This window comes from Algoriphagus mannitolivorans DSM 15301 (assembly GCF_000429425.1).
In the GTDB taxonomy this organism is placed as follows: domain Bacteria; phylum Bacteroidota; class Bacteroidia; order Cytophagales; family Cyclobacteriaceae; genus Algoriphagus; species Algoriphagus mannitolivorans.
Genome location: NZ_AUBV01000001.1, coordinates 288,358 through 346,028 on the forward strand (window position 1 = coordinate 288,358; position 57,671 = coordinate 346,028).

At 41.7% G+C, this 57,671-nt stretch carries 50 protein-coding genes and 3 tRNA genes (2 of these 53 only partly in view); 32 read left to right on the forward strand and 21 right to left on the reverse strand.

From position 1 onward, the window contains the following. On the forward strand, nt 1–1,829 hold the 3' portion of the coding sequence (locus G458_RS0101265) for a glycosyltransferase family 117 protein (RefSeq protein WP_026950292.1). The gene continues 1,159 nt to the left of window position 1, outside the view; 1,829 of the gene's 2,988 nt are visible here — the last part of the coding sequence; its start codon lies beyond the left edge, outside the window; the stop codon is at nt 1,827–1,829. A gap of 169 nt (nt 1,830–1,998) precedes the next feature. Here G458_RS0101265 and G458_RS0101270 read toward each other — a convergent pair whose 3' ends face one another. Then, nucleotides 1,999–2,775 carry a class I SAM-dependent methyltransferase gene (locus G458_RS0101270; RefSeq protein ID WP_026950293.1) on the reverse strand — a complete coding sequence of 259 codons (777 nt, stop codon included), beginning with the start codon at nt 2,773–2,775 and terminating at the stop codon, nt 1,999–2,001. Between the two features lie 60 nt (nt 2,776–2,835). Here G458_RS0101270 and G458_RS0101275 point away from each other — a divergent pair, with 60 nt between their 5' ends. Together G458_RS0101275 and rlmB are read left to right on the forward strand one after the other, a co-directional pair. Then, nucleotides 2,836–4,071 carry a GWxTD domain-containing protein gene (locus G458_RS0101275; protein ID WP_026950294.1) on the forward strand — a complete coding sequence of 412 codons (1,236 nt, stop codon included), beginning with the start codon at nt 2,836–2,838 and terminating at the stop codon, nt 4,069–4,071. Beyond that, nucleotides 4,044–4,817 carry a 23S rRNA (guanosine(2251)-2'-O)-methyltransferase RlmB gene (gene rlmB / locus G458_RS0101280; protein WP_026950295.1) on the forward strand — a complete coding sequence of 258 codons (774 nt, stop codon included), beginning with the start codon at nt 4,044–4,046 and terminating at the stop codon, nt 4,815–4,817. Before G458_RS0101275 ends, rlmB begins: the two co-directional genes overlap by 28 nt. A gap of 21 nt (nt 4,818–4,838) precedes the next feature. Here rlmB and G458_RS0101285 read toward each other — a convergent pair whose 3' ends face one another. Beyond that, nucleotides 4,839–5,915 (reverse strand): mannose-1-phosphate guanylyltransferase, encoded by a 1,077-nt coding sequence (locus G458_RS0101285; RefSeq protein ID WP_026950296.1) that lies wholly within the window; start codon nt 5,913–5,915, stop codon nt 4,839–4,841. 6 nt (nt 5,916–5,921) lie between these two features. Next, nucleotides 5,922–6,890 carry a KpsF/GutQ family sugar-phosphate isomerase gene (locus G458_RS0101290; RefSeq protein WP_026950297.1) on the reverse strand — a complete coding sequence of 323 codons (969 nt, stop codon included), beginning with the start codon at nt 6,888–6,890 and terminating at the stop codon, nt 5,922–5,924. Between the two features lie 97 nt (nt 6,891–6,987). Here G458_RS0101290 and recQ point away from each other — a divergent pair, with 97 nt between their 5' ends. From recQ to G458_RS0101310, 4 genes are all read left to right on the forward strand, one after another. Next, entirely contained in the window at nt 6,988–9,165 is a 2,178-nt protein-coding gene (gene recQ / locus G458_RS0101295; RefSeq protein WP_026950298.1) for a DNA helicase RecQ, read from the forward strand. Nucleotides 9,166–9,180: 15 nt separating this feature from the next. Further along, entirely contained in the window at nt 9,181–10,470 is a 1,290-nt protein-coding gene (purD, locus tag G458_RS0101300) for a phosphoribosylamine--glycine ligase (RefSeq protein ID WP_026950299.1), read from the forward strand. A 118-nt stretch (nt 10,471–10,588) separates the two neighbouring features. Then, the gene (gene ricT / locus G458_RS0101305; RefSeq protein WP_035467533.1) at nt 10,589–11,962 is read left to right on the forward strand and encodes a PSP1 domain-containing protein; all 1,374 of its coding nucleotides are present in this window, start codon (nt 10,589–10,591) and stop codon (nt 11,960–11,962) included. Continuing rightward, nucleotides 11,946–12,413 carry a gliding motility lipoprotein GldH gene (locus G458_RS0101310; RefSeq protein WP_026950301.1) on the forward strand — a complete coding sequence of 156 codons (468 nt, stop codon included), beginning with the start codon at nt 11,946–11,948 and terminating at the stop codon, nt 12,411–12,413. Before ricT ends, G458_RS0101310 begins: the two co-directional genes overlap by 17 nt. Here G458_RS0101310 and G458_RS0101315 read toward each other — a convergent pair whose 3' ends face one another. Together G458_RS0101315 and G458_RS0101320 are read right to left on the reverse strand one after the other, a co-directional pair. Then, nucleotides 12,414–13,676 (reverse strand): PAS domain-containing protein, encoded by a 1,263-nt coding sequence (locus tag G458_RS0101315; protein ID WP_157359651.1) that lies wholly within the window; start codon nt 13,674–13,676, stop codon nt 12,414–12,416. 266 nt (nt 13,677–13,942) lie between these two features. Next, nucleotides 13,943–14,197 (reverse strand): hypothetical protein, encoded by a 255-nt coding sequence (locus tag G458_RS0101320; RefSeq protein ID WP_026950303.1) that lies wholly within the window; start codon nt 14,195–14,197, stop codon nt 13,943–13,945. Nucleotides 14,198–14,423: 226 nt separating this feature from the next. On the opposite strand from G458_RS0101320, the gene G458_RS0101325 reads away from it, so the two are divergent. The 3 genes from G458_RS0101325 to G458_RS0101335 all read left to right on the forward strand — a co-directional run bounded on the left by G458_RS0101325 (nt 14,424) and on the right by G458_RS0101335 (nt 14,914). Continuing rightward, nucleotides 14,424–14,512 (forward strand) — tRNA-Ser (locus tag G458_RS0101325). A 228-nt stretch (nt 14,513–14,740) separates the two neighbouring features. Beyond that, a tRNA-Pro gene (locus tag G458_RS0101330) sits at nt 14,741–14,814 on the forward strand. An 18-nt stretch (nt 14,815–14,832) separates the two neighbouring features. After that, nucleotides 14,833–14,914: transfer RNA gene (locus G458_RS0101335), tRNA-Leu, on the forward strand. A gap of 132 nt (nt 14,915–15,046) precedes the next feature. Here G458_RS0101335 and G458_RS0101340 read toward each other — a convergent pair. After that, nucleotides 15,047–16,150 carry an AI-2E family transporter gene (locus G458_RS0101340; protein ID WP_026950304.1) on the reverse strand — a complete coding sequence of 368 codons (1,104 nt, stop codon included), beginning with the start codon at nt 16,148–16,150 and terminating at the stop codon, nt 15,047–15,049. A gap of 169 nt (nt 16,151–16,319) precedes the next feature. Between G458_RS0101340 and G458_RS0101345 the strand changes: the two genes are divergently transcribed. Then, nucleotides 16,320–17,180, forward strand: a complete 861-nt coding sequence (locus G458_RS0101345) for an alpha/beta hydrolase (RefSeq protein ID WP_026950305.1) — start codon at nt 16,320–16,322, stop codon at nt 17,178–17,180. Between the two features lie 80 nt (nt 17,181–17,260). Then, nucleotides 17,261–18,397 carry a 1-acyl-sn-glycerol-3-phosphate acyltransferase gene (locus G458_RS0101350; protein WP_026950306.1) on the forward strand — a complete coding sequence of 379 codons (1,137 nt, stop codon included), beginning with the start codon at nt 17,261–17,263 and terminating at the stop codon, nt 18,395–18,397. A gap of 12 nt (nt 18,398–18,409) precedes the next feature. On the opposite strand, the gene G458_RS0101355 is transcribed toward G458_RS0101350, so the two are convergent. Next, complete coding sequence (locus tag G458_RS0101355) at nt 18,410–19,648, reverse strand: GAF domain-containing sensor histidine kinase (protein ID WP_026950307.1); 1,239 nt, start codon at nt 19,646–19,648, stop codon at nt 18,410–18,412. A gap of 123 nt (nt 19,649–19,771) precedes the next feature. Here G458_RS0101355 and G458_RS0101360 point away from each other — a divergent pair, with 123 nt between their 5' ends. The 12 genes from G458_RS0101360 (at nt 19,772) to fucP (ending at nt 33,273) form a co-directional block, all read left to right on the forward strand. Then, nucleotides 19,772–20,359, forward strand: coding sequence for a peptidylprolyl isomerase (locus G458_RS0101360; protein ID WP_035467535.1), 588 nt, complete (start codon nt 19,772–19,774; stop codon nt 20,357–20,359). A 24-nt stretch (nt 20,360–20,383) separates the two neighbouring features. Beyond that, a complete protein-coding gene (locus G458_RS0101365) occupies nt 20,384–21,457 on the forward strand; it encodes a Gfo/Idh/MocA family protein (protein ID WP_026950309.1) in 1,074 nt (357 codons plus the stop codon). Between the two features lie 350 nt (nt 21,458–21,807). After that, nucleotides 21,808–24,471 (forward strand): PAS domain-containing sensor histidine kinase, encoded by a 2,664-nt coding sequence (locus tag G458_RS21270; RefSeq protein ID WP_051286943.1) that lies wholly within the window; start codon nt 21,808–21,810, stop codon nt 24,469–24,471. After that, entirely contained in the window at nt 24,468–26,855 is a 2,388-nt protein-coding gene (locus G458_RS0101375; protein ID WP_026950310.1) for a PAS domain-containing protein, read from the forward strand. Before G458_RS21270 ends, G458_RS0101375 begins: the two co-directional genes overlap by 4 nt. Then, a complete protein-coding gene (locus G458_RS0101380) occupies nt 26,827–27,264 on the forward strand; it encodes a response regulator (protein WP_026950311.1) in 438 nt (145 codons plus the stop codon). Before G458_RS0101375 ends, G458_RS0101380 begins: the two co-directional genes overlap by 29 nt. Beyond that, nucleotides 27,261–28,256, forward strand: coding sequence for an ATP-binding response regulator (locus G458_RS0101385; protein WP_026950312.1), 996 nt, complete (start codon nt 27,261–27,263; stop codon nt 28,254–28,256). Before G458_RS0101380 ends, G458_RS0101385 begins: the two co-directional genes overlap by 4 nt. An 11-nt stretch (nt 28,257–28,267) precedes the next feature. Then, entirely contained in the window at nt 28,268–28,651 is a 384-nt protein-coding gene (locus tag G458_RS0101390) for a response regulator (RefSeq protein WP_026950313.1), read from the forward strand. Between the two features lie 24 nt (nt 28,652–28,675). After that, the gene (locus G458_RS0101395; protein ID WP_026950314.1) at nt 28,676–29,434 is read left to right on the forward strand and encodes an SDR family NAD(P)-dependent oxidoreductase; all 759 of its coding nucleotides are present in this window, start codon (nt 28,676–28,678) and stop codon (nt 29,432–29,434) included. Nucleotides 29,435–29,470: 36 nt separating this feature from the next. Continuing rightward, nucleotides 29,471–30,334, forward strand: coding sequence for a fumarylacetoacetate hydrolase family protein (locus tag G458_RS0101400; protein ID WP_026950315.1), 864 nt, complete (start codon nt 29,471–29,473; stop codon nt 30,332–30,334). Next, complete coding sequence (locus G458_RS0101405; protein ID WP_026950316.1) at nt 30,331–31,155, forward strand: amidohydrolase family protein; 825 nt, start codon at nt 30,331–30,333, stop codon at nt 31,153–31,155. The genes G458_RS0101400 and G458_RS0101405 overlap by 4 nt, the downstream gene beginning before the upstream one ends. A 34-nt stretch (nt 31,156–31,189) precedes the next feature. Continuing rightward, entirely contained in the window at nt 31,190–31,960 is a 771-nt protein-coding gene (locus tag G458_RS0101410) for an L-fucose dehydrogenase (RefSeq protein ID WP_026950317.1), read from the forward strand. Then, a complete protein-coding gene (gene fucP, locus G458_RS0101415; RefSeq protein ID WP_026950318.1) occupies nt 31,957–33,273 on the forward strand; it encodes an L-fucose:H+ symporter permease in 1,317 nt (438 codons plus the stop codon). Before G458_RS0101410 ends, fucP begins: the two co-directional genes overlap by 4 nt. A gap of 158 nt (nt 33,274–33,431) precedes the next feature. Here the strand turns inward: fucP and G458_RS0101420 are convergent, their stop codons facing one another. Together G458_RS0101420 and G458_RS0101425 are read right to left on the reverse strand one after the other, a co-directional pair. After that, nucleotides 33,432–36,377, reverse strand: coding sequence for an FAD-binding and (Fe-S)-binding domain-containing protein (locus G458_RS0101420; RefSeq protein WP_035467538.1), 2,946 nt, complete (start codon nt 36,375–36,377; stop codon nt 33,432–33,434). A gap of 129 nt (nt 36,378–36,506) precedes the next feature. After that, complete coding sequence (locus G458_RS0101425) at nt 36,507–37,238, reverse strand: hypothetical protein (protein WP_211234612.1); 732 nt, start codon at nt 37,236–37,238, stop codon at nt 36,507–36,509. A gap of 65 nt (nt 37,239–37,303) precedes the next feature. Between G458_RS0101425 and G458_RS0101430 the strand changes: the two genes are divergently transcribed. After that, nucleotides 37,304–38,074, forward strand: coding sequence for a YdcF family protein (locus tag G458_RS0101430; protein WP_026950321.1), 771 nt, complete (start codon nt 37,304–37,306; stop codon nt 38,072–38,074). A gap of 14 nt (nt 38,075–38,088) precedes the next feature. On the opposite strand, the gene G458_RS0101435 is transcribed toward G458_RS0101430, so the two are convergent. From G458_RS0101435 to G458_RS21935, 5 genes are all read right to left on the reverse strand, one after another. Further along, nucleotides 38,089–39,390, reverse strand: a complete 1,302-nt coding sequence (locus G458_RS0101435; RefSeq protein WP_026950322.1) for a type II toxin-antitoxin system HipA family toxin — start codon at nt 39,388–39,390, stop codon at nt 38,089–38,091. Further along, nucleotides 39,384–39,737 carry a helix-turn-helix domain-containing protein gene (locus G458_RS0101440; protein WP_035467540.1) on the reverse strand — a complete coding sequence of 118 codons (354 nt, stop codon included), beginning with the start codon at nt 39,735–39,737 and terminating at the stop codon, nt 39,384–39,386. The genes G458_RS0101435 and G458_RS0101440 overlap by 7 nt, the downstream gene beginning before the upstream one ends. 200 nt (nt 39,738–39,937) lie before the next feature. Continuing rightward, a complete protein-coding gene (locus tag G458_RS0101445) occupies nt 39,938–43,801 on the reverse strand; it encodes an AAA domain-containing protein (protein WP_026950324.1) in 3,864 nt (1,287 codons plus the stop codon). Then, the gene (locus G458_RS0101450) at nt 43,802–44,614 is read right to left on the reverse strand and encodes an SDR family oxidoreductase (RefSeq protein ID WP_026950325.1); all 813 of its coding nucleotides are present in this window, start codon (nt 44,612–44,614) and stop codon (nt 43,802–43,804) included. 364 nt (nt 44,615–44,978) lie between these two features. Next, nucleotides 44,979–45,275 carry a transposase gene (locus G458_RS21935; RefSeq protein ID WP_245579211.1) on the reverse strand — a complete coding sequence of 99 codons (297 nt, stop codon included), beginning with the start codon at nt 45,273–45,275 and terminating at the stop codon, nt 44,979–44,981. Nucleotides 45,276–45,572: 297 nt separating this feature from the next. Between G458_RS21935 and rlmD the strand changes: the two genes are divergently transcribed. From rlmD to G458_RS0101470, 3 genes are all read left to right on the forward strand, one after another. Next, nucleotides 45,573–46,979 carry a 23S rRNA (uracil(1939)-C(5))-methyltransferase RlmD gene (gene rlmD, locus G458_RS0101460; protein WP_026950326.1) on the forward strand — a complete coding sequence of 469 codons (1,407 nt, stop codon included), beginning with the start codon at nt 45,573–45,575 and terminating at the stop codon, nt 46,977–46,979. Continuing rightward, a complete protein-coding gene (locus tag G458_RS0101465) occupies nt 46,976–47,353 on the forward strand; it encodes a hypothetical protein (RefSeq protein ID WP_026950327.1) in 378 nt (125 codons plus the stop codon). The genes rlmD and G458_RS0101465 overlap by 4 nt, the downstream gene beginning before the upstream one ends. Nucleotides 47,354–47,515: 162 nt before the next feature. Further along, nucleotides 47,516–49,015: an ATP-binding cassette domain-containing protein gene (locus G458_RS0101470; RefSeq protein WP_026950328.1), complete on the forward strand. Its 1,500-nt coding sequence runs from the start codon at nt 47,516–47,518 to the stop codon at nt 49,013–49,015. On the opposite strand, the gene G458_RS0101475 is transcribed toward G458_RS0101470, so the two are convergent. Then, the gene (locus tag G458_RS0101475) at nt 48,993–49,370 is read right to left on the reverse strand and encodes an iron chaperone (RefSeq protein WP_245579212.1); all 378 of its coding nucleotides are present in this window, start codon (nt 49,368–49,370) and stop codon (nt 48,993–48,995) included. The two genes, G458_RS0101470 and G458_RS0101475, sit on opposite strands and share 23 nt — an antisense overlap. Nucleotides 49,371–49,508: 138 nt before the next feature. Here G458_RS0101475 and G458_RS0101480 point away from each other — a divergent pair, with 138 nt between their 5' ends. The 3 genes from G458_RS0101480 (at nt 49,509) to G458_RS0101490 (ending at nt 52,296) form a co-directional block, all read left to right on the forward strand. Then, nucleotides 49,509–50,765 carry an aminotransferase class V-fold PLP-dependent enzyme gene (locus G458_RS0101480; protein ID WP_026950330.1) on the forward strand — a complete coding sequence of 419 codons (1,257 nt, stop codon included), beginning with the start codon at nt 49,509–49,511 and terminating at the stop codon, nt 50,763–50,765. Between the two features lie 30 nt (nt 50,766–50,795). Beyond that, nucleotides 50,796–51,143, forward strand: coding sequence for a nucleotide pyrophosphohydrolase (locus tag G458_RS0101485; protein ID WP_245579213.1), 348 nt, complete (start codon nt 50,796–50,798; stop codon nt 51,141–51,143). 130 nt (nt 51,144–51,273) lie between these two features. Next, complete coding sequence (locus G458_RS0101490) at nt 51,274–52,296, forward strand: BamA/TamA family outer membrane protein (protein ID WP_169719245.1); 1,023 nt, start codon at nt 51,274–51,276, stop codon at nt 52,294–52,296. 26 nt (nt 52,297–52,322) lie between these two features. On the opposite strand, the gene G458_RS0101495 is transcribed toward G458_RS0101490, so the two are convergent. From G458_RS0101495 to G458_RS0101525, 6 genes are all read right to left on the reverse strand, one after another. Continuing rightward, the gene (locus G458_RS0101495) at nt 52,323–53,876 is read right to left on the reverse strand and encodes a M81 family metallopeptidase (protein WP_026950333.1); all 1,554 of its coding nucleotides are present in this window, start codon (nt 53,874–53,876) and stop codon (nt 52,323–52,325) included. A gap of 213 nt (nt 53,877–54,089) precedes the next feature. Beyond that, nucleotides 54,090–54,326, reverse strand: coding sequence for a YdcH family protein (locus tag G458_RS0101505; protein WP_035467542.1), 237 nt, complete (start codon nt 54,324–54,326; stop codon nt 54,090–54,092). Nucleotides 54,327–54,390: 64 nt separating this feature from the next. After that, nucleotides 54,391–54,825: a hypothetical protein gene (locus G458_RS0101510; RefSeq protein WP_157359653.1), complete on the reverse strand. Its 435-nt coding sequence runs from the start codon at nt 54,823–54,825 to the stop codon at nt 54,391–54,393. A gap of 95 nt (nt 54,826–54,920) precedes the next feature. Further along, on the reverse strand, nt 54,921–55,628 hold the full coding sequence (locus G458_RS0101515; protein ID WP_026950336.1) for a 2-phosphosulfolactate phosphatase: 708 nt from the start codon (nt 55,626–55,628) through the stop codon (nt 54,921–54,923). Continuing rightward, a complete protein-coding gene (gene gcvT, locus G458_RS0101520; protein ID WP_026950337.1) occupies nt 55,628–56,722 on the reverse strand; it encodes a glycine cleavage system aminomethyltransferase GcvT in 1,095 nt (364 codons plus the stop codon). Before gcvT ends, G458_RS0101515 begins: the two co-directional genes overlap by 1 nt. Nucleotides 56,723–56,862: 140 nt before the next feature. Beyond that, nucleotides 56,863–57,189, reverse strand: a complete 327-nt coding sequence (locus tag G458_RS0101525) for a HesB/IscA family protein (RefSeq protein WP_026950338.1) — start codon at nt 57,187–57,189, stop codon at nt 56,863–56,865. 93 nt (nt 57,190–57,282) lie between these two features. Here G458_RS0101525 and mce point away from each other — a divergent pair, with 93 nt between their 5' ends. Beyond that, nucleotides 57,283–57,671, forward strand: the 5' portion of a protein-coding gene (gene mce / locus G458_RS0101530; RefSeq protein ID WP_026950339.1) for a methylmalonyl-CoA epimerase. It continues 13 nt past the right edge of the window; the window shows 389 of its 402 coding nt (coding positions 1–389); its start codon is at nt 57,283–57,285; its stop codon lies beyond the right edge, outside the window.

A 57,671-nucleotide genomic window follows, 5' to 3' on the forward strand; every position in this document is an offset into this window, starting at 1 on the left:
AGACGACTATATTACCAAGGATCTACTCCACTCAGGAAAACCACAAGCGGATTTACCGTCAAAAACTTGGTTTGAGAGAAGGCCAGGATCCAACCTTCGGGGACAATATTTACTTCATGCTTTCCCATCAGCTGGGGCATATGTATTGGAGATACTTTATGTGGAACTTTTCTGGTCGGGAAAGTGACTTCATGGATGCACCCTGGATGAGCATCTTGGATTCTCTGAGTGATAAATACCCAGAATACATTACCGAAAACAAGGGGCACAACAATTACTTTATGTTGCCGCTCTTTTTGGGATTGATCGGTTTGTTTTTCCAAGCTAAAAAGGATCCTAAATATTTCTATGTCAACCTGATGCTCTTCTTAATGATGGGCGTCGTGCTGGTCTTGTATCTCAACTCTCCACCTGTGGAACCTCGAGAGCGGGATTACATTTACGTAGGTAGCTTCTATGCTTTTGCCATTTGGGCAGGTTTGGGAACTCTTGCCATTGCTCATGGCATTGCCAAAGCAACCAAGAATCTCGGGACTGCAGGAATCATTGCCACTTTGCTGACTTTGCCTGTAGCAGGAATCATGGGTGCTGAAAACTGGAACGATCACAACCGCAGTGGTAGATATTTCTCTGTGGATTCGGCAAGGAACTTCCTAGCATCCTGCGCCCCAAATGCCATTCTCTTTACTGGAGGTGATAATGATACTTTCCCACTCTGGTATGTTCAAGAGGTAGAAGGCTTCCGTACCGATGTGAGAGTGATCGTACTGAGTTACTTTGATACGGAATGGTATGTCGAGCAAATGACTAAGCAAGCCGATCTAAGTGCACCTTTGCCGTTTTCACTTCAACAAGAACGGTATCAGAAAGGCACCAATGACGTGCTCTATGTCATGGAGAGAGAAAATCTCAATGCCATTTCTGCCAAAGAATACTTAAGACTATTGAACACAGGCTCGGACCTCCTGAAAATGCAAACCGGAGGAAAGAGTGTGGTGAATATGGTCCCTTCCAGAAATTTGATCTTGGAGGTGGATAGCGCATTCGTAAGGAATGATGAAATTGTGCCGCATCAATTCAAAGACCTCTTTGCTCCTCAAATCAATCTTCAAGTAAAGGGCAACTACCTAACCAAAGGTAATCTGATGCTAATTGACTTGATCGTGAGTAACAATTGGGAAAGGCCTATTTATTTCAACAATACCTCACTTTCTACCATTGGAATCAACATCCAAGATCATGTGGTGATGGAGGGAATGACCTACAGACTACTTCCCATCAGGAAGCCAGACTATGTCAGAGAGGAATTGGTCAATACAGATCTAGCTTACAAAAACTACATGGAGAAGTTTGCCTTCAGAGGCATGGACGATCCAAATGCTTATCTGGATGAAGAATACCGTCGCTTTACTTCCAACCACAGAAGTGCCCTGAACACCATCGTGATGGCACTATTGGATGAAAATAAAATGGAAGAAGCAGCTAATCTCTTGAATTTTGGTCTGGAAAAAATCCCACATGAGGCAGTTCCTTATGACCTGAGCAGTGGACAGTCAGTTCCGCTATTCTTCGAAGTTGGGGAAGATGAAAAAGCCCTGGACATCATTGACAAGATCTCTAAGCGGTCCTTGGATATGATTGAATTCTACAATAAAGAAAATAGACCAATCGATCGGGATATGATGATTTCTATCGAAATGGTAAAATACTTCATCCCACTCCTGGCCGAGCGAGGTTATGAGGAAGAATCTGAAGCTTTAAACCAGAGATTAGAATCCTTGATTGGGCAAGACAGTAGATCTCCGAGTATTTTAAAGAGAAACGATTAAACCAAAAAGAGTCAGGATATCCTGACTCTTTTTTTGTTTTTAGACGCTTGAACTTTTAGGCTGAAGCCAAAGAAAAGCAATGGTGAGATTTTAGGCGAATTCGACTGAGGATGTACTCTAGAATATCTCAGCCTGAAAATTTTAGGAGAAATTATAGGAGCTCAAGATTTTATTTTTTCCAAAGAATATAAAATAAATCCAAGCCCTCTGCCGGGTTCTCTACCAAAGGGAAGTCTTCGTGTGTGATTTCCACTACAGAATTCCCCTGTTGTTTATGAAGCTTGTTTCTGTTGAGGCGATTAAGGATTTCATAAGGCATTCTCAAAATCGAAGCAGGCAACTTGTGCTGCAAATCAAAAATATCGAAGCGCATGATCTTTTGTACCGATTTACGGTTGGCCTCATGGTAGGTCCAGACTTTTTCATTACCTCCGATTCCTTTTGCTTCAACTTTATCAAAAATCCCGGAAGCAAGATCAATCAGTTCCTGAGGAACATATTCTCTGATGTGCCAGGGGTTTCTGGAAAGTGTATGGGTATTATTAGGGGTAGAAATGATTGCCTTTCCACCTGGCTTCAGCATTCGATAGAATTCTTGAAGAAAAAGCTTGTCATTTTGGATATGCTCGATGACTTGAAAACTGACAATGGTATCATATGAATTATCCTCAAATCCCTGAAAAGGAGGAATGACAGCTTGTTGAAAATCTACTCCGGGGAATTTCTTCTGGAGCATTTCTATCACCTCGCCGATCTTATCCAGACCAAGGTAGCTCTCAGCAAGCGGCAAAAGTTCTTCTACTCCTCTTCCTTCTCCACAGCCCACTTCCAGTAATTTTCCAGAAATCCAAGGCTTGGCAGCAATGTAGGCTTTGAGTAATCGCTGATGGATGGGATTGTCACTTACTAACTTGTCCGAAGCGATTTCCGTAGTATAGGTAGCCATTTGAAATTTTAGTATTTTGGCAAAAGTAAGGCTAATTTTTAAAACCTGAATCCCAACCCAATGAATCAAAAATTCACGCTTATTGCTCTCTTTCTAAGCTTTTTTTCATTTTGTACCCAATCTTCTTTTGCCCAAAAAACATTAAGTCAGACAGATCAAGCACTTCGCTATTCGCTTTATTCCAGGTTGGGATTGAAAATAATCCCAGTTCAGGAAGCAGAAAATCGGTTCAAACTCCAGTTTGTAATTGAAAAAATCGAAGAAAACCCTCAATTCAATGATTACAGTTTTTCTTATGCTGTATTGAATTCTTATGAAGAGGAGATTACCCCTGAGGCAACAGTTTTGTTGACTTCATCAGATCTAAAAGCGGATACGGAAAGACATTGGTTTTTTGAAAAGTCAATAGACCTTGATCCGAGCCAAAATACCGCCATTGCCTTCCTTTCTGTCCTAGATACCCGACAGGGAGATGAGTATGTTTATCATGCAGACTTAAAAAGCCGCTTTGTAGACGAACTGCCAAACTTTGGAGCCTATTTCGCCAACGCAGTTCCTTTTGATCAGAATTATATTAATCAGTCAGAATCACTTTTGTTCAAGTCTTCTGGCGGACCTAGTATTCAGAGTTTTTACTACCCAAGGAAATTTGACGTTCCATATCCTCCAATGGAAACCAGGCCTGCCGATGTTCCAAAAGAATTGGAAGTGGTCAATGAGGGGGATTTTTTATCCAATATTCCAAAAAGCTTTGATCGGGAAGGCTATTACTTTTTCCAATCTGACACTAGTTCGGCTTCTGGAATTTTATTGAAATCTGCACATGAGGCCTTTCCGAAAGTAAAAGATTGGGATGAAATGATTCAGATGGTGACTTACATTTCCACCCGAAAGGAGCATGAGACGCTTTTGATGGCGATGGACAAAAAGAAAGCACTTGATGAATACTGGATCAGCATCACCCGCAACCCTGAAGTGGCTAAGGAGCTGATTCGGAATTATTTTCGGATGGTAGAATTTGCCAACATACTTTTTACTGACTTCAAAGAAGGCTGGAAAACAGACCGCGGGATGGTGTATATCGTCATGGGACCACCTCAGGAAGTCAATTTCTTCGAGGACAGGGAGGTGTGGTCTTATGCCGGAATGGATGCCAGCTCAAAAATTAAGTTTACTTTTGTCCGGGCAAAGACAATTTTGACCCCTAATTTCTACACCCTGAACCGATCTAGAGCTTATCAGCCGATTTGGTTCAAAAATATTTCCCAATGGAGAAGCGGAAGGACGGCTTTCTAATAGACAAAGGAGCCCACGAAAAAGATTTTATTTTTGGAACAAGAGCAGTCATGGAAGCCATCCATGCCAGCAAAGAGATTGATAAAGTATTGGTTCAAAAAGAACTCAATAATGACCTGATCAAAGAATTGCTTCAGCTCTGCAAAAGCTCCAATATCCCAGTAGTCCGGGTGCCGGACGCAAAGCTCAACCGAATTACCCGAAAAAACCATCAGGGAGTCATTGCCCAGATGTCCGCCATAGAATATGCCTCTTTGGACAATGTCATTGACAATTGTTACGCCATAGGAAAAGCTCCATTTATTCTCGTTTTGGATCATATTACCGACGTCAGGAATTTCGGGGCCATTGCCAGAACGGCGGAATGTGCCGGAGTTGACGCGATTGTGATTCCGGAAAGAGGAAGTGCACAGATCAATTCCGATGCAGTCAAAACTTCTGCAGGAGCTTTGAATTTCTTACCAGTAGCCAGAGTGAAAAACCTCTTCTATGCCTGTAGAGATCTGCAGAAAATGGGATTGAGTCTCATTGCAGTCACCGAAAAAACTGAAAACCAGATGTATGAAGCTGATTTTTCCGCTCCTGTAGCATTGGTGCTTGGCTCGGAAGAAGATGGAATTTCGCAGGAAATCATGGGAATCGCAGATCAAAAAATTAAAATCCCTATGGCTGGAAAAATAGAAAGCTTGAACGTTTCAGTCTCTGCGGGTGTCGCGATTTATGAGGTGATTCGGCAGCGGAAATAAGGATCAAAAAAAAAGAGGATTTCAAACGAAATCCTCTCCTTTTTTCTTAGCATTCGCCACAAACTCCCTGAACTTTTTCTCTGAATCGAGTTTGCAAATCAGCAACACATTATCGTATTCATTGACCAGGTAATTTTCCAATCCTTGGACAACAACCAATTTTTCTGAATCCATCTTGATGAAGGAATTATTGGTGTCATACAAGATAGCATTGGCCTCTACCACATTATTTTCCTCATCCTTTTGCTTGAGCTCATGGACACTGTGCCAAGAGCCTAAATCGGACCATCCAAAATCTCCCAGGATCACGTAAACCTGATCTGATTTCTCCATGATTCCATAATCAATGGAAATATTTTTCACCTGCATGTAAGCGCGGTTGAGATATTCTTTCTCGGTTTCTTTTCCAAAATGATTTTTGGATTCCTCGAAAACCTCCGCCACGTCTGGCATATGCTCATGAAAAGCATCAATCAGGCTTTTGACTTTCCATACAAACATCCCTGAATTCCAGACAAAGTCCCCGCTTTCCAGAAATGTCTTCGCCAATTTGGAATTCGGCTTTTCGGTAAATGTCTTGACTTTGAGTACCTCATCCGGATTATCAGATTCCAGATATTGGATATATCCATATCCGGTTTCAGGACGGTTAGGTTTAATCCCCATGGTGATCAATTTCCCATCTGTTTGGGCTGCAAGCAAAGCTTTCTGGATCGTATTGATAAACTTACCCTCATGTAGAATCAGGTGATCAGCAGGAGTGACTATAAGCGTGGCATCTGGATCAAAAGAGGCAATTTTATAAGCTGCGTAAGCGATGCAGGCAGCTGTATTTTTCCGATGTGGCTCGGTCAATATCTGTTCTGGTTTTAACTCGGGAAGCTGCTCAAGAACAATATCTGAATACATATCAAAAGTCACCACTACAAACTGCTCAGGATCGGCTATTTCTCTAAACCGGTCATAGGTGATTTGAAGCAGGCTTTTGCCCATTCCAAGAATATCTAAAAACTGCTTGGGTTTATTATTTCTGCTATAGGGCCAAAAACGGGAACCAATACCCCCAGCCATGATTACGATATAGGGTTTATCCTGCATACTTAATTAAACAATTCCTTCTTTCATCAAGTCATGAATATGGACAAATCCTGCGATTTTATCCTCATTCGTTGCTACAAGCTGGGTAATATTGTGATTACGCATCAGATTAAGCGCTCGAATGGCAAATTCATCTACTGAAATGGTTTTGGGATTTACCGTCATGATGTCTTTGGCTTGAACGGATTGAATGTCCAAACTTTTTTGAAGCATTCTTCTAAGATCACCGTCAGTGATAATTCCCAACAATTCCCCGTTCTGACTTTCCACAGCCGTAGCCCCCAGTCTTTTTCCAGAGATCTCCACAATTACTTCAGCCAAGCTGGCATTTTCTAAGACGACTGGAACAGAACTTTTGGATAAAACATCTCCAACTTTCAGGTACAATTGCTTTCCTAGAGAACCTCCGGGATGATATTTGGCAAAATCATCCGAGGTAAACCCCCTTGCTTCCAAAAGGCATACCGCCAAAGCATCTCCCAAGGCCAAATGAACCGTTGTGCTTGTTGTGGGGGCAAGATTATGCGGGCAGGCCTCTTCCCCAATAGTGGCATTCAAAATATAATCAGCATGCTCAGCGAGATAAGATTTGGTATTAGAAACCATAGCTACCAAGACTGAACCAAGCTTTTTTAACAAAGGAACTAAAACTTTGATTTCCGGGGTATTTCCAGACTTGGAGATGCAAATGACTATGTCATTTTCCTGGACCATTCCCAAATCCCCATGAATAGCATCTGCAGCGTGCATAAAAAGTGCAGGCGTTCCGGTAGAGTTAAGAGTTGCTACGATTTTATTGGCAATTATCGCGCTTTTACCAACGCCGGTGATTACCACCCTTCCTTTTGAAGATAAAATCTTTTCCACACATGCCTCAAAATCCCCGTTTAGGTATTCCACCAAATTCAAAATAGCATTTGCCTCATTTTGCAATACCCGGGAGGCTGTATTTCTAATATTTTTAGCTAAATTCAATTTTACCTGCGTTAATCACTAATTTTGTACAAAGGTATAAAACTTAATCGTTCATTCCTTTATTAGGAATTGTTCACCCTCAAAGCCCTTACTTCTCGTGGAGGAACAAGTAAAATCAGACCTTAAGAAAATCTTCGGATTCAGTCAGTTCCGTGGGAACCAAGAACCCATCGTGGACAATTTGCTCCGGCGAAAGAATACCTTCGTGATCATGCCGACCGGGGCTGGGAAATCACTTTGCTATCAGCTACCCGCGGTGGTAAGTGAAGGAACGGCTATTGTGATTTCTCCATTGATCGCTTTGATGAAAAATCAGGTAGATCAACTCAATGCTATCGGAGTTAACGCGCATTTTCTCAATTCAACTCTGACTAAATCAGAAGCTACCAAGGTGAAAAATGAGGTCCTGAGAGGAAAAACAAAGCTCCTCTATGTGGCTCCTGAATCCTTGACCAAGGAGGAGAATATGCTGTTTCTCAAAGAAGCGAAACTCAGCTTTGTAGCAATTGATGAAGCACACTGTATCTCAGAATGGGGACATGACTTCAGACCAGAATACCGAAAAATCAAATCCATTGTTGCTCAAATAGCTCCTAATCTTCCCATCATAGCTTTGACAGCAACTGCTACTCCAAAAGTTCAGCAGGATATTCAGCGCAATCTCCAGATGGAGGAGGCGGACCTTTTCAAATCCTCTTTCAACAGAACCAATCTTTTCTACGAAGTTCGGCCAAAAATAAAAAACGACTCCAAAAAAGCCTTAATCAAGTTTATTAAGCAGCATAAGGGCAAGTCTGGAATTATTTATTGCCTTAGCCGCAAAAAGGTTGAAGAAATCGCAGAACTCCTCAAGGTGAATCAGATCAATGCAGCCCCTTACCATGCAGGATTGGATTCATCTGTTAGAATCAAAACACAGGATGATTTCTTGAATGAAGAATTGGATGTCATCGTGGCAACCATTGCTTTTGGGATGGGAATCGACAAACCGGATGTCCGTTATGTGATCCACTATGACGTCCCTAAATCTTTGGAGGGATATTACCAGGAGACCGGTCGGGCAGGTCGTGACGGCTTGGAAGGTCATTGCCTGATGTTCTATCGCTATGAGGACATCATCAAGCTTGACAAATTCAACAAAGACAAAGCCGTCACCGAGAGAGAAAATGCCAAAATCCTACTCCAGGAGATGTCAGCCTATGCAGAAACCGGAGTTTGTCGAAGGAAGTTTATCCTAAATTATTTTGGGGAAACTCTCGAGGAAGACTGTGGGTTTTGCGACAATTGCAAGCGAGACAGAGAGACATTTGAGGGAATGGATTTAATGCTGATCGCTCTCCAAGCCGTAAAGCAAACCAAGGAACGATTCTCTTCCAATCACCTGGTTAAAGTCATTCGTGGTGAGATGGATGAATATGTTGAAAGCTACAAGCACGATACTTTACCGGTCTTCGGTCTAGGAAAAGAAGAAGAAGAAAAGCTTTGGATTTCTGTCATCAGGCAAGCCATGATTCAGGCAATGGTGGAGAAAGACATCGAAAATTATGGTGTTTTAAAACTCACCAAAAAAGGAAAAGGATTTCTAGAAGCACCTTTTTCTATCACCTTGGTTAAGGACCATGATTTCGAAAAGCTCTCTGAATCAGAGACGCAAGAAGTCCAAATCAGCACTGGTCCTGCCTATGACGAAAAGCTTTTTGAGCTTTTGAAAGCAGAAAGAAAGCGGGTCGCAAAATCCAAGAACCTTCCTCCCTACGTGATCTTCCAAGACCCCTCTTTGGAAGAAATGGCAACCGTTTATCCAACTTCAAGGGAAGAATTGGCACAGATCAATGGTGTCGGTATGGGAAAAGTTGCCAAATTTGGAGCACCATTTCTGAAGCTGATCTCCACTTACGTGGAAGAAAACGAAATTGAGACTGCTTCAGACGTGGTGGTTAAAACCTCCGGAACCCGATCTAAGGTTAAAATTTCAATAATCCAGCAGATTGACCGCAAGATCGACCTGGATGAGATCGCAGAAAATCTCAACATTTCCATGAATGAACTTCTTCAGGAAATTGAGCAGATCATTTATAGCGGAACCAAACTTAACATCGATTACTACATTCAACACATCATGGATGAAGAGCGGGAAGATATCCTCCAAGATTATTTCATGAATGCAGAAACCGATCATATTAAAACAGCATTGGAAGAACTTGCTGACGAGGACTTTGCCGAAGATGAACTTCGAGTCTATCGGATCAAGTTCATTTCCGAACATGCTAATTAAACTAGAATTTAGTCAATGAATATACTCTTATTGGGAAGTGGAGGCAGAGAGCATGCCTTCGCGTGGAAAATCGTACAAAGCCCACTTTGTGCCAAACTTTTTGTAGCACCTGGAAATGCCGGGACGGCCGATATCGCTGAAAACGTGGCTATTGCTGCTACAGATTTCAAAGCAATTCATCAATTCATCCTCTCCCACTCTGTTGAACTTGTGGTAGTTGGACCAGAAGAGCCTTTGGTGAAAGGATTGGTTGATTATCTACATTCCCAGCCTGAAACCAATAAAATCCCCATTGTAGGGCCTTCTCAGCTTGGAGCCACTTTAGAGGGAAGTAAGGACTTCTCCAAGAGGTTTATGCTGAGAAATCAGGTTCCAACAGCTGCTTATGAAACCTTTACGGCCGAGCAGATCGAAGAAGGTCTTGCCTATCTCGAAACACAGAGTCTTCCCATTGTCTTGAAAGCTGATGGGCTAGCAGCAGGTAAAGGCGTTTTGATTTGCCAAACCCTGGAAGAAGCAAAAGAATCTTTGAAAGAAATGCTTCTGGAGGCAAAATTTGGAGATGCCTCTTCTAAAGTTGTGGTTGAGGAATTTCTAACCGGAATAGAACTTTCGGTGTTTGTTGCCACAGATGGTAAAAGCTACAAGATCCTGCCTGAAGCCAAAGATTACAAAAGAATCGGAGAAGGAGATACCGGTTTAAATACCGGTGGAATGGGAGCTGTGAGCCCTGTGATTTTTGCCGACAAGGCTTTTATGAAAAAAGTTGAGGAACTTGTCGTCAAACCAACAATCTCTGGTCTGGAAAAAGAAAAAATTGATTTCAAAGGATTTCTGTTCATAGGTTTAATGAATAAAGACGGGGAACCGTTTGTGATTGAATACAATGTCCGCATGGGAGATCCGGAAACTGAGGCCGTTCTTCCAAGAATTGAAAGTGATTTTGTAGAACTTTTATTAGGAATAGGCACAGGAACCTTGGAAGATTATGATCTTAGGATCTCTTCTCAATATGCTACCACGGTGGTCATGGTCAGTGGAGGGTATCCGGGAAGTTATGAAAAAGGGTTCCCTATCTCCTTCCCGGAATCCTCTCAAAATAGCGTGATATTTCATGCAGGAACTGCCAGAAACTCCAGCAATGAAATTGTGAATCAAGGCGGTAGAGTGATTGCAGTGACCGGACTTGGAGACACTTTGGACGAGGCCTTGGAAAGTGCCTTTTCTACTGTAGGAAAGATTTCCTGGAACAAAGCCTATTTCCGTAAGGATATTGGCCAGGATATCCTCAAATTGATGAATTAAACCCAAATCCTAATCGAGGCGAAAGCCCAATTGATATATGGCTGAATGTAGTACTTGCTCATCCACCGGCGGAGGATGCCAAAACAACGGCACATGCGGGACGAGTGATTGCAATAAAATGAACTCCTTTGACTGGTTGACTCACATGGGTATTCCCCAAGTGGACAATTTTGATATTGTTGAAGTCAAATTTAAAGGAGGAAGAAAAGAATATTTTCGAAATGTCGATTACCTAGGTCTGAATACTGGGGATCCGGTTGTTGTTGATGTACCGAGTGGACACCATATTGGCTATGTCTCTCTCCAAGGTGAGCTTGTTCGACTTCAAATGCAAAAAAGAAAAATCCGTGATGATGATAACATCACCAGGATTTATCGAGTCGCCAACCAAAAGGATATGGAAAAGTGGGAAGAGGCCAGAAACCGAGAAATCCCGACTCTTTATCGAAGTAAGCAGATTGTCGATGAACTAGGACTCCAGATGAAAATGTCTGATGTGGAATATCAGGCCGACAATTCCAAAGCCACCTTCTATTACTCCGCAGAAGACCGAGTTGATTTCAGAGAGCTGATCAAAGTACTTGCCGGAGAATTTAAAATCCGAGTGGAGATGCGTCAGATCAGTCTTCGCCAGGAAGCAGGGAGAATTGGAGGAATTGGCGTATGCGGAAGGGAACTATGTTGCTCCACCTGGTTGGTGGATTTTAAAAACGTGACTACCTCCGCTGCAAGGTATCAGAACCTTTCGCTCAACCCAGGTAAATTAAGTGGCCAATGCGGCAGATTGAAATGCTGCCTCAACTATGAACTGGACACCTACATGGACGCCATGAAGGATATTCCTTCCGTGGATCGACCTTTACAAACAGAACAAGGACCTGCTAAACTTCAGAAAACAGACATTTTCCGAAAGTTGATGTGGTTCAGCTATAACAATGACAACGACTGGGTAAGCATAACCTGTGATCGTGTAAAGGAAATCCAATCTCTGAATGAACAGGGGATCAAGGTATTCAATCTTCAGGTGGACAAGGCATCTGATATTGAAGACTTGGCTGCTCAATCTACTCGAGAACTCGAGCTTTTGGATAAGAAGTTTGCTAAAAAGAAAAAGAAGAAAAAGAAGAAACCAGGATTTGGAGATGCTCAGGCCAGTGGTCGAAATGTTTCAGATTCTAGCAGACCAAATACTCCAAGACAAAGACCGGACAACTCGAATAATCCCCCTACCCCAAAGCAAGCTCAGGATAACAATCCAAGCTCAAATTCTCAGCAAGAAAATAGACCTGGAGGAGACCGACGCAGGAAAAAGAAAAGGAGTAGACCTAACCCAAATCAAAGTAATACAACCAACCAAAATTTAAATCCCAAACCGCCAAGAGCTGAAAAGCCAGAAAGCAAACCCTCGGGCGAAAAAGGAGAAAAGCCAGAAGGAAAACGAAGATTCCCCCCAAGAAGAAACCAAGGTCCAGGAAATGAAGGAAAAGCATAGATTAAGTTTTAGTGCCATTCTTATCCTGGCACTTACCTTTCTTTCCTGTTCCGAAGACAGGATATTTGAAGAATTTAAGGCTATAGAGAATGAGTCTTGGAATGAACAAGACACGGTTTCTTTTAGCATTAACCTTTCGCAGGAGGAAACGGGTCCGCAGCTTATTGGGGTGAGATTCAATGAGGATTATCCATTTTCGAATTTGTACCTACGGTATATTTCTCAGGATTCTAGTGGTATAATCTTGGAGAATAAGCTTCTCAACATACCGCTTTTTGATTCCAAATTGGGATCTCCATTAGGCAAAGGGTTTGGAAATACATTTACCAAATTTGACACCTTACCCTTTCCCATTAAAAAAGGAACTGCTTCCATCTCTATGATCCAATACATGAGAAAAGAAGAAGTTCAGGGAATCGAGGCGATTGGAGTCAAAATCCTCAACAAATAATCATTCGAAATCTTCTAGCCTGTTAGCTTTGGCCTGAAGGCGGATACTTTGGTCCAATTCAAGCGCTAGAGGCTTGAGATAGCCGAATAGCTTTTTATTTTCTTTTCCCAATTGGTTCTCATCAATGAGCTCCAATATTCCGATCATACTAGATAGAGGCCCACGGTAGATATGTGAAGGAATTGCGGAAATCTCTCTCAATCGGTCTATCTCCTTATGTAAGGTGAAGATCTGTTTTTTAAGTCCAGAGATATCCAATAGTTGGATCATAATTCCCTTGATATCTCCTTTAAAATCATGGAATGGTCTGACAGAAACTTCCCAAAATCTTATTTCATTTTTGGATACAAAAAGGTTTTGTTCGAACTGCATTGAAATCCCTTTCTTAGCTCCTTCAATCGCTCTGGAAAATTTGATAAATTTTTGATTAGACTTGGAAAGTCTTAAGGGAGTACCTGGCTCCAGAGAATGTCCGAAGAACTCTTTCGCAAATTTCCTGGCTTCCTCATTTTGCTGGATCAACAATCCCTCCTTATCCAAGATGATCACTGAACCCTGAATTAATTCTAAGTCCCGGTCAGAAAAAATCTTTTTATTCAAATAACCATGATCTTGGTCTTCCTTTGGGACTAGGAAAAAATGGTAACCTTCGGGAGCAGGAGCTAATAAGGCAGCAAATCCATTTTCAGAATATTGCTTTAAATCCAAAAGGAAGCAAAATGGCTTTCCGGTATCCAAAACGGAATGAAGTCCTTCCAAAACCACTGGCTCTTCCCCAAACTCGTGGGTTTGAATGAGGGCCTTTAAACTCCAATCTTTGACCTGATCAGAAAACCAGTGACTTATTCTTTCATCCCAGGACAAAATCCGGAAATTTTTATCCAATGAAATTCTTCCAAACCCCAAAACATCCACAAGGTTGTTCCATGGCATTTCCTGCTCCAAAAACTGAAGCCCTACTCCGATTCCAATGACAGCCGAAATATCCATCTCTAGATTTGTAACAATGGAAAATTCCCACCAAATCTGCGAAAACAGATTGTCCTTGGAAGAGGAATGCTCCAACATCAAATGCCGTCTGACCTTAGGAGTGCTCAGCATCAACTCCAAGGAATAGCAAAATTCTTCGGCCGTTTCGAGGGAAAGAAACTTCCAAAACTCTTTTCCAAGAGAATCGGGGTTCATTTTCTCAAAACTTCTGTTTCTCCTCAGGACCCTTCCTTCCACGTCCAAAATCACAAATTGGAAGTGGCCTGAATCCATGATTGAGTCAGGAATGAGATTGTCAATGTTCTCAGTGCAGATCAATTTTGAATGCTAATTGGGTGATAATCCGAAAGATGATTAAAAAATTTAAATATCAAAAAAATATTTTTTTTAAAATTTTATACCAAAATACATGATTTATCAGTATATTATTTTGAACATGTAAAAAAAGTATCTTCGTTTACTAAAAATGCTTTTTATCCCAAAAAAGGGTTTTTGGTAAATTTTCGAAAGGATAATATTTTTTTTGAGAGGAAGGCTCCTTAGTTCAAAACTGAACTGATTCTGGAAAATTGAGAATAATCTATTTCTTTGACTAGGTGAATCAAAGCATTGGCCAAATCCTGTTTACAGGTACGGGTTCTATATTTCCATTTCCCTACTTCACTGATTTCGGTTTTAGCTGAACCAAAAAATCTCTGAAGCTCTTCGGCGTTGTTGGAGTAGATGTACAAGCATCCATCCTTTGTTGAGCAGGATTCAATCAAAAACTCGGAATGCAAAGTTTGAATTATCATAACAAAAAGATGATATCGTCAAAAATACTGGGGATTTAACCTTCATAAAATACCCACTACTGGGTATTTTTCTTCAAAAGAATAAAATCCTTTTAAATATTCAAATTGATTATCAGCAAATTAAACACAATCTCAAGATTCACCTGTCGGATTTGACTTATCACTTGTTTAAATCTTTCGATTTGGCTTATATTTGCAACACTTTAGCCGAAGGGCAAAAGGAAACAGAGAGTTGGGTGAGTGGCTGAAACCAGCAGTTTGCTAAACTGTCGTACGGGTCAAACCGTACCGGGGGTTCGAATCCCCCACTCTCTGCGATTCGATAATCGAATTCTATAGGTGTAAGAAAGGCCGGTATCGCGTCCCGATTGTGATCGGGAAGGTCCGAGTTTCGAATCCCTCAGTTGGCAGATGTGTCGATTGAAAATAATAATAGTCTCGGGGTGTAGCGTAGCCCGGTATCGCGCCACAATTGGGATCGGGAAGGTCCGAGTTTCGAATCCCTCAGTTGGCAGATGTGTCGATTGAAAATAATAATAGTCTCGGGGTGTAGCGTAGCCCGGTATCGCGCCACATTTGGGATGTGGAGGTCGTAGGTTCGAATCCTGCCACCCCGACTTATTAAACCGGCTATTGCGGACGTGGCGAAATTGGTAGACGCACTGTCTTCAGGCGGCAGCGCCTTCGGGTGTGAAAGTTCGAATCTTTTCATCCGCACAAAAAAATCCATCAGAAATTTGATGGATTTTTTTTTATATCAAAGTTCTTTTTCAGCAATACAATTCAAAAGTGATTTGATTGTCTTACATCAAAAGGCTGGTATCATTTTAAATTAAAGTTTATTCTACTTTAGTTGTCTGTTTTTATATTTTTTGAATTTTTCCTGAATCGCCTGACCATTATTTTCCAAAAATTTTCATTTGCCTCTGTCACCGGGACATCATCTCCCAATAGATATGCAAATGGACTCAATCCCTCACTTCGGCTTAAGGTTATTTTTAAAACACCAACTAATGGAATAAACAGAATCATCCCTGAGATTCCCCAAAGCCAACCTCCCAAAAGAATCGCTAATATCACTGCCAATGCGTTCACTTTGACCTTCGAACCCACCACCAATGGCGTAATGATATTATTCTCCAAAAGCTGAATCCCCCAAAGGGTGATACCTGTAATCAGGGGATAGAAAAGACTGTCAGTTGTCAAAAAAACATACACCAAGACAAAAAATGACGAGATAATCACCCCAACGTAGGGAATTAAATTCATCAAGGCTAAGAAAACCGCAAAAAGAAGAAAGTACTTCACTCCGATGCTGATGAAAAACAAACCAGAAAGTACTGCTACAATCCCTGTGACCCGAATCATGCCCGCCAAGTAGGATTGAATAACTTGTCCTGACTTTTCCACCCAAGAAATCATCTCATCTTTACCATCTTTCGCATACTTAAATAGAAATTCAATGAAGAAATCCTTGTAATAGATCAGTAAAAACGTGTAAAGTGGAATAATCGCAGCCAGTGTTAACGATTTGCCTGTTTCAAAAACCGTGGACTGAACATCTTGAGTGGAAAAAATCGACCAGAGACTAGAATCTCGAGAAGATTCAAGCCATGAATCACCAAGTAAAAAGGTTAATTCGTCAAAATATTGATGAAGCTTTTTTTCCAGGTTTTGACCGATTTCCGGGATATCACGAATCAATCCAATCATCTGATTTATAAGCAAATAAAAAATAGAAGACACAAAGATTGCAACTAATAGAATGGATAGAAAAATTGCTACTCCTCTGGGAACTCTTCTGGCCTCCAACCAACTAGAAATTGGGTTTAGCGCAAATGCAAAAAATATCCCCCAAACCAATGGAACTAGGATAAAAGCTCCTTCCTTTAGGACAATTGCTCCAAAAACTATCACGATCAGGAAGTAGGCTGACTTTTGAAGATTACTCATCAGGATGAAATTTGTACTGGTTAAGATACAATTTTCTCCAAACCTAAATCCAATTTTCAGCTCTTTAAGAAGCCTTTGTAAACTTCTTAATTCCTAAATTCGCTGGTCAAAAAATTTATTTTCGGACAACTCTAAAAACCTAAAAAACCTTTCACCTCACCCAAATCTTATGAAGAAATTTCTGCTCATACTATGCCTTATCCTGCCTGGGTTGGGTTTTGCACAAGCCAAAGTAGATACTATCGAGGTATTCAGTAAGTTGATGAATAAGAATCTGAAGGCTGCTGTAACCACTCCCTCTGAATATCCATTGACTGATAAGAAGTACCCAGTAGTCTATCTGCTTCATGGTGGATCAGGTGCATATTATGACTGGCACCAAAAAGTCACCGAACCCGGACTGGTAAACCGACTCTCCGATCAATATCAACTGATTATTGTCACTCCTGGGGTAGGACCTGCCAGTTATTACTATGACAGTCCAAAACTGGATTCTGTACAATACGAGTCTTACATCACTCAAGAATTAATCCCTTTCATCGATGCTCATTACAAAACCATCTCCAAGAGGGAATCAAGGGCAATAACCGGTTTATCCATGGGAGGCCATGGTTCTATGATGCTTTCAGCCAAGCATCCTGAACTCTTTATCGCCGCAGGCAGTATGAGTGGAGTAATGAACATCGATACTAGAATGTGGAAAGTTCCAGAGGACTTTAGAACACTCCGCCAGGAAGGGCAAAAGCTCATGCTTGGTGATGATCTGAATTATGACGCTCCCGATTTCAGTCCCTATACTGCAGTAGGTTTGGTAGAAAAAATGAAATCCAACGGCATTGCCTTGATTTTAGATTGTGGTGTAGAGGATTTTCTAATCGATACCAACCGCCAAATGCACCAATTGCTATTGGAAAATGGGATTCCCCATGAATATACGGAACGGCCGGGAGCACACACTTGGCAATATTGGACAGAGGCCTTGCCAGTTCATATTCATTTCCTAAACAAACATTTATCAAGACAACAATAGGAAACCAATCTCCCATCCATCCTAATTAGACTTCCGATTTTCCCGCGATATTTGCTTTTTGCAAAGAGATTACCCAGCCTATGTCCAAATTTGACCCTATCAGACCTTTTTACGACGCAGAAGCCAATACGGCTTTAAAACAAATCATTGAAGAACCAATGCTGGAGGCGATGATGAATTTTGCCTTCCCCAATGACTCCACCGCCCGCTGGAAAGACCTCATGCTTCACACCCATTCCCTGAGGGATTTTCAGATCAACTTCATTTATCCAGCCCTGAAAAAAGTCCTGGAAAAAAGTTCCGATGGATTGAGCATCGGCGGTTTTGAGGTCTTGGAACCAAATACTGCATACCTGTTTATATCCAACCACAGGGATATCATCCTTGACACTTCCCTGCTCAATGCTTCCTTATTTGAAAACGGACTTGTGATGACTACCTCTGCTATTGGGGACAATTTGATCAAGCAGCCTTTTTTGCACACCCTTTCAAGACTAAATCGAAATTTTGCTATTCGAAGGGGATTGACGGGAAGAGCCCTGTTGGAGAGTTCAATTTTGGTCTCTGAGTATATCCAAAAATCCTTACTTCAAGAAAACAGGTCCGTATGGACAGCCCAGAAGGAAGGCAGAACCAAAGATGGAAATGACAGTACCCACAAAGGAGTACTCAAAATGCTAACCTTGGCTGAGGAGAGTAAGAATTCATTTGATTATTTCGAAAAAATCAAACTGGTCCCTGTCTCCATTTCCTATGAATATGACCCTACCGATGTATTGAAAATGCCCGAACTTTTAGCCAAAGCAAGGGATGAAAAATATGTCAAAAGTGAAAATGAAGATTTCCTTAACCTCTTGAGAGGTATTATGGGCACCAAAAAACGAATTCATATTCAGGTCAATGGATTGCTGGAGAATGAAATCAAGGAGATCAACCGCTTAGATAAAAACCTTGCAGATAAACTCGCTGCTTTGGCAGATCTCATTGACCATAAAATATGGGCTGGATACCGTCTTTGGCCGAGCAATTACATCGCTCATGATCTTCTTTCAGGGAAGGAGGAACACTCGCAGTATTACTCAGAAGAGGAGAAAAATGCTTTTGTCAAACGACTGAATGAGAAAGTGGATTCAAAAAATGATTTTCTCGTAAAAAACTTCCTCGCGATGTACGCCAATCCGGTAATTAATCAAAAGAAAGCACTCGGGGGATCCTGAGTGCTTTCTTTATTATTTGACGGGAATTAGGATTTTGAACCGTGTTCCTTCACCCGGTCTGGATTTGATGTCCATTTTTCCTTTTAAACTTTGAACTAAATGAAGTACCAGGTTAAGCCCAAATCCGTAGCCAACTTCTCCCATTGTCCCTAAGGTAGACTTCCCTTCTTTCTCCAAAATCTCCTGGATTTTTTCTTGAGTCATACCTATCCCGGAATCTTCCACTTCTAAAAGCAAAACCTTGTCTAGCCCAAGAATCTCCATGTCCATTCGGACAGCGACCTGACCCTGGCTAGGGGTAAATTTCAGGGAATTGGAAATCAAATTCCCGATTACTTGCAGCAGCTTATTTTTGGGAAAAGGAACCTCCGCATTTGGCGTTTCTACTTCGACTTCCAGTTTAATGTTTTTCACCAATGCCTGAGGCTCAAACATGGATATCAGCTTTCCTTTCAGGGAATTGAGCGTAAACTCAGAATCGGTAGGCTTTCTGATGCTTTTTTGTTTTTGATCACCGTAGTCTTGAGATAAAATTTCATCAGCCAGCTCCAGCAGGGATTTCCCGCTTTTTTGAATCATGCTGATAAACTCCAATACTTCCTCCAGTTTGTTTTGATCTCCCTGCATCTGGATGATCTCAGCCAATCCTATGATTCCTCCCAAAGGACCTCTGATGTCATGTGCTACCCGGTTTTTGATTTGCTGGGATTCATGGACTTTCTTCTGTAGCCCATCCACTGCTTTAAAAATTCTAAACCGATTTACCACCTCTTTGGCGATGATACTCAGCATTTCTTTCTTTTCAGGACTCAATTCCTTGAAATTGGTATCCATCACACAAAGCGCTCCCAGACTTACATTCTCATTCACCTTGAGGGGAATTCCATAATAATACCTAAGATTCGGATTGCCCTGCACATAGAATTTATCCTTGAATCTCTCATCCTGAGCAAGATCCGGTACTTCAAAATCCTCACGGCTGGGATCCAAAATCACATATTGACACACAGATTCTTCTCTTGGCATTTGAGTGATATCCACTCCAAAGGAGGACACGCTCCATTGCGTATAATGGTCTATCAAATTGACCAGAGAAATTTCTGTTCCAGCAATTTTAGCCGCCAGCATAGTAAGATCTGAAAGGTTTTTATTCAGATCCATAAAGTCCAAGTCCAATTCACTCAAGGCAAGCAAACGATCCATCTCATTCTCTGGAATGAGTGTTTCTAGGGTACTTTTAGGGTGATTCATACTGCGAAATAAACACTAACTTAGGGTGTCTTCCTAATATTTATTCATAGAAAATTCCTGTCCTAAAAATTCAGCAATTGATAGTCAAAAAAAAGCATTCTATTATTTTAAACTAAATTTTCAATGTACAATAAACCCCTGTTCCTCTTTACATTCCTCTTGTTGACTACCAGTATCCAGCCTTTTGCCCAAACTCCAGATCAGACACCCTTCGGCATCATCAGAACCCCTCTCGGGGAGATCCTACTTGAATTGGATCAGCGGACTCCTCAGCATCGAGAAAGTTTTATCAAGTTGGCAGAAGCAGGTTATTGGGATAGCCTGAGTTTCAACAGAGTCATCCCAAACTTTGTAGCCCAAGGAGGCTGCCCGGATACTCCTGAGGGTTTCACAGACCCGGAGTACTTGCTTGAGCCAGAGTTTCACCCAGAATTGACCCATGTTTATGGCGCTTTGGGTGCTGGAAGAGACGATAATCCCGGAAAACTCTCTGCCCGATGCCAATTCTATATTGTTCAAAACAGAAACGGACTTCACCGACTGGATGGAAATTACACCGTATTCGGAAAAGTAATCAAGGGAATGGATATCGTGGACAGGATTGTTCAGGTGTCAAGAGATGAATCAGACCAGCCTTTAAGTCCAATCACTCTCGACATTGACATAATTTATCTTTCAAAAGATGAATTAAATCGGCTAATTGAAAGGTAAAACAACTACCAACCTTACACCCAAATGAGTGAGAAAATAAAAATTTTGGTCGTAGGATGCGGAAATATGGGAGCTTCTCATGCGGCTGCTTATCACCAGATGCCTGAATTTGAAATTTGTGGCCTCGTGGCCAGAGGAGAAAGTAAATCCCTTCTCAATCAAAAATTAGGGGCCAATTACCCACTTTTTGAAGATTTTGATGAGGCGCTACAAACCTCCCAGCCCGATGCAGTTTGTATCTCCACCTATCCTGATACTCATGAGGAATTTGCTTTAAAAGCACTTGAGGCGGATTGCCATATTTTTATCGAAAAGCCTCTCGCAGACAGCATTTCTGGTTGTGAAAAAATCAACGCTAAGGCCAAAGAAAAGAATAAAAAAGTTGTGGTCGGATATATTTTAAGGCATCACCCTTCCTGGATTCGATTTATTCAAGAGGCTCAAAAACTTGGAAAGCCATTGGTTATGCGAATGAATTTGAATCAACAGAGTCATGGATTCATGTGGGATGTCCACCGCAATTTGATGAAATCCCTGAGCCCTATTGTTGACTGCGGAGTCCATTACATCGATGTCATGTGTCAGATGACGCGATCCAAGCCTGTATGGGTTTCGGCAATTGGCGCTAGGCTTACCGATGACATCGCCCAAGACAATTACAACTATGGACAGCTTCAAATCCGATTTGAAGATGGATCAGTAGGCTGGTATGAAGCAGGCTGGGGTCCTATGGTCAGTGAGACCGCATTTTTTGTCAAGGATGTTTTTGGCCCAAAAGGAGCAGTATCCATTGTCGCCAAAGAAGCAGGTAAAGCAGGTAAGTCCGATGATGTGGATTCCCATACCAAAACTGAGTCCATACGTGTCCACCATGCAGATTTGGATGAAAAGAACAATTTCACAAGACCTGACGAATGGATTGATATGACCGATGAACCGAATCATCAGGAGCTTTGCAATCGGGAGCAAGCCTATTTTTTGGAAGCAATTCAAAAGAATTTGGACCTTGCAGACCACTTAGATGACGCATTGAACAGCTTAAAAATTGCCTTTGCCTGCGATGAATCTGTGAAAACCGGAAAGGTAATTCGCTTGTAGAAGCTTTTATTTTTTTAGAAAAATCCTAAATTACTAGTGATTAAGCACCCATTATTACCTTTGAATCCAAAGAAATCTGTAAAAAGCCAACCCTAATCGTTGCTGCTTTTTACAGATTTCACTGTCCGAACCACACCCATCTGACAAAAAATTAAAAAGGTGACGAATAAGAAGAATATTACTAATACTTAACTTATTCACCCAACTTGAGTATTCATTAAATCTTCTTGTTGAGATTTGATTTGGATCTAATATCATTTTAGTATCCAGAATAAAATCTTTAAATGAATAAGTATTCCATTTCTATTACTGAATAGATTGACTTTGACAAGTCAATCATTCAGGGAAAAATGTACTCACTTAAAAGAAATGCCATGAAAAATGGAATTGATATTATCCTTGAGAATTCGGTTGACCTCATTTTCATTTTTGATTCGAAAGGCATTATTACGAATGCTTCCAAAAGCGTCCAGAAGGTTTTGGGATATTCAGAAAAGGATTTGGTCGGCAAAGAATTTATAGATTTTATCTATCCCACGGATATCTTAGCTTACAATCGAAACCTAAAAGAAGTTTTTGCAGGAAAAGAACTTTCAGATATAACCACCAGGTGCTTGAGTTCTACTGGTAAATTAATTTGCCTCAATTGGTCATTAGGGCTTATTACCGATTCAAGGAAGATCATTGGAATAGCTCGAGATATCACTGAATCTAAAATATTTAATGAAGAAAAATCAGAGCAAAATCTGAGGCTTCAGAATATCATGGACCATTCTCCAGACTTAATCTGGAGTGTTGACCGGGAATTAAGGCTAATTCAAGGAAATAAAGCATTCATTCAAACCTTGAAGAGAATAAATAACTGGAATGTTCAAACCGGTGATTTTCTATTATCCACCGAATATTTTAGCGAGGAATATATCCAGTTTTGGTCCACGCAGTACAGTAAGGCATTGGCTGGTAAAAAGGTCACACTTGAAATAAATGCAGAAGATTCTAATGAAAATCCGAATACCTATTTCGAAACCAAAATAAACCCAATCAAGGAGGATGGCGAAATCATCAGACTCGCATGTTTTTCCCGAGACATTACTGAAAAAAAACTCGCCGAGAAAAAAATTCAAGAACTCAACCAAAGACTGATTAAGGGACAGGAAATATCCAAAGTCGGCTATTGGGAAACTGACCTTAAAAACAACACCGTTTTTTGGTCTCAGGAGATGTATAATATTTGGGGAATAAAAAACACTTCAAAAAAAATTCCTTTCGATTTTTTCTTTGCCAGCATACACCCTGATGATAGACAGAACTTTTTATATCATCGCAACCGGGCTCTGACCAAGGAAAAGGATTTGGATATTGTTTATCGGATCAAATTGTCTGATGATACCATCAAATACATTCATGAAATAGGTGAACGCGTAATTTCCATTAAAGACAACAAACAAGTTTTTCGAGGAACAGCCCAAGAGGTAACACGGGAAAAAGAGACTGAGATTCAACTTAAGGACCGGAATTTATTTATCGAATCCACATTAAATAGTTTACCAATTGGAATTGCGGTGATTAAAATTAGCGATGGAGAGCCCACTTACATGAATGAGGCTTTTGAAAAAATCTATGGATGGCCCAAGGAAGATTTGATTGAAGCCGAAAGCTTCTTTAACAAAGTTTATCCGGATCCTAATTACCGTGAAACCATCAAAAAAAATATTATTGAGGACATCCAAAGTGGGGATCTGGCTAGGATGATTTGGAAGGGTGTGGAGATTACCACCAAGACTGGTGAAAAGAAAATTGTGAATGCCAAGAACATCCCTGTACCAGAGTTAAACCTCATTATTTCTACTGTAACAGATGACACCGAAAGATCCCTTGCTGAAAATGAGCTGAAAGAGATGAATGAACGGTATAAGCTTGTCTCAGAAGCCACCAATGATGCCATTTGGGATTGGGACATTCAAAAAAACATTCATTTCTGGGGAGACGGTTTTTCAAAACTTTTTGGAGTGGATCTCAATGCCAAGAAAAATAGCCCTGAAGAATGGTCAAGCCGAATTCACTCCGACGACAAAGACCGAGTTTTGAAATTTTTAGAAGACTTATTGATGGATCCTTCAAGGAATGATTTTAGAATTGAGTATAGATTTTATAGAAGTTCCGGATCCTATGCAGAGGTACTTGATACAGGAAAAATCATAAGAGATAAATCCGGAAAAGCAATGCGTCTGGTTGGGGCTGTTCAAGACATCACCGAGAGGAAAGAATACGAAAAATCCCTCCAAAACCTCAATGAAACCCTTCAGAAGGCGAATAGAGAACTTGAGTTGTCAAATAAAGAATTGGAGCAATTCGCTTATGTGGCATCTCATGACTTGCAGGAACCCTTACGAATGATATCCAGTTTTCTGGGCTTGATTGAAAAAAAATATAATGGCCAACTGGATGAGAAAGGAAAAAGATACATCCATTTTGCGGTGGATGGGGCAAAGCGTATGCGTCAGATCATTATGGATCTTCTTGAATTTTCGCAGCTCGATAGAATACTCGAATCAAAAGACTGGGTATCTTCCAAAGAAATTGTATCCACGGCAATGCTTTTTCAAAAGAAAAATATTGAATCAAAAGACGCTCAAATTCACCTGGATTCCCTTCCTGAAATCTATGGACATAGAAATAGTTTGATTCAGTTGTTTCAAAACCTAATTTCCAATTCCTTGAAATATCAAGAACCTACTCAGTTACCTGAAATCTGGATTGGAGGAAAAGAACTAGATAACGAATGGGAATTTTTTGTAAAGGACAACGGAATTGGAATAGAAAATGAATACCTGGAGAAAATATTTATCATGTTCCAACGGCTTCACACGCAAGAAACCTATTCGGGGACCGGAATAGGATTGGCTATATGTAAAAAAATCGTAGAAATTCATCAAGGCGAAATTTGGGTCACCTCCCAACCGGGAAATGGATCAACTTTTTACTTCACTCTTAAAAAACCCAAAATTCAATGAATTGGCTTAGAAGTTTGTTTTTTAAACGTCCGGCAATCACCGGGTTGATTACCTTCCTTTTTTCTATAGGAATTGGTGTTTTTATATCTATCAAAGAATATCAACTCGAACAGGTACAAGAAAAAGAAGAAGTTGAGTTAGCTGTAGAAAATATCGAAGATAAAATCAATGATATAGTAAGCACCGCTAATTCAGCAGTCAACATTTTGGCCTATCTCGTCCAGACTGATCGAATTGAAGAGAATTATTTGGAAGTTGGACAAAGTATCATAGACAACATAGACATCATTGATCAGATACAGTTTCTTGACCAGGGGAAAATTGTGGCGACCTACCCCTTACAAGGAAATGAAATGGTGATAGGATATGATATTTTGGAGGATGCGAACCGAAGGAGTGAGGCCTTAATGGCCATAGAAAGAGGCAAATTATATTTCGCAGGACCACTTGATTTGAGGCAAGGGGGAAAAGGAATCATCGGAAGACTCCCCTTATTTAAAGAAGAAAAATTCATAGGATTTACAGCCGTAATAATTGATTGGGGCAAATTCCAGGAAGAAGTCTTTGGTGGGTTTGAAATTTCCCCAAAATTTAAAGTGGACTTTTTCAAACTGGATGAAAACCTCAAAAACCCCTTTTCATTGCTTTCCGCAGACTTTTCTACCGCAAAAGGCCCTCTTCAAACCGTATTTATCCGAGATGGGAATTGGGAAGTCAAAGTCCAGTTGATTGAGAGTAAAGCCTTCATAAAAATATTACCCAGCCTAATATTCAGGATAATCACTTCCCTCATATTAGGGTTTCTGATCTATAGATTTGCCCAGCAGCCACATTACCTAGAGGAACAAATCGATAGGACCACCAAGGAACTCCAACTCAGTAATCAGCGCTTTGAATTAGCCACTAAGGCAACATCCGAAGTTATTTGGGATTGGGATTTGGTCAATAACCGTACGTTCCGGAGCGATAATTTCGAAAAGATGTTTGGTTTTGCTCGTCAAGATTCAATCAACAACGATTCATTTTGGAGATCTAGGATCCATCCAGAGGACATAGCAAGGGTAGAAAAAAACCTTCAAATAGCCCTAGAAGGAAATATAGATTCCTGGAGTCAAGAATTTCGGATCAAAAGGAACGATGAGGAATATATTTATGTGATCGACAAGGGAATTATCCTTCGTGACGCTAAAGGAAAGGCAATAAGGATGATTGGTTCCACTCAGGATATCACCAAAAGAAAAATTGCAGAAAATAATCTTGAGAATCAAAAGCAGCGACTATCTAACGTAATAGAAGGAACACAAGCCGGAACATGGGAATGGAATGTACAAAGTGGGGAGACTATTTTCAATGAAACCTGGGCCCGACTGTTGGGTTACACTCTGAAAGAATTGGAGCCGGTAAGCATTCAGACCATGCTTAATTTGTCCCACCCTGATGATCTTGAAGAAGCAGATCGTGTTTTAAATCAATATTACCTAGGTCAAAGGGAGGTCTATGAAGCCGAGATTAGAATGCGCCATAAAAATGGAAATTGGGTATGGATCTTAAGTAGAGGAAAGGTTTTTTCATGGAATGAAGAGGGCCAACCGCTTATGATGTCAGGAACTCACGTAGATATTACCTACAAAAAACTCAGGGAAGAAGAAATCAAGTCCACCAACAGGAAGCTTGAGGCCGCCAATGAGGAATTAAAATCTTTTGCATCTGTCGCATCGCATGATATGAAAGAGCCTCTCAGAATGATCAGTTCCTTCCTTCAATTACTGGAAAAGCGATATTCAACTCAATTGGATGAAAAGGGTAAACAGTACATACACTTCGCCGTGGACGGGTCAAAAAGACTCAGTCAATTGGTGGAAGATATGATGGAATATGCCAAGATAGGATACGATGAGTCACAATTGACCAGGGTTGATTTAAATGAAGTAATCGAGGGAGTTCTTAGTCTAAAAAGGGATTTGATAAATGAAAAAAAGGCTGTCGTGGTAGTCCACGATCTTCCCTCAGTTTTAGGAATACACATTCCAATCAGAAGTGTACTGATCAATCTCATTTCCAACGCATTAAAATATAGTCAGGAAGGAAGAACGCCAACACTAACTATTTATTCAAAAAATCTGGGTGCCAAAAGCCAAATTACAATTCAGGATAACGGAATTGGAATTGAAAAAGAGTATTTTAATAAAATATTCAACCTATTCGGAAGACTTCACGGCAAAACTGAATACTCAGGAACAGGCATAGGATTAGCAATTTGTAAAAAAGTAATTACCCAGCATGGGGGAGAAATCTGGTTAGAATCCCAAGTTGGAAGAGGAAGTAAGTTTCATTTCACCTTAACCAATTTTACCCATGGTCCCGATCAATATATTTCTAATTGAAGACAACGAGGGTGATATCATGCTCATCCAAGAAGGTTTTGATGAGGCAAAAATAAAAGCCTCCTGGACGATTTCCAGAAATGGAGCAGACGCCATCAGTGAACTTCAGAAAATGGCTTTGATAGCCCCAGAGAGTTTGCCGGACTTAATTCTTATGGATATCAATCTCCCGAAAAAAAATGGACATGAGGTCCTGACAGTACTGAAAAATGATACTGTTTTGAAGAAAACCCCGATTATTGTCCTGACCTCTTCTTCTTCCGAACAGGATATCTCAAAGGCTTATGACAAACATGCCAATTGCTATATTGTGAAACCCTTAGAAATTGCAGAATTTGGAAATGTGGTCCAGCAGATTGAAAATTTTTGGTTATCTGTAGTAAAACTTCCGAACAAAAAAGCTTCATGAAAAAGGATGAAAAGCCATATTCCATTCTGGTTATCGAAGATAACTTGGGAGATTATGTCATCATTGAAGAATACCTATCTGAATACATATTAAATCTCCGAACCACACAAGTGGAAAGCTTCAAAAAAGCTTCGGAATATTTAGAGAATGAAAACAGTTATGATCTTGTATTTTTAGACCTGTCACTTCCTGACAAATCCGGGGAAGAACTCGTTTTGGAAATAACCAAAAGGGCCGATGGGATTCCGGTGGTGGTTTTAACCGGGTTTGCAGATTTGGAATTCGGAACCAAGTCCTTAGCCTTAGGCGCCTCTGACTACCTGGTAAAAGACAATTTATCCCCGGCGGTTCTCTATAAGAGCATATTATATAATATCCAAAGGGTCAATTTTATCTCAGAACTTAGAGAATCTAGAAAAAAGTACACGGATCTTTTTCAGCTCAGTCCCTCTCCAATATTGGTGTATGATTTGGAAACCTTAAACATTCTGGATGTAAATGAATCTGCAATAGAAACTTATGGTTTCTCAAGAACTGAATTTTTGTCACTTAATATTTTAGACATTCATTCTGAGGATCAAATAGAGAGCCTACCAATAAAAGAGTTCGATTTCCAAAAAATTAACAAAGAAAGTCCTCAAAAAAGGGCTAGACACCTAAGGAAAAAAGGGGATTTCATTGATGTTGAAATCAATCCGGCCATTGTAAACATCAATAATCGTGATGCCGTCATGATCGTAATCAAGGATATCACTGAGAATCTGAAATACATTCACAAAATCGAGGAGCAAAACCAAAAATTCAGAGAAATAGCCTGGATTCAGTCACATGTAGTTAGAGCTCCTTTGGCAAGGATGATGGGATTGATGAATCTCTTAGAGTCAGTGGAAATCAATCCTGAAGATCAGGAGATTTTAAATTTTATCCGGCAATCAGCAGATGAGCTGGACCAAATTGTACGCGATATCGCAAGTAAATCGGAGAATATTTAATTCATTGGAGAATGGAGGAAAATCTCATAGTAATAGATGATGACGAAATCGCATTAAAAATCCTTCAAAGGATGATAAACATCATTAATCCATCTATTTCTTTAATGACATTTGTTAGTGGATTAGAGGCCATTCGCCACCTAAAATCAAAAAAACATAAAAAACCTCCCTTCATTTTGGTTGATTTTCATCTCAAGGATGTCAATGAATGGGAAATATTGGAAGAGTTGGAATCTCTTCCAGAATACCACTCCAAAGTATTTATAATTTCTTCCTCAGTAAATTCAGAATTACCATTTCAATCGCGAAGATTTAAAAGCGTGGCAGGTTTTATTCAAAAACCTATAACTTTTGAAACGCTAAAATCAATAAACCAAAAGATCAGCGAAAACTGACCAAATCAGAAGCTTATCAAACCTATGAAAAACAAAACTATCGTCATCACAGGAGGAGCAAGCGGAATTGGCCTGGCTATGGTGAAAAAATTTGCGGCCGAAGGCAGCACCGTTTATTTCATCGATACCAATCACCAAGAAGGTACAAAAATCCAGCTCGAAGAACATGAAAAAGGATTTCCGGTCAAATTTCTGGAAGGCAACCTCACCGATTTTGACTCTGTGCGACATTTGATAAATTCCATTCCCGGTAAAATCGATGTTTTGATCAATAATGCCGGGATTTCCCATATCGGAAAAGTAGAAAATACCAGTTCTGATGACTTTGATAGACTTTATGCTGTCAATATCAAAGGGGTTTTTCATGCCATCAAAGCAGCTTTGCCCAAACTGATCGAAAACGGAGGTGGATCGATTTTAAACCTTTGCTCGGTAGCAGCAACGATCGGAATTCCGGATCGATTTGCCTACAGCATGACCAAAGGAGCTGTACTTTCGATGACCTTGAGCATTGCCAGAGACTATGTAGATCAGGGAATCCGCTGCAACTGCCTTTCTCCAGGGAGAGTTCATACTCCGTTCGTGGATGGTTTTTTGGCGAAAAACTATCCCGGTCAGGAAAAAGAAATGTTTGCCAAACTCGCTGCTACCCAGCCTATCGGTAGAATGGGCGCTCCTGAAGAAATCGCAGAATTGGCTTATTTCATCAGTTCCGATGCAGGTGGGTTTATTACCGGCACCAATTTCAACATCGATGGGGGCTTTTTAGGTCTCAAGATGTAATGCTTAACTTTTGAAAATCAACTAACAATCAAACCTATGAAACTTATTCGCTTTGGAAAACCCAATCGAGAACAACCCGGCATTCAAACTCAAGAAGGCAAAAATCTTGACTGTAGCTCCTTTGGAGAGGATTGGAATGAAGCTTTTTTTGAAAATGATGGGCTAAGTCGCCTTGCAAATTGGCTCAAAACGAACCAGTCCCAGCTCAAGGAAATTCCTGCAAACTCCCGAATTGGCTCTCCCGTGGCGAGACCATCAAAGATCCTCTGTATCGGACTGAACTATAGAAAACATGCCGAGGAAGCTGGAATGGCCGTGCCGGAGGTTCCCATTATCTTCATGAAAGCTACCTCCTCACTCTGTGGTCCATTTGACCCGATTTTTATTCCCAAAAATTCTGTGAAAACAGACTGGGAAGTAGAATTGGCAGTAGTCATCGGCAAGCGGGCCAAGTATGTAAAAAAGGAAAACGCCTATGACTATATCGCCGGATATTGCCTTCACAATGATGTCAGTGAAAGAGACTTCCAACTGCATCACGGCGGGCAGTGGGTCAAAGGGAAAAGTGCTGATCATTTCGCTCCGCTAGGTCCAGTTTTGGTAACCAAAGAGGAAATCCCGGATCCGCATAATCTAAGACTTTGGCTGAAGCTAAATGGTAAAATGCTCCAAGACAGCAACACCTCAGATTTGATATTTGACATCCCTACCTTAATCGAACACTTATCCCAGTACATGACCCTATTGCCCGGAGATGTGATTTCTACTGGTACTCCGGCAGGAGTAGGTATGGGACTTAAGCCTGAACCCCAATATTTGGTCAATGGAGACATCGTTGAACTAGGAATTGAAGGATTGGGTGTGTCCAGACAAGTGGCCATCAACGATCCAGAATCATGAAAATCGACTCACATCAACATTTCTGGAAATATGATCCTTTGAAACATTCCTGGATTACTCCCGAAATGAACAGAATTCAAAGAAATTTTCTCCCAGCTGATCTTTTCCCATTACTTCAGGAAGCCCAAATAGATGGCTGTATTGCTGTGCAAGCGGATGAAAGCCAAAGAGAAACAGATTATTTACTTGACTTAGCCGACCAACATGAGTGGATTCTCGGGGTAGTCGGCTGGGCCGATTTAGGCAGAGATGATCTTGAGGATGTATTGGATTCCTTTGCTGAACAATCCCGACTCGTGGGATTTCGGGAAGTTTTGCAAAGCAAAGATCCTCAATATATGCTTCGAGAGGAGTTTGTCCGGGGAGTACAGAAAATCGGAAAAAGAGGCTATGCCTATGATATTCTGACTTTTCCCCAGCATCTTTCAGCAGCATTGCAATTGGTAAAAAAATGTCCTGACCAACGCTTTGTCATAGACCATTTATCCAAGCCCGAGATAAAATCCGGAGAGTGGAAAGAATGGAAAAAACTGATTTCTCCTTTGGCGGAGCGGGAGTTGGTGTATTGCAAAATCTCCGGGATGGTCACTGAGGCAGACTGGAAAAAATGGACCACTGATGACCTTTTACCTTACATTGAAATTGCCTTGGAACTTTTTGGTCCCGAACGGCTGATGTTTGGTTCAGACTGGCCAGTTTGCCTTTTGGCAGGAGAATATGAGCAGATCATCCAAGTTGTTGCTGATTTTACCGAGCAGCTAACAGAATCAGAACGAGATTTGATTTTAGGAGAAACCGCTGCAGATTTTTACAAGGTTTGACCTTTTCATCCCAAAAGCATAAGCCTGAATAACTATGGACCTAAACCTAGAAGACAAAGTCATCATCATCTCCGGAGGTGCAAAAGGAATTGGAGGTGCAATTTCAAAGGGATTGATTGCCGAAGGTGCCATTCCGGTCATGGTTGACCCTTCAGAAAAAGAAGGGAAGGAATTATTGGATTTGGCCCAAGGGAAAGCTCTTCATCTACCCATCCGACTTTTTTCCCCGGAGCAATCCCAGGAAGTCATCCAAAAAACACTGGAAAAATGGGGAAGAATAGATGGAATTGTAAATAACGCCGGGGCAAATGATGGAGTGGGCTTGGAAAAAGGGACTCCTGAGCTTTTTACCCAATCCATCGCAAACAATCTTTTCCATTACTATTATTTGGTTCATTATGCCCTTCCCGCTCTAAAAGTAACTCAAGGAGCTGTGATCAACATCTCCTCCAAAACTGCCGTCACGGGGCAGGGCGGAACTTCCGGATATGTTGCTGCCAAAGGGGCTCAGCTTGCCCTTACCCGGGAATGGGCGGTGGAGCTTCTCCCCTACCAAATCCGGGTAAACGCAATTTTACCAGCAGAAGTCTATACCCCGATGTACGAATCCTGGATCAAGTCATTTTCCAATCCGGAAGAAAAACTTCAGGAAATCAACCAAAAAATACCTTTGGGAAAACGAATGACCACTCCTGAGGAAATCGCAGCGATGGCCATTTTCCTCCTTTCTGAAAAAGCCTCTCATATCACCGGACAGCATCTCTATGTGGACGGTGGATACACCCATCTTGACCGATCCCTATGACCCAAAAACCTGCCTTAATCCCAAAAAACCTTCTTCTCCCCTTCATCCTGATTACTTCCTTATTTGCCCTTTGGGGATTTGCCAATGACATAACCAATCCCATGGTGGCGGCATTTAAGCGAGTTTTGGAATTAAATAATACTCAGGCTTCTTGGGTGCAGCTGGCATTTTACGGTGGCTATTTTACCATGGCACTTCCGGCCGCTTTTTTCATCAAAAAGTACAGTTATAAAAGAGGCGTCCTTTTTGGATTAGGGCTTTATGCCTTTGGAGCGCTATTGTTTTACCCAGCAGCTTCTTGGGAAAGTTATGGGTTCTTTTTGGCGGCTCTCTATATTTTGACTTTTGGCTTGGCATTTCTAGAAACCACCGCCAACCCCTACATCCTTTCCATGGGGCCTGAGGCCACCGCTACGCAAAGACTCAACTTGGCACAGGCATTTAACCCCATGGGCGCATTGGCGGGCCTTTTTGTCGCCAAAACCTTTATCTTGAATTCCCTTCAATCCAATAATCTCGACGAACAGGGAAATCTCATTTATGAAACATTAGATGCCTCTGCCAAAGCTCTGGTAAAAAGCAATGACCTGATGGTCATCCGTGACCCTTATGTGATTCTAGGATTGGTTGTTTTGGCTATCCTAGTGCTCATTGCCTTGGCGAAAATGCCGGAAAACAAGGATTCTCAAGGGAAAATCAATTTTATCCCCACCATGAAAAGACTCTTGAAAAATCGAAATTTTGTGGAAGGAACCTTGGCACAGATGTTTTATGTAGGTGCACAGATTATGGTTTGGACCTACATCTACCAATATGCCGAGTCGATAGGGATCTCAAATTACGATGCGGTGAATTATGCCTATGCCTCCTTAGGTGTGTTTTTAGCCGGCCGATGGATATGCACAGCATTGCTTCGGTACTTACCTCCTGCGAAACTGCTGGCGGGATTTTCAATTTTGGCAATGACCTTTACTTTAGGAGCTATTTTTCTTCCCGGCATGACGGGTTTGTACTCCTTGGTGGGAATTAGTTTTGCCATGTCTCTGATGTTCCCGACGATTTACGGAATTGCCTTAGAAGGCTTGGGAGAAGATTCCAAGTTTGCTGCTGCCTACTTGGTAATGGCCATTGTAGGAGGGGCGATAATGCCTACCCTCCAAGGAATGATTTTGGACTTGGGTGGAAAAGGCTACACGGATTTATTTATCCTTGGAGTGCCGGAAGTCAATTTTTCCTTTATACTCCCTTTTCTTTGCTTCTTGATGGTTTTGCTTTTTAGTATTCGGGTAAAGAAAACCTCCAATTCAATTTAACCTGCTACTAGAAATTTGAAATTTTAAGGCCGTATCCGAAGGTTTTTATTCTTCATCCTATTAAGCTTTTCGACTGGAAATCCATAAATCCTACTTCTGGAAAAGCAGGATAATTAGATAAGAACGGCCCTAAGGTTCAAATCTCAAATCTCAAATTTTCATTGAGCAAGAGCTTCCCAAAGTATCTCCACCGGATGCTTTGCCTTTCGGCCAGTTCCATCCGCAATCTGATGTCGGCAGGAAGTTCCTGGAGCAGCGATCAGCGTATCTGCTTCGGCTTTTCTCACTGCAGGAAACAGCACTAACTCTCCAACTTGTTGAGAAACTTCAAAGTGTTCCGCTTCATAGCCAAAAGAACCAGCCATACCACAGCAGCCGCTTGGGATGGTTTCCACAGAATAGTTTGCCGGAAGAGAAAGAATCTTCTGCGTCCAAGTCAGAGAAGAAAGAGCCTTTTGATGACAATGCCCATGCAACTTGATTTTTTGAATCTTGTCCGTGAATTGCTCGGGTCTGATATTTCCAGCTGCTACTTCCTGACCAAGAAACTCATCGATCAGCTTTACATGAAACTTGAGTTTCTTCGCCCCTTCTACCAACTCTTTTCCTACAATTCGAGGATATTCGTCCCTGAAACTTAAAATTGCTGAAGGCTCCAGACCAATTAGAGGAGTATTCCCGTCAATCAGTTTTTCAAAAATTCGCACATTGGCCTCGGCATGCTTCTTTGCTTTTTCCAAAAGGCCTTTGGAAAGAGCCGAACGACCACTCTCCTCATGATCTACTACCTTAACCTCATAGCCCAATTTCTTCAACAAAGAAATCGCAAGGATGCCTATCTGAGTATCGTTGTGATTAGTAAACTCATCAACAAAGAAGTACACCGACTTTATGGTATTAGCTGGTCCATCAAGAGAGGCATAGTTCTTTTTGTACCACTTTCTTAGACCAATTGGACTGATTTCTGGAAGATGACGGCTTGGAGCCACTCCCAAAATGGACTTCATTAGCCCCCCAGTAAGGGAATTGCTCAGGAAGAAATTAGCGATTCCAGGAACTTTGGAACCCAGCTCATTCAATTCATTGATATAGGCAAATGCCTTGGATCGAAGAGGAACTCCATGCGTTTTCTGGTATTGATAGAGAAATTCCGCTTTCATACTTGCCATATCCACATTGGAAGGACACTCAGCGGTACAACCTTTACAGCTTAAACATAGATCCAAAGCCTCTTTGATCTCAGGATGGTCAAAGGCGTTTTCCTTATTATCCAAAGTCAAAAACTCACGGAGCGTATTCGCCCTGCCTCTGACTGTATCTTTCTCATTTCGGGTTGCCATATAGCTCGGACACATGGTTCCGCCGGAACCCGGAAGTTTACGGCAATCCCCAGAACCATTGCATTTTTCAGCCAAACGCAAAATCCCTCCCACATTGGAAAAATCGATAATCGACTTGTGCTCCGGAGTTTTCATCCCAGGCTCGTAGCGTAGGAATTTATTCATCGGCGCGGCATCCACGATTTTGCCGGGGTTGAAGATATTTTTGGGGTCCCAAGTGTATTTGATTCGGCGGAAAAGCTCATAATTCTTTTCTCCGACCATCAGCGGAATAAAAGCAGCGCGCACTCTACCATCTCCATGTTCCCCAGAAAGTGAACCTTGATATTTCTTCACCAATTGGGCAGAAGCCAAGGAAATCTTATAAAACTCCTCCACATCCTCAGCTTTTTTCAAATCCAAAATGGGGCGTAGGTGAATCTCGCCTGCTCCGGCATGGGCATAGTGAACAGGCTTTTGGTTGAAGCCTTCCATCATGGCATCGACTTCATCGATGTAATCGGCTAAGTCTTCTATATCCACCGCGGTGTCTTCGATACAAGCCACTGCTTTAGGGTCGCCGGGAATGTTTCCCAAAAGGCCCAGGCCTGCTGCACGAAGAGCCCAAGCTGAGGCTACTTTCTCGGGTTCGATAATGGGATAAGCATAGCCATAACCGCCTGCTTTCAGGTCAGTCACAAGCGCCTCTCCTTTTGCCATGGCTTCTTCAAGGGTTTTTCCTCGAAACTCAATCATCAACAATGCTTCGGGATCACCTTCTACGAAATAGCGGTTTTTGGAGTATTCTATGCTCTCTTTGGTACAATCCAAGATGATTTTATCCATCAGTTCCACCGCAGTTGCAGGATGCTTCATGGCGACCTGAGCGGACTTCATGCTTTCGTGAATGGTCTCAAAGTGAGCAGCCACTACGATTTCAACTGGATCGGGCAAGGGATCCAAGCTAATTTTGATTTCGGTTGTGAAAGCCAAAGTTCCCTCTGAACCAGCCAACAACTTACAGAAGTTGAATTTTTCTTTGCCTTCGAAAAGCTCCGCTTTCAACAATTCATCCACTGCATAGCCGGTATTTCGACGGTGAATGGACTTTTTAGGAAATTGAGTGTGGATTTCTTCTCGGACTTCAGGATTATTGAGTTCATCGAAGATTTGACGGTAAATGGTTCCTTCCAGATCTTTTTGCCCACATTTCCGATCGAACTCATCCTGAGAGATCTCTCCGAAAACGACCTTTTGTCCATCGCTGAGAATGGTATTAAGAGAAATCACCTTGTCCCGAGTTACCCCATAGACAATGGAAGTCGTTCCGGAAGAATTGTTTCCCACCATTCCTCCGATCATCGCCCGGTTGGCGGTAGAAGTGATCGGACTGAAAAATAATCCATGTGGCTTCAAAAAGCGATTGAGTTCATCCCGAACCACACCGGGCTGCACTCGAACCCATCTTTCTTCTTTATTGAATTCCAAGATTTGGGTGAAATGCTTGGAGACATCCACTACGATCCCGTTTCCCACACATTGCCCAGCCAGAGAAGTACCTGCTGTTCGGGGAATCAAGGAAGTGCCGTTCTCATTGGCAAACTGAATCAGTTTCTGGATATCAGACTCAGACTTGGGAAAAGCGACTGCTAAAGGCATCTCCCGATAAACAGAGGCATCGGTGGCGTATAGGGTTCGGCTGAGTTGGTCAAACTGCAAATTGCCCTCGAGTTGGGCTGCAAGTTTTTCCAATAAAGGCAATAGGTTAGGCTGATTTGAAAGCATGGTCAAAAATAGCTTTCCAAATCAGATTAAGGAAGATTGATAATAGAAAGAATTACTAAAATGTTTTATAAACCCATAAAACACCTGACAATAGGTAATGTAAACAACATCTGTTCTGTAAGGAGCCGATTAGATGGGTTTTTCTTCGGTTTTTGGTGAAAAAATTTTTAATTGAAAATCCAGAAGATTAACCGGAATGGTATTAGAAACCAAGGTATCCTCACCTAGAACAAAGTTGATTCGATAATTAACTGTTGAATCGCCAAATCCCATGAAATCACTTTCGAGATTTATTTCAATGAATTCTCCAGGCTTAAGTTCATCCTCCCAAAAGCTATTACCACATATAAATCCTGGATCAGGGGTTTCTTCCTGAAATCTTAACCAACTCCTCTGATCGCTTGAAATTTCCGAACGAATATTTCCGATGGTATTATCAATGGAAGGAATTGATAAAAGCTCATTAGTATTATTGACTATATAAAACTTGAGGTACTCATGACCAATTGGAATCTTTTTAAAACGGGACTTTGGAATATAAAGAAATGCAGCCTTTTTCTTCTCCGAAATACACTTCAAAATCGGTTCATTTTGGATTAATCCTTTTCTTTCTCTCCAAGCTTTCGAGTCTTTCCATTTATTTGGTTTTTCAAGGAAAAATTCTTCCAAAGAATTCTCCTCTAGCCAATAATTTAATGCCACAGAAAACTCCTCTTTTTTGGATTGGCTAGGAGAATCTGTATCACATGCTGAAAAAATCAACATGTCATTATTTTGATTGGGATTACATGCCAATAAAAAAATTGAAGCTAAAATTGTTAAGCTTACTTTGAGTTGTGTCCTTCGCATTAGTTTATTCAAAGAAATTGTGAACTAAAAAAACACTTTAAATTAAGTTTGCCAAATCTGAAACTATTCAAACACCCATGTTCTTCTACCTCTCCCAGTTTTTAAGTTTTTTGGCCATGCCGTTAACCATTCTGTTGATTTTGATAATCATTGGAGCAATTTATATCCGAAGAAAATGGGGCAAAAAATTACTTTGGACAGGAATAGGTCTTTTGCTCTTTTTCACCAATCCCTTTCTTTCCAATCTGGCCTTATTGGCTTGGGAACCTGAATTCAAATCTTTTGAAGAAATAGAAAGTCATGAAATCGGCATTGTCCTCACCGGAGTAACGAATATGAGCAAGACGGCCTATGACCGGACTTTTTTCAATAAAGGCGCTGATCGAATCACCCATGCCCTCCAACTCTACCGCATGGGCAAAATCAAAAAAATCCTAATCACCGGTGGACAAGGACTTAATCCTTCCAATCCGCAGACTGAAGCTGAATTACTCAAGCGATTTCTAATCATGACCGGAATGCCAGAAGAAGATATCTGGATCGAAGACCAAGCCAAAAACACTGCTCAGAATGCGCAGTTCACCAAAGACTTTTTGGCCCAGAAAGGTATTCCTTTATCCCAGGAATTTATCCTGATCACTTCAGCTTTCCATATGGCCCGAGCCAAAGGTTGCTTTGATAAAGTTGGCCTAAAGACCACGACCTTTCCCACCGATTATTATTCCCACGACATCAAATACGACATACCCTCTCTCCTATTTCCAGACCCTTTCTCCTTGGAGTATTGGACCAAACTGTTTAAAGAATGGATTGGGATTACGATGTATAAGCTTGTGGGATATATGTGATTTTGGGAAAGGAATTAAACCAGCAAAGTCTGCTGAATCGAATCTCTTAATCTAGGCTCTACCTTCGCCTCTTCAGCAAACTCCTTCCAGCGCTGAATGGCCTTGCGGACTTGTTCTATTTTTTCCTCAGGCTTTTTGATGTTCATTTTCCGGGCGACTTCCAGAAAATCCAAATCAGTGATTGCCTCCCTCTTGCCATTGACTTGTAGAGATTGACTGCTCACCCAAAGGCTACCGGGCCTGTAGGCATGGCAAATATCGTAGGCAGGAGAAAGCGTCCATTTTCCGCTTTGATCCATCAAAAACGCAAAGTTCTTGGTATGATCATCACAGTTTCGGGCCAAAACATTAAAAACCATTCGGATAAACATTTGCTCTGCTTCAGGGTAGCTTAATCTTAGCTTCCGCATGGTTTCGAAAACCTGCTCATAACTGTAAACACCCACCTGATTGAAATCAAAATGGCGGATACCACAGAGACTCTGCATGTGGATTTTTTCGCCAGAATCCGTCCGATCAAATCGTTTGGTCATAAAATGAGCACGACCGTTTTCCTCCAAAAGCCGACATTCATTCATTTCAATTCCGGCTTCTTTGGCCATCAGGTAGTAAGCCATTTCCACCCGACCGTATCCCACCGTAGCTCCAAACTGGGAATCATGAACTCCATCAAATTTGATGATCCAGTAAGAAAACCCCTTGGGAGCCTTGACTTGACCACTCTTTACTTCTCCTGTTTTCGGATTAAAAGCAATAACTGCCTTGGCACGAGCCCCTCCCGCTGAGGTGCCTATTTTCAGGATATCCGCCAAGGCGGCCTCTTCCTCTTTCGAAAGATCTGTCCGAAAAGTTTCTTTGCTATTCAGCACTTTTTGGGCTATTCCCACCAAACTTTCCAGTTCCAATAGACTCGCTCTGGCAGATTCCTGACGTAGTGATGGCTTTATTTCCAAGGCACCTACTCCCCTTTTCCCGATAAAGCAAAGTAACTCCACCGGATTTAGACTATCAGTGGGACGGCTATTCTGGATCAGCCAAGCATTGATCAACTGATTGCCATATTTATCAGGAAGCATATCAGCCAACAGCCCGGGCAAACCTTTGAACGTATCAAAGGGGTCATTTCTGTCTTTTCTGAGTTCCGGGAAAGAATAGAAACGCTTTCCTTGGGCCAAAGGCATCATCACCGGAGCAATATCCCATCCTGATTTCAGGAAGCCCCGGTCAAACTCAAAACTGGTCAATTGCTGAGCAGGATCATAAAGTATCGCACCCGCAAGTTTGTCCCAAAGCCAAATCTCCGCTGCAATTACCATTCTGAAGGTGGATTATCCGCTGCCATATCTGAATTACGAACCCGCTGCCGCTCATGCTTTTTCTGAAGCTTAATGTATTCGATCGGGCTGATTTGCTGCTTTACTTCAAAAATCTCCAGGAGCTGCAACTGATCCAATACCCGCAAAACCTGAATCAAAGTGATCAAGTTGACCTTTTCGCCCCGCTCTAATAGACTGAGCGTAGAGCGGCTGATCCCTGCCTCATAGGATAAGGTATCCTGAGTTTTATTGAGATCCATTCGCTTCCTTTTGACAAAATCCCCGATCAATTGAAGAATGGCAGTGTCTGATAGCTGAGTAATATCCATGGATGATTTATCATTCATTATTACTCAAATCTACCAATAAGGTATGATATTTCATACAAAAAATACTGAATTGAGATTTGAGATTTGAGAATTGAGATTTTTATAAAATAATGAATTATTATTCATTCATTAATTCAATATATTGAAATTATTGAATTATAAATCATTCAAAATTTAAAATTCCTAATTCCTAATTCCTAATTCCTAATTCCTAATTCCTAATTCCTAATTAATCTCTCCCTACTCCACTTCCAAAACCACTTCCATCCTTTTTCCTCCAACAGAATCGGATGAAAGGCCATGGCAGCTTTTGCACTGGAAGCATTGAAAAAACGTTGATCATCGGTCAATACTGCCAGCTGTCCTTGCTTGTCGGAAAATACCAAATCCATCACTGCTGATGGAATCTGCCTAGAAAAGCTTTGATTTTGTTCTAAAAGTTTGTTTTTCAAGCTCCAATTAATTTCGAATTCTGCAACCAGAACACCCGGAACTGGAATATCCCTTCGAAGGCTCTGCTCACGCACAAAAGTCAAAAACTCCCGAAGTAAGGACAGTCCGGGATTTTGAAGTTGCCCGGCTCGAAAGTCTTCCGGTTCAATCGAAGAAATGACATGGTACTTTTTCCTTGCTCTGGAAATCGCCACGTTTAGGCGGTTTTCAGATCCTGATTTCCCCAAAAGCCCAAAATTGGTCACCAGTTTTCCTTCCCGATTTGGAGCATAGCCCAACGAAAGAATCACCTGATCAAACTCATCCCCTTGGACATTTTCGATATTTCTCACCTTAAGGAGAGATTCCTGAACTCCCGCCTTCCAGAGCCTTTCCCGGATCAGTTCCATTTGAAAATAATTCCCAGTCACCACCCCAATCGAGTCTTCAGGATAGTCTTTTTGGATCCTTTTCACTCTCTCCAATACAGCTTCAGCTTCCATTCGATTGATCTGATTTTCCCAAACCCCTTCTACTTTTTCCCAATAAAAAGGAGTCTCTCCGGACTGGCTGAGGGAATATTCCGGTAAAGTTTCCAGTTTTCCCTCATAGAAATGGCTATTGGAAAAATGGATCAGGGCCGGATCTGCAGACCGATAATGCCCTTTCAGATGGTGTGTTTCAAAATAAAATCCAGCCAATTCCAGCAAAGACTCCGCCTCGTATTCCAACCCTTCCTCTTCACTTTCCCATTTGATTTGATAGAAATCAGATGGTCTCAACTGTTTGGAATCCCCTGCAACAACTACCTGCTTCCCACGAAGCATCGCCGGTAAACCCCGCTCCACAGGACATTGAGAAGCTTCGTCAAAAATCACCAAATCGAAGTAGTCGTAAATCGGAAAAACAGCAGAAACCGTCTCCGGACTTCCCAGCCAACACGGCAGTAGGCGAAATATCTCATCGCCCAATTCCTGAACCAATTTACGAACGGGCCAGCGTTGTCTTTTTTTGGATACTTGATGATGAAGTTCGCGATAAGTCAGTCGGTTGCCCAGGCGGTTAAATTCCAATCCATCGCTGACTTGTTCCCTTAAGCGAAGCAAAGCCATCTGGCCGGAAATCTTCCTTTTTTCCAGAATGGAATGCTTCAATTCCTCCATTTCCCTAGAAAACTTAAAACTTCCTGCCTCTCCTAAAACAGGATTTCTTCGCTCGATCTCTTCTATCCAAGCCAAAAACCACCCATTCCAAAAAGCCTGAATTTGGGCCTCCAGCCCTTCAAATTCCTCCCAAAGCTTTTGACCCAATCCCATGAATTTCCACTCTTCTAAAAACCGGTCAAAATCTACCAATTCGGAAAAAACGGAATTCCAGATTAGAGGATTTTCAGGAAAAGCCTCCTCCAAACTCAGTTTAAACACCTTTAGGATTTGATTGGTGGAAAGATGAGCCTTCCAGGAAAGTTGCTCTTTTTCCAAAATATCTAGAAGCCCCCTCAGCTCTTCTAGGCTTTCCCCAAATCGGGTAGATCCCATCGTCTTCCAATCCTGAAAGGAATACACTTCAGGAATCTGATTCCAGGCTTCCAAAAGGTCCCATACCGAATTTAGGGTGTTGAGATCTTTCTCTGAATTTCCACTCAATTGTATTTGGAGTGGTTTTTCCAGGGAATCCAACTCCTCCTGAAGGGAAATCCTTGACTGAAGTTCACCTTGGATTTCAAGCAGTTTCTCTTCCTCAAATTTCAGCTGATGACGCTGTAAAAGGTCCACAAGATGTCCGAAACTTGATTTTTTCCAAGTGAATTGAATCTTTCCCCAAAAGCTTTTTACCAAAGGGAGAGCAGTTTTAACTTCCTCCAATATTGACTGGTGGTCACCTTGGAAATCAAACCGAAATCCTCGCTCTTGCTCGGTTGCCTGAACAAGGAATTTTCTAAAGGATTGGAGTTTTATCTTTTCCTGCTTGGAAAAAAGAATAGAAAAAGCCGCCTTCTGGTCTGAATGAGCCTGCCATAGCTGAATAAATTTGGTCACTTTGGAAACCAAATCTTGTTTTCTGAAATATTCTTCCAAGAAGGATAAAAACTCCCTTCCCGGAATCTTATTTCCTACTTGCTTTCTAAATTCCTCCAAGCCGTTCAAGGCTTGGCTTACCTGAGTAAAATCACTGGGATTGAGTTTGGAAAAAGAAATCCGGTCCGCCCAAAAACCTGCAGCATATGTTCTCTGATAAGTAGCATAAACGGCATAATCATGCTCAAATTGGCTTGCTTGAACAAAATTCAACTGAAGAAAATCCGAAGATTTTACTGACGAGCCATTAAGATTGGCCTTCAAATACATGGCCTTGATAGGAATTCCAGCAGCCTGGTCGTCGAAAAGAGCCTTTCGAAACTCCTCAAACTTTTCCTCCAGTCGGGCAATGCTTCGGGAAAGAAGAGAAATCTCTCTTTCCAGATGAATGGAATCAATCCCACGGTTTTGTTCTTGGTAATTATCGATGGAATCGATCTGCTTTTTGATTTTTTGAAAAAGAAGCTTTTGATCACCCTGAAAGTCATGAACCAAAGCCAAAAAATCTCCAAAGCCTTGCTGAGCCATTCTTTCATACACCACATCCAAGGCTGCTCTTTTCTGAGAAACGACCAGGACTTTTTTTCCTCTGGCAATATAGTCCGAAACCAAATTGGCGATCAATTGAGATTTTCCGGTTCCGGGAGGGCCTTCCACGACCAAGCTTTTTCCCTGGCGCACCTGTTTTAACACATTTTCTTGGGAAGCATCCAATGGAAATACCGGAAACAAGTTTTCCTCCCGGATGATTGCTTGCTCAGATTTTACACTGAAAAAGGACTGAAAAAGGTCTTCCAAGCTTTCCTCTCCATGACTATGAATCAACTCCTCGTAGTCCGAAAAAAGAAAGCTGGACTTCTGAGCAAATTGACCCATGACAGCATAGGGTCTAAGCGCCATTTTCCCATCCTCCATGCGCTCTTGATCCAAGGAGATCTGAGAATTCGGATACGATAAAATCTGATCTTCAAAAATGTTGGACTGGACCTGAATGGGAAAATTTTCCTGAATTAGGGAGCTGAGTTTTGTTCTGAATTCAGTGGTATCCGAAGGAAGATCTTCAAGCATTCCGTCAGTCACCGAGCTTTCTGAAGAAGTTTTCACGGCATGTCTCCAAGCCAGCAAAAAAGCTGGATTCCACTGCCAGTGATCTTTGGACTGCAAAATCCAGTTACCCTTCTTCCGGTCCAATGAAATCGGCTTCAACAGCAATGGAGCTCTTAGAACCTGTCCATTGGGAAGCTTTCCTTCGGCAAACAACCAAGTTAGGTACAAACTCTGCTCGCCTGTTTCCTCTTGGGTCAATTGGTCACGGACTGCCAACCTGCCTAATTTTTTGGAGAGCTGATTGGACTCTCCTACCCTTGGGTCAATCTCGGGAATGAGATTGATTTCCTTTTTTCCCTGAATCAACTGTCTGAGAATATCAAAAGCGGGAAATCCTGTCAAAAAATCAAATTCCCGAACATCCACCATTCCAAATCCTTCCAATCGGGGCAAATACAAGAGCCTGTTTTTGGCAGACAGGTCATTGAGCCGATTGAGGTAGGTTTGAAATACGGATTCGGGCATTTATTTAAAAGGCGAGTCTTTTTCTTTGGCCATCTGATTATAGACAATTCCGTCCAGAATTCCCGGCATCCATTTATTTAGAAAAACAGCCAATTTGCCTTGGGTTGTCAAGACGATGTCCCGTTTGCGTTTCAGGGTAGCTTTCAGGATGTGTTCGGCTACTTCTTCAGAACTCATCATTTTGGCCTCGTCACGTGGAGATTCTCCTTGAGAAGAGCCATCTGCTGTCAAAGCGGTATTGCGGATATTCGAGGAGGTAAAGCCAGGGGCTACTACCAGCACATGAACGCCCTGTTTCATCACCTCAGTGCGAAGTGATTCAAAAAAGCCATTCATGGCATATTTACTGGCTGTGTAAGCCGTCCGAGCCGGAGTGCCCCGGTATCCATTGATGGAAGAAATTCCAATGATCGATCCTTTGGACTTGAGGATCTCTGGAAGGCAATACTTGGTGGCGTAAACGGTACCCCAAAAATTGGTATCCATGACCTTTCTGAATACCTCCAAATCCAAGTCCTGGAACAAAGCCCGCATGGAAATCCCCGCATTGTTGATCAGAATATCAATGCGACCAAACTTGGCTATGGTTTCCGCTGCAATCTTTTGGTTGTCCTGTTCTGAGGCTGCGTCAGCAAGAATGGAAATTGCTTCGATGCCTTTTGACTGGAGTTTAAGCAAGGAAGCTTGAAGTTTCTCTGGATTTCTGCCGGTAATTGCGATTTTGGCACCTTCCCGACCAAATACTTCAGCGCAAGCTTCACCGATTCCTGAAGTGGCACCGGTAATAATGACGACTTTGTCTTTGAAATTCATGGGTAAAATTTGAGGGTAAAGATAGGGAAAGGAGGTGAACAGCTTTTAAAAACCATTAGAATAGTAGCTCCTTTGAAGCGTTGTGTTTGTAGCCCAGGAGGGCCGTTTTCATTGTAGCCCCAGAGGAGCGTTCTGATTGTAGCCCAGGAGGGGCGTTTTAATTGACCAAAAATCTATCCCAATTATATAATTTGATTTCCTTCAGGATAAAATTCAAACAAATATTCCTCCTTGAATTCAATCTCGAATTTTTTCAAAAAGGCTTTGTATTCCATCTCAAAGCTCCTTTTTTGATGGTGAATTTCCTGATTCAAAATATAATTGTAAACGTTGTTCAAATGAGACTTGGAGTAGGAGAAAACCCTTATCCATTTTGCCACTGAAATTTTCCCGGAGCCCAATTTTTATCTTTCAAAAAATGGTCTGAGTCAACTTTCAAATCCTTCACTAAATCAGAAATTTTTTTGTCTGGATTTAAACCAACCAAACAATGAACATGGTCAGCCATACCGTTGCCAATGATGGGGAAATGGCCAAGGCTTTTAATCATGGAAGACATTACCTTAAAAAACTCCTGCCTGAAATCGGATTTTAAAAAGCTTTGCCTTCCTTTAACAGCAAAAACCAGCTGAATGTAAACTTGGTGATATGTATTCGCCATAATTCAATTATTTGATATCAAACACCTTAATCAATTACTATAATCTTAAAAAACTCATTGATTTCAAATATTGAATCAAATCGCTCCGTTGGAGCTCCTCACCAATATATATTTTTTCTAAAACCAGAACGCGCCTCTGGCGCTGAACCAAACAAAATCCAACTCCAGCGGAGTCTTCTGATTGAAGCTCGAGCAAAGTGTTGTCATTCTAGCCCCGGAGGGGTGTTTTGATTGTAGCCCCAGAGGGGCGTCGTGTTTCTAATCATCATGTCCTTCATTTTCCCTAATTTTGCGGCCATGTCGAGAAAAATGAAAAATAAGGTCATCACCAATCTCTTGATTGAGCGCATCGCCTCCGAAGGCAAATGCGTGGGTCATCATGAGGGGAAGGTGGTGTTTGTGAATAATGTGGCCCCGGGGGACGTGGTAGATGTGCGGATTACCAAGGGGAAAAGCTCCTTTATGGAAGGAGAAGCCATTAATTTCCATGAGTATTCCAAAGACCGGATTGAACCATTCTGCTCGCACTTTGGCACCTGCGGAGGTTGCAAATGGCAGCATATCAATTACGATCTTCAAAAAAACTACAAGCGTCAACAAGTAGTGGATCAATTCCAGAGAATTGCCAAAGTTCCAATTCCCGAAGTTGCTCCTACCTTGGGTTCTGCCAACACTCAGTATTACCGCAATAAACTGGATTTTACTTTTTCCAATAAAAAATGGTTGACCCTCGACCAAATCCGCTCCGGAGAAGAATTTGACCGAAATGCGCTGGGATTTCATATCCCCAAAATGTTTGATAAAATCATCGACATCGAACATTGTTATCTCCAAGGTGGAATCTCCAATGAAGTCCGGAATTCCCTTCGAGAATTTGCGCTGGAAAATAAGCTCAACTTTTATGATATCCGGGAGCAAGTTGGCCTTTTGAGAAATCTCATCATCCGGACTACTAGCACCGGACAAACCATGGTTATCGTCCAGTTTGGAGAAAATGACCCTGAGTCAATCAGGCTTGTGATGGAGTTTTTGAAACAAAAATTCCCAGGAATCACTTCCCTGCTTTATGTGATCAATACCAAAGGCAACGAAACTTTCCACGATTTGGAATTGGTGACCTATTCCGGTCTTCCTTACATCGAGGAGGAAATGGAAGGCTTAAAGTTCCGAGTGGGACCAAAGTCCTTTTACCAAACCAACTCCAAGCAGGCCTACGAACTCTACAAGGTGGCTCGTGATTTTGCCCAGCTCAAGGGCGATGAAGTGGTTTATGACCTTTATACCGGAACAGGTACCATCGCAAACTTTGTGGCCAAGCAAGCCAAGCAAGTGATCGGAGTGGAATATGTAGAGGCTGCCATCGAAGATGCGAAGCTTAACTCCCAAATCAACGGGATAGAAAATACACTCTTTTATGCAGGAGACATGAAAGAAATTCTCAATGAGGAATTCATTTCTTCCCATGCCAAACCGGATGTGATCATCACCGATCCACCGCGTGCAGGAATGGATGAAAAGGTGGTACAAATGCTACTTCGCCTAGAGGCTCCGACCATCGTTTACGTCTCCTGCAATCCCGCTACCCAAGCAAGGGATTTAGCCCTGTTGGGGGAAAAATACCAAGTGGAAAAAATCCAGCCGGTGGATATGTTTCCACAGACCTATCATGTCGAAAATGTAGTACGCTTAACCCTTAAACCATGATCTCAGATTTCAACGATCCAGAACTTAACGGGAAGTATCTCGGCACGATCACCAGCGATTTTGTGAAGATCTCCGACGTCCTCAAAGAGGCCGCCTACCAGGTCAAGTCACGGGGATTTTCGGACTATCCCATTTTCCCCATTTCAAAGGATATGCAACCTATCGGAAAGATCTTTATCGGCAAAGCTGAAAAGAACTTGGACTGGAATTATTTCATCACCTATGTAGATGAATTTGTCCAAAGGAAACTGATCTCCGAAGAGGCTTTGGAGGATTTCAAAAAAGCATACAAAGACCCGGATGAGTTCTGCTGCCTCTTTGTGATTGACGGGGCATTTACCAGTTTTGTGTACGTCCCCTATCCGAATGATTAAGAAAAAAGGCTTTTATTGACACTTTCAGTAAAAGCCTTTTTTATTATGGTTATCAATATTTTATCAACATTAATTTATACCTCCAATTAAAGTCAATCGGCTAATCTTTTCAATTCCAGACGAAAAGCTATAATTTCAAAACTATATCTCAAACCTAAGATTTTGAAAACCAATCTGATTCTCCAAATAAGTCGGGCTAGCGTAAATCATCTGGGAAAAACCACCTTTCAAAATCTAAGCTTTGCTTGGGAAGAAGGACAGCATTGGGCATTTACAGGAAATTCTGGGAGAGAATTAACCGCATTTTTAGAAACTATTCGAGGGACTACACACCTGCCGGAGGGAAAGATTTCGTTGGATTTTGCACAGGAATATGTGAGCCAAAAAACTTCCGAAGGTAAAGTTCACAGCTTCCGGGATTTGATTTCTTATGTCTCGCAGCAGTATAAATTCAAGAACAAATCCAACCTCCAAAACTTCTATTTCCAACAGCGATTCAACAGCTCTGAATCCGAAGAAGCCGATACCGTCAAAGAATATATTCTGAACAATTCCCCCGAAATTTCAGGTCCATGGAATTTCGAAAAGGTCACAAAATTATTGCGCTTAGAACACCTCCTGGACTCCTCAATTTTGAAACTCTCCAATGGTGAAACTCGACGATTGGCGTTGGCTTTAGGGCTCATGAAGCAACCCAAAATCTACCTGATGGATCAACCCATGACTGGGCTGGATGTAGAAAGCCGGGAAGCATTTGGAGACTTTTTGAAGGCCATCATAGCGAGCGGAATTCACGTATTGATTACGACCGGATCCCAAGAAATTCCGGATGGAATCACCCACGTAGCAAAGCTGGGAGGTGAAGGTATTTCTGAGATCTGGGAAAAGGAAAACTACCCCACTGACCACTTCTCCTCACTCCATTTACCTTGGAATCTTCCTTTATTGAAAACCTTGTTATCAGAGGAAAATATCATCGAAGAGGAAGTAATTCGTCTGGACAAAGTCAGCATACGCTATGGTGAGAAAACCATTTTGAATGAAATCGACTGGACAGTAAGATCAGGTGAAAAATGGCAGCTCAAAGGAAAAAACGGATCTGGAAAATCTACCCTGATCAGCCTGTTGATTGGAGAAAATCCTCAAGCCTACTCCCAAAATTTTTGGCTTTTTGGACGGAAGCGAGGTAGCGGAGAAAGTATTTGGGAGCTTAAAAAGCCGATTGGCTTTGTGGCTCCGGAGTTGGTTAGGTATTTCCCCACGAACCAAACTGTATATAAAGTCATCGCCTCTGGCCTTTTCGACACCATGGGTTTGTATAAAAAACCCACTATTGACCAAGAGTCAGTAGTGGAAAAGTGGCTTTCAGTATTTCAGTTGGAGTCCTTTGCCCAAACTCCAATTCAAAGGATCCCTTTGGAACAACAGCGCTGGACTCTTCTAGGCAGAGCCCTAATCAAAAAACCCAAACTGCTAATTTTGGATGAGGCGTCTCAGGGGATGGATGAAATCCAGCGGGTAATTTTCAAAGATACCATCGAGAAAATCCTGTCTTTCTCAAACGTTACCCTAATCTACGTGAGTCATTATTCCGAAGATATTCCTCCCTCAGTAGACCGAGTTTTCAGATTAGAACAGACTACTTTTTCTTTTTCAAGATAGCTCTGAATTTGGCTTCTTCCAGCCTAAACTGAGCAATTTGAATAATCAATTCCTCTGGCAATGGCTCTTCATAGGGAAATTGGATCGCCCCTTTGGAGGTAACGTAAGGTTCAAGTTCTTTCTTAAACTCCTCCACCCCGGAATTGGTGGGATAGAAGCCCAAATGATTCTTGGCTCCAGAGAAATAAACCAAAACTTCCGAGGTCTTATAGGCCGGCATATGGTAACTGACCAATTCTTTTGCCTCAGGCAAAGCCTTTTTTAAAATGGCTCTCATTTGATCCAGTTTCCCTCTTTTGGGTTCTTCATACCAGCTTAAATACTGCTCAACAGATTCGGGTTTAGGGTTCATCATTGGGTCCGAGGTCAAGATTCTAATTTCCGAAATTTGACCAATGTTCGATTATTCAAAGTAGAAAATTTTAAAATTTTGGATAAATGGAAAGGCATAAAACTGAGGATTCCTTAGCTTTTTACTCCAAACCAAAAATCCATGAATCCACGTCGTTCTTTTCTCCAAAAATTAGGATTGAGCATAGCCTTGCCTAGTATTTTGGGGATGAAAATAAAATCCAAGCCTCCAAATTTCGATTTTTCCCTCCCGGATCCGGAATTTTGGTTCCAGGTCAGAGAAACTTTTCCCTTGACCAAAAACCGAGTGTATTTCAACAATGGCACGTTTGGACCAGCTCCATTTCCAGTATTGGAAAAAGTTGAAGCCATCAATCAATTGGTCAGTACCACTGGAGAGTATGGAAATACTGATCAGGAAAGGATTGCAATTGCGGAATTTTTAAACTGTCAAACCGAGGAATTAAGTCTTACTCACAACACCACAGAGGGGATTAACATCATGGCTTGGGGCCTTCCGTTGAAAGCAGGAGATGAGGTTATTCTCACAACTCACGACCACGCCGGCAATGCCTTGCCCTGGCTCAACAGAGCCAAATTGGACGGAATTATTTTGAAAGCTTTCAGCCCTGCAAACACCCAAGAAGAGAATCTAGACCTCGTGAAATCCCTTTGTGGTCCGAGGACCAAGGTCATCGCAATTCCCCATATCACCTGTACAACCGGATTGGTATTTCCAATCCGGGAAATATCAGATTATGCCAGAAGTAAAGGGATTTATACAGCCATTGACGGTGCACATGGTGCGGGTACTTTTAACCTAAACCTTCATGAACTCGGATGTGATTTCTACGCGGGTTGCTTTCATAAATGGCTTTTAGGCCCTAGCGGGACAGGCTTTTTATATGTGAAAAAAGAAAAATTGAACGAGCTTCAAGCCTTACAGATCGGTGGGTATTCAGATCTTGGATGGGATATGCTGAGTTCTCCTCCGATTTTGAAAGGATATGTGGATACAGCCCATCGGTTTGATTATGGCACCCAAAGCAAGTCCTTGTATGCAGGAGTGAAAGCCGCAGCGGACTTCCACACTGCAATTGGAAAGCAAAAAGTTGAAGATCGGTTAAGAACTTTGAATCAAAGACTTTATGAACAGATGAAGGATCTAGGAACCTCATTTGAAATTCTCAGTCCAGAAGAACCTCAATCCAGACTTCCAATGATTACTTTTCGGTCCCCTTCTATTCCTGCCGAGGAGTTAAACCGAAAAATTTCCAAAAATGGATTTCGAGTTCGGCAAATCCACGAAGCTGGATTGAATGCTATTCGGGTGTCAACGCATATCTATAATTCTGAGGAAGAAATTGATCAATTTGTTCAACTTCTTCAGAAATTATGAAGTTAACCTACCGTCCAATAAATACCAGAAATGAATAAGGATATAAAGGAAATTACCATTTCAGAGGCTCAGAATCTTGTAGATCAATGGATCAAAACAGTGGGGGTTCGGTATTTCAACGAGCTAACCAATATGACCATCCTGATGGAAGAGGTCGGGGAACTTGCCCGCATTATGTCCAGAACCTATGGAGAACAATCCTTTAAAGAATCGGATAAGGGTAAGGATTTGGGAGATGAAATGGCAGATGTATTATGGGTTTTGATCTGTTTGGCCAATCAAACGGGAGTCGATCTGACTCAAGCTCTCCAAAAGAACTTCGAGAAAAAAAATATCCGAGATGCTAACAGGCATCAGGACAATGAAAAATTACGCTAAGGAGGTAAAGCCTCTTTAGTCATCGGAAATAGAGGTTCACTTCGTATTTTTTGATATGCAAAAGTCAACCTCTTTCCTGCTCTTCATTTTTATTTTTTCAAATGCCCTGACTAACCCGGTATTTTCTCAAATGGCGGAAAGGAAAATGGATAAAGAAATGACTTTTGCCGTTCTCCCTGTGGTTTACTTTACTCCTGAGACAAAATGGGTATTTGGAGTTGGGGGAGTCAGCACATTTAACCTGGATAGCATATCTACCACTTATGAGAGTCAGCTAACAGCGGGACTTGCCTACTCACTCAGAAATCAGTTTTTAAGCTACGTCAGTGGGAGAATTTTTTCGCCTAAGAATCGGTCTTTATGGTATGGGGAAATGGGATGGTACGACTATGTATTTTTTTATTTCGGACAGGGAATGAATGTCAATCAGGACTCGGAAGAAATTTACTCTGCCAAATTCCCTCGACTTAGATTCAACTATGTCCGAAACATTGGAAAAAACTGGTTTTTAGGAGGAGGGTTTCGTTTTGACGGCATGAATATTTTTGAGCTTCAGGAAGACGGGGCCTTGGCTAATGGAGAAATTATCGGAAGTCAAGGCGGGAGAAATTCCGGTTTGGGACCTTTGATTCTCCATGACTCCCGAAACAACCAACTCTACCCTGAAAGTGGAGTCTATTTTGAAGCCGGGCTTCAAGCATTTGGGGGGATTTTTGGAGGGGAGTTTTCTTACGTTCGAGCCATTTCTGACTTTAGAAAAATACTCCCTCTTGGAAAAAATCAAGTATTCGCAGCACAAGCATTTTCTGAAATCACTTTTGGAGATGTTCCCTTTTTCGCCCTGCCAATGTTAGGCGGAAACAAGCTCCTCAGAGGTTTATTTGAAGGCAAATACCGGGAAAAGAATCTTTTCGCATTGCAGGCTGAATACCGCTACAAATTTCTTCCTAGGTGGGGAATTGTAGCGTTTGGTGGAACCGGAAACGCTTTTTCAAGTGAAAACCCTCTTCATTTCAACCTCACCAAGATCACCTATGGCGTAGGAGGAAGATTTCAATTGAATCAAGAAAAAAAGCTCAACCTGAGACTGGATCTTGCCCATTCGCCCGGCGAGCCTTTTCAATTCTATTTTACATTTGGGGAAGCTTTCTGATCCTAAAAAAAGCACTCCCCTTTGATTTATTTTGAACCGGAGGATTTAATCCATCTCACACTTAAATCAGGTTCAGACATATCTTTATCCAAGGGAAACATCGGTCGATTGATTCGCTTGTAGCCTAGTCTCTCCAAATCTTGATCCACTCCTCCAGGAGTCAAAGCCATCACCCAATCCCCGCGCAAGTCGTAGAGTTCGGGCACCAAATATCCAATCTTGACGACCACAATATCAGATTTTCGCGGGCTTAGTCCGAGGTCTGTAAAGTCCTTTTCATGGTGATAGGGCTTCCGGCGTTTGGTGACGATTACATTTACAGAGCCTACCTTGACTACCACTTCCACGTCAGCATCTTTGTCTCCCTCCTTGATGGCAGCTACAGTTCCTTTCAGCAAAATCGGCGGTGCAAATCGATCGTCCACCATCGCACCCACTTTTCCCTGAACAGGATTCCCGACTCCGGCCTTCAATGCATTTTCAATCAATTCTGGCCCTGGAATTGAAGCATAAATCAGCTCGGGTCCATTCTCGCTTTTAAACTCAGGTCTCTTCAGTATCTCATTCAAGGTCCAAGTGACATCTCCTGCACCACCTGCTGTGGGATTATCTCCCATATCAGAGATTACGAATGGCTTTTTCTCACTTTTTAAGGCCATTTCCAAGCTTTCATCCAAGTAAGCCACAGGCGCTACGAATTCAAACTGATTGCGGACGTCCCAAAATCTTTTTGCCAAATATTCAGCACTCTCTTTTACCTGCTTTTCGTCATCTCCGGTGACCATCACTACCGCATGATTCCGGGGTTCATCGGCCCAGGCATACCCAATCCAGATTGCTGCGTCAATCACACCATCTTTTTGGGTCTCCGGATCTACTTTAGCATAAAGCGATTTTCCGGGGTCAATTCGAGTACTGGTTTTTTCTCCCGGCAAAAGGATCGGAACCGGGATCCATGCCTTGAATTTGGGCTTACCCTTCCCGCTTTCCAATCGTTCCAAAAGATTGTCCACTGCTCTTTTTTTCGACTCCAAAGCATCTTCGTGAGGAGCCATTCTATAGCAAGTGATCAAATCAGAGTTTTCGGCAAGTCGTGGAGAAACATTCCCGTGCAAATCCATGGAGGTTGAGATTAAGGTTTCAGGCCCGACAACTTCTCTTACTTTGATAATGAAATCCCCTTCCGGATCATCCAATCCCTCCACACTCATTGCCCCGTGAATGTCAAAAAATAGCCCATCATAAGGCAAGTTTTGCTTGAGCATTTCCAGCGTGACGCCCACAAGTGAATCATAGGCTTCTCGGGTCACCATTCCTCCCGGAATTGCATGGCCTCTCAAAGTCGGGAACCATTCTGCGCGCTTTCGATTCGCAGAATCAGGCTCCATGAAGGGATAATAGGAAAAAATTTCCTCCCCCGTCCGCACCCGAAAAGCCTGAGCAGTGGATCTGGCAGGTGAAAATGTACTGGATTCTATCGCTAATCCGGCAATGGCAATCCTAGGTAAGGGAGTGGAATCTTCCTTGTTTGTACATGAAAAAAAGGAAATCAATCCGAGCAGCAACAAATATCTTCTCATCCTAATTGGCTGGTAAGGTGGTTTTCAAAATAATTTCCAATGAAGTTAGAAAACTCTCCACCTATCCTGCGGAAAATTTGAAAAAGGGTTCTGAAAATGTGTTGAAAGGAATCGATCGCCTCCAAACTCCAAAATGAGGTCAAAAAAACCGGATTTTGATTTCCCAACAAAAGTCAAACGCTTATTTGGGCTTATCAAAATCCGGATTTAGTGTTAATTCTCTTTCAGAAACTTATAAATCTCATCCTTCAGATGAAGCCTCTTAATTCGAAGCTGGTTAGCTGTCTCATCAGAAGCAGGCTCTGAATCAGACTCGATTCGATAAATTTCATGGTCTAGTGCGTCATAGGCTTCAAAAAGGTTTTTAAAATGCTCATTATCCACTTTCATTTCGAGGATTTTTCCTTCGAATTCTGGAAATTCTTCTGTTAGGGGATGCTTCTTAATCATATTTATCGGGTTTTGATCTTTGAACAATACTATCCCAAAAAACCCGAAATAATCATGACAAAGGTCACTCTATGGAAGGATTTAAATTAGGTACCTCCAGATAATGAAATGAATCAAGGATTCTCCAGCCTAATAATCTCCAAGTGATGAACCCTTCGAGAATCTTTTGATCTCCGAATTCAGAAATCCTAACATGGTGCCAATCAATTCCAGCCACCAATCCGCTCATGATTGAACTACTTTCTTCCTGAAGAATTTCCCCAGTCTCAGGATCTCTGACCAAATTCAAAAAAAGTGAGTTTGTCCAATTGTATTTAATTTTGATCGTTTCCATTTTTCCATAGACTAGTTTGATATCTTCCTTTTTAGGCTTGGATCTCATGAAAAATCCTCCAAAGCCTACTACCAAAACCAGCACGACGAAACTTCGATTATATCCTTCCAAAAATTTCCTGCCCCGAAAGAGTAAAGCCATTAGGAAGAAAAAGAAAGCCAACATTAAAAAAAGGTTTAAAACTCCCCAAAGAATTAGAATCATAGCTTTAAGATCAACTCTTAAAACTATAAAATTATTCGGTACAAAAAATCAAATTCCTAGGCGCCAACCAAAAATCCCACATTATCCACTTTGACCACCAGATCATACAGATCAAGAGTTAAGCAAAAATCAATGTCTGCTTCAATTCCATGATTCTGGAGTCGTTTGGCATGAGAGGCCTGAGAAAGGTATTTCTTCAGCTGATGACCTTCTTTCTCAAAGAGTGACTTCATGGCCAAGGCCCCATCCTCTTCAGCAGCATGAGTGGATTCCAGGGATTTGACCAGAGCACCAGCGAATAGGGAATCTTCCAAATTAAAGCGTCCCTTCCATCCCGCGCAATGAATCAATACATCCTTTTTCTGGGCTTGAATGTAAGAAACAGTAGCTTGAAGATTGGGAAAAGCACCGATTAGGATTTCTGCTGCTCCTTTGGATTTGTCAATGGCTTGTGTGCCATTCGTGGTCGTCATAGCCAGTTGAATACCCTCAAAGGCATTGTCCAAAAAAGCGACGGGGGAATTTCCCAGTTCAAAACCAGGAGCGGTATGCCCATTCCTCTCTCCGGCTATTTTATAGCCTTGATCCTGCATCTTGCGGCAAGATTCTAGATCTGCAAAAGGAAGAATTCTTTGGACTCCATTGGCCAAGGCAGCAACCATCGTAGAAGTAGCCCGAAAAATATCGACTACTACTACGATTTTGTCATCTAACTCATGGTGCTGGATAAGATCCGGACTAAAACAGATTTCGATTTGCTGCATTAAGCTTTAAAAAGAGGGAGTTTTTCGACCTGAGCTTTCAGGTTTTTATTTCTTACTTGGATAAAAATCTCCGTTCCAGGTTTGCTGAATTCAGTTTTGACATAACCCAAACCGATTCCCACACCCATACTTGGAGACTGCGTCCCGGAAGTCACTTCACCGATCACCTCTCCCGATGCATCTACAATTGGATAGTGCCCTCTAGGAATTCCTCGTTCCTGCATCACAAAACCCACCAATTTTCTTTCTACTCCAGCTTCTTTTTGGGCTTTTAGGGACTCAGAATTGATGAAGTCTTTGGTAAACTTGGTAATCCAACCCAGACCCGCTTCTATAGGGGAAGTCGTGTCAGTGATATCATTTCCATAAAGACAATAGCCCATTTCCAATCTCAAGGTATCTCTTGCACCTAGCCCGATTGGTTTGATGTCAAAGTCTTTTCCGGCTTCGAAAATTGCCTTCCAGACCTTTTCAGCATCTTCATTTTTCACATAGATCTCAAATCCACCCGCACCCGTGTAGCCTGTACCTGAGATGATGACGTCTTGGACTCCTGCAAATTCCCCAACAGTGAAGTGATAGAATTTGACCTCGGAAAGATTCACAGGTGTCAAAGATTGAACTGCTTCAATGGCTTTTGGTCCCTGAACCGCAAAAAGTGAATATTGGTCAGAAACATTGGTAAGTTGGGCTCCCATGGTATTATGCCGGTTTACCCAAGCCCAGTCTTTATCGATATTGGAAGCATTGACCACCAACATGTATTTCTCATCCGAAAACTTGTAAACGATCAAGTCATCCACAATTCCTCCGGTTTCATTTGGAAAGCAAGAGTACTGAGCCTGACCCACTACCAATTTGGATGCATCATTTGAGGTTACCTTTTGAATCAAGTTTAAGGCCTCTGGACCTTCCACCAAAAATTCCCCCATATGGGACACATCAAACACCCCAACACCGTTTCTCACGCAAAGGTGTTCCTCATTGTCCGAGCTGTAACGTACAGGCATGTTAAAGCCCGCAAAAGGGACCATTTTTCCTCCAAGAGCTACGTGAAGGTCGTTTAGGGCTATTTTTTTGACTTGTTCTTCCATATTTGGGTCTTTTTTATCGTGGGCAAAGGTAAGAATTGAAGGGTAAAATGGGCGGGTACTTTCCAGTTTTTTCCGGGGCTAGGAAATGAAAAAAGCAACCACGAAGAGTTGCTTTTTGTTGAGTTCGGAAAATGATTTTTTTACACTGAGAAACTTTCCCCACATCCGCAGGTCCTGCTGGCGTTGGGATTGACAAACTGGAATCCTTTACCGTTCAGTCCATCTGAAAACTCTAGGGTAGTTCCGGCAAGGTATAGTAAACTTTTGCGATCGACGATGATCTTGACACCTTTGTCTTCAAAAACATGGTCCGTATCGATAATTTGATCATCAAAACCCAAATCATACATCAATCCGGAACAGCCGCCTCCTTTTACAGAAACTCGAATATTTTCATTTTCTGTTCGGCCCTCTTCTCTTTTCAATTCAAGAATTCGGTCTTTAGCCTTGTCTGAAACGATGATCATATATTTTTACTTTACTTTTGATAGTTCTTTCAATTGTGGGGAAAACATGGTTCCGCATAAAAAGATTCAGACACAAAGATACAAAATAACCGCATGAGGAAAATTGAACATATCGGAATAGCTGTAGCAGACCTGAGAAAATCCAATGATCTGTTTCAAAAACTCCTGGGTAAAAAGCACTTCAAGACCGAAATCGTGGAAGGAGAAGGTGTGGAAACCAGCTTTTTTCAAGTAGGAGAAACTAAGGTTGAATTGCTTCAAGCTACCCGTCCGGACAGTCCGATCGCCAAGTATTTGGAAAAAAAATCAGAAGGAATCCATCATATCGCTTTTGATGTGGAAGATATCCATGCAGAAGTGGCCAGACTTAAAGGAGAAGGCTTCGAAATCCTGAATGAAACTCCCAAAGAAGGGGCAGACAATAAATTAGTGGTATTTTTGCATCCCCGAAGTACAAATGGAGTCTTGGTGGAATTGTGTCA

What these genes read in the sequence shown, in the direction of transcription:
- ricT (WP_035467533.1), top strand. Translation starts at nt 10,589, where the DNA reads ATGAACTCCTTTGACTGGTTGACTCACATGGGTATTCCCCAAGTGGAC.
- G458_RS0101365 (WP_026950309.1), top strand. Translation starts at nt 20,384, where the DNA reads ATGAGTGAGAAAATAAAAATTTTGGTCGTAGGATGCGGAAATATGGGA.
- G458_RS0101490 (WP_169719245.1), top strand. Translation starts at nt 51,274, where the DNA reads ATGGCGGAAAGGAAAATGGATAAAGAAATGACTTTTGCCGTTCTCCCT.
- purD (WP_026950299.1), top strand. Translation starts at nt 9,181, where the DNA reads ATGAATATACTCTTATTGGGAAGTGGAGGCAGAGAGCATGCCTTCGCG.
- G458_RS0101395 (WP_026950314.1), top strand. Translation starts at nt 28,676, where the DNA reads ATGAAAAACAAAACTATCGTCATCACAGGAGGAGCAAGCGGAATTGGC.
- rlmB (WP_026950295.1), top strand. Translation starts at nt 4,044, where the DNA reads ATGGAGAAGCGGAAGGACGGCTTTCTAATAGACAAAGGAGCCCACGAA.
- G458_RS0101495 (WP_026950333.1), bottom strand. Translation starts at nt 53,876, where the DNA reads ATGAGAAGATATTTGTTGCTGCTCGGATTGATTTCCTTTTTTTCATGT.
- G458_RS0101320 (WP_026950303.1), bottom strand. Translation starts at nt 14,197, where the DNA reads ATGATAATTCAAACTTTGCATTCCGAGTTTTTGATTGAATCCTGCTCA.
- G458_RS0101405 (WP_026950316.1), top strand. Translation starts at nt 30,331, where the DNA reads ATGAAAATCGACTCACATCAACATTTCTGGAAATATGATCCTTTGAAA.
- G458_RS0101360 (WP_035467535.1), top strand. Translation starts at nt 19,772, where the DNA reads ATGTACAATAAACCCCTGTTCCTCTTTACATTCCTCTTGTTGACTACC.
- G458_RS0101430 (WP_026950321.1), top strand. Translation starts at nt 37,304, where the DNA reads ATGTTCTTCTACCTCTCCCAGTTTTTAAGTTTTTTGGCCATGCCGTTA.
- G458_RS0101350 (WP_026950306.1), top strand. Translation starts at nt 17,261, where the DNA reads ATGTCCAAATTTGACCCTATCAGACCTTTTTACGACGCAGAAGCCAAT.
- G458_RS0101345 (WP_026950305.1), top strand. Translation starts at nt 16,320, where the DNA reads ATGAAGAAATTTCTGCTCATACTATGCCTTATCCTGCCTGGGTTGGGT.
- G458_RS21270 (WP_051286943.1), top strand. Translation starts at nt 21,808, where the DNA reads ATGTACTCACTTAAAAGAAATGCCATGAAAAATGGAATTGATATTATC.
- G458_RS0101285 (WP_026950296.1), bottom strand. Translation starts at nt 5,915, where the DNA reads ATGCAGGATAAACCCTATATCGTAATCATGGCTGGGGGTATTGGTTCC.
- G458_RS0101340 (WP_026950304.1), bottom strand. Translation starts at nt 16,150, where the DNA reads ATGAGTAATCTTCAAAAGTCAGCCTACTTCCTGATCGTGATAGTTTTT.
- G458_RS0101410 (WP_026950317.1), top strand. Translation starts at nt 31,190, where the DNA reads ATGGACCTAAACCTAGAAGACAAAGTCATCATCATCTCCGGAGGTGCA.
- rlmD (WP_026950326.1), top strand. Translation starts at nt 45,573, where the DNA reads ATGTCGAGAAAAATGAAAAATAAGGTCATCACCAATCTCTTGATTGAG.
- G458_RS0101475 (WP_245579212.1), bottom strand. Translation starts at nt 49,370, where the DNA reads ATGATGAACCCTAAACCCGAATCTGTTGAGCAGTATTTAAGCTGGTAT.
- G458_RS0101400 (WP_026950315.1), top strand. Translation starts at nt 29,471, where the DNA reads ATGAAACTTATTCGCTTTGGAAAACCCAATCGAGAACAACCCGGCATT.
- G458_RS0101275 (WP_026950294.1), top strand. Translation starts at nt 2,836, where the DNA reads ATGAATCAAAAATTCACGCTTATTGCTCTCTTTCTAAGCTTTTTTTCA.
- G458_RS0101510 (WP_157359653.1), bottom strand. Translation starts at nt 54,825, where the DNA reads ATGTTGGCTTTCTTTTTCTTCCTAATGGCTTTACTCTTTCGGGGCAGG.
- G458_RS0101445 (WP_026950324.1), bottom strand. Translation starts at nt 43,801, where the DNA reads ATGCCCGAATCCGTATTTCAAACCTACCTCAATCGGCTCAATGACCTG.
- G458_RS0101440 (WP_035467540.1), bottom strand. Translation starts at nt 39,737, where the DNA reads ATGAATGATAAATCATCCATGGATATTACTCAGCTATCAGACACTGCC.
- G458_RS0101310 (WP_026950301.1), top strand. Translation starts at nt 11,946, where the DNA reads ATGAAGGAAAAGCATAGATTAAGTTTTAGTGCCATTCTTATCCTGGCA.
- gcvT (WP_026950337.1), bottom strand. Translation starts at nt 56,722, where the DNA reads ATGGAAGAACAAGTCAAAAAAATAGCCCTAAACGACCTTCACGTAGCT.
- G458_RS0101355 (WP_026950307.1), bottom strand. Translation starts at nt 19,648, where the DNA reads ATGAATCACCCTAAAAGTACCCTAGAAACACTCATTCCAGAGAATGAG.
- G458_RS0101270 (WP_026950293.1), bottom strand. Translation starts at nt 2,775, where the DNA reads ATGGCTACCTATACTACGGAAATCGCTTCGGACAAGTTAGTAAGTGAC.
- G458_RS0101420 (WP_035467538.1), bottom strand. Translation starts at nt 36,377, where the DNA reads ATGCTTTCAAATCAGCCTAACCTATTGCCTTTATTGGAAAAACTTGCA.
- G458_RS0101385 (WP_026950312.1), top strand. Translation starts at nt 27,261, where the DNA reads ATGAAAAAGGATGAAAAGCCATATTCCATTCTGGTTATCGAAGATAAC.
- G458_RS0101390 (WP_026950313.1), top strand. Translation starts at nt 28,268, where the DNA reads ATGGAGGAAAATCTCATAGTAATAGATGATGACGAAATCGCATTAAAA.
- G458_RS0101525 (WP_026950338.1), bottom strand. Translation starts at nt 57,189, where the DNA reads ATGATCATCGTTTCAGACAAGGCTAAAGACCGAATTCTTGAATTGAAA.
- G458_RS0101485 (WP_245579213.1), top strand. Translation starts at nt 50,796, where the DNA reads ATGAATAAGGATATAAAGGAAATTACCATTTCAGAGGCTCAGAATCTT.
- G458_RS0101465 (WP_026950327.1), top strand. Translation starts at nt 46,976, where the DNA reads ATGATCTCAGATTTCAACGATCCAGAACTTAACGGGAAGTATCTCGGC.
- G458_RS0101515 (WP_026950336.1), bottom strand. Translation starts at nt 55,628, where the DNA reads ATGCAGCAAATCGAAATCTGTTTTAGTCCGGATCTTATCCAGCACCAT.
- G458_RS0101315 (WP_157359651.1), bottom strand. Translation starts at nt 13,676, where the DNA reads ATGGATTCAGGCCACTTCCAATTTGTGATTTTGGACGTGGAAGGAAGG.
- G458_RS0101505 (WP_035467542.1), bottom strand. Translation starts at nt 54,326, where the DNA reads ATGATTAAGAAGCATCCCCTAACAGAAGAATTTCCAGAATTCGAAGGA.
- G458_RS0101480 (WP_026950330.1), top strand. Translation starts at nt 49,509, where the DNA reads ATGAATCCACGTCGTTCTTTTCTCCAAAAATTAGGATTGAGCATAGCC.
- G458_RS0101435 (WP_026950322.1), bottom strand. Translation starts at nt 39,390, where the DNA reads ATGGTAATTGCAGCGGAGATTTGGCTTTGGGACAAACTTGCGGGTGCG.
- fucP (WP_026950318.1), top strand. Translation starts at nt 31,957, where the DNA reads ATGACCCAAAAACCTGCCTTAATCCCAAAAAACCTTCTTCTCCCCTTC.
- G458_RS0101380 (WP_026950311.1), top strand. Translation starts at nt 26,827, where the DNA reads ATGGTCCCGATCAATATATTTCTAATTGAAGACAACGAGGGTGATATC.
- G458_RS0101450 (WP_026950325.1), bottom strand. Translation starts at nt 44,614, where the DNA reads ATGAATTTCAAAGACAAAGTCGTCATTATTACCGGTGCCACTTCAGGA.
- G458_RS21935 (WP_245579211.1), bottom strand. Translation starts at nt 45,275, where the DNA reads ATGGCGAATACATATCACCAAGTTTACATTCAGCTGGTTTTTGCTGTT.
- G458_RS0101375 (WP_026950310.1), top strand. Translation starts at nt 24,468, where the DNA reads ATGAATTGGCTTAGAAGTTTGTTTTTTAAACGTCCGGCAATCACCGGG.